The sequence below is a fragment of the Streptomyces sp. RFCAC02 genome, assembly GCF_004193175.1.
In the GTDB taxonomy this organism is placed as follows: Bacteria; Actinomycetota; Actinomycetes; order Streptomycetales; family Streptomycetaceae; genus Streptomyces.
The window spans coordinates 3,996,703-4,052,685 of the sequence record NZ_SAUH01000001.1 but is presented as its reverse complement, the minus strand read 5'-3'; the positions used below and the strand labels follow the sequence as shown (position 1 = coordinate 4,052,685).

The 55,983-nt window shown below is 73.5% G+C and carries 50 protein-coding genes, 3 pseudogenes and 1 CRISPR repeat array (2 of these 54 cut by a window edge); of the genes and pseudogenes, 31 read left to right on the top strand and 22 right to left on the bottom strand.

What is annotated here, in order from left to right:
* The 4 genes from EMA09_RS18855 to EMA09_RS18840 form a co-directional block, all read left to right on the top strand.
* Window positions 1-2,399: the 3' portion of a glycosyltransferase family 4 protein gene (locus EMA09_RS18855; protein WP_129842184.1), read on the top strand. Its footprint begins 271 nt before the window's first position; the window shows 2,399 of its 2,670 coding nt (coding positions 272-2,670); its start codon lies off the left edge, out of view; its stop codon occupies window positions 2,397-2,399.
* A gap of 111 nt (window positions 2,400-2,510) precedes the next feature.
* On the top strand, window positions 2,511-3,158 hold the full coding sequence (locus EMA09_RS18850; RefSeq protein WP_129842183.1) for a SurA N-terminal domain-containing protein: 648 nt from the start codon (window positions 2,511-2,513) through the stop codon (window positions 3,156-3,158).
* A gap of 36 nt (window positions 3,159-3,194) precedes the next feature.
* Window positions 3,195-4,199, top strand: a complete 1,005-nt coding sequence (locus tag EMA09_RS18845; RefSeq protein ID WP_129842182.1) for a nucleoside triphosphate pyrophosphohydrolase — start codon at window positions 3,195-3,197, stop codon at window positions 4,197-4,199.
* Window positions 4,200-4,325: 126 nt separating this feature from the next.
* Window positions 4,326-5,303 carry an NADPH:quinone reductase gene (locus EMA09_RS18840; RefSeq protein ID WP_129844129.1) on the top strand — a complete coding sequence of 326 codons (978 nt, stop codon included), beginning with the start codon at window positions 4,326-4,328 and terminating at the stop codon, window positions 5,301-5,303.
* A gap of 20 nt (window positions 5,304-5,323) precedes the next feature.
* On the opposite strand, the gene EMA09_RS18835 is transcribed toward EMA09_RS18840, so the two are convergent.
* The 3 genes from EMA09_RS18835 to EMA09_RS18825 all read right to left on the bottom strand — a co-directional run bounded on the left by EMA09_RS18835 (window position 5,324) and on the right by EMA09_RS18825 (window position 7,238).
* Window positions 5,324-6,211, bottom strand: a complete 888-nt coding sequence (locus EMA09_RS18835) for a redoxin family protein (RefSeq protein ID WP_129842181.1) — start codon at window positions 6,209-6,211, stop codon at window positions 5,324-5,326.
* Window positions 6,212-6,304: 93 nt separating this feature from the next.
* Window positions 6,305-6,517 carry a DUF4287 domain-containing protein gene (locus EMA09_RS18830; protein WP_129842180.1) on the bottom strand — a complete coding sequence of 71 codons (213 nt, stop codon included), beginning with the start codon at window positions 6,515-6,517 and terminating at the stop codon, window positions 6,305-6,307.
* A gap of 34 nt (window positions 6,518-6,551) precedes the next feature.
* Window positions 6,552-7,238 (bottom strand): DUF998 domain-containing protein, encoded by a 687-nt coding sequence (locus EMA09_RS18825; RefSeq protein ID WP_129842179.1) that lies wholly within the window; start codon window positions 7,236-7,238, stop codon window positions 6,552-6,554.
* Window positions 7,239-7,333: 95 nt separating this feature from the next.
* Here EMA09_RS18825 and EMA09_RS18820 point away from each other — a divergent pair, with 95 nt between their 5' ends.
* Window positions 7,334-7,981, top strand: a complete 648-nt coding sequence (locus EMA09_RS18820) for a helix-turn-helix domain-containing protein (protein WP_129842178.1) — start codon at window positions 7,334-7,336, stop codon at window positions 7,979-7,981.
* Between the two features lies 1 nt (window position 7,982).
* On the opposite strand, the gene EMA09_RS18815 is transcribed toward EMA09_RS18820, so the two are convergent.
* From EMA09_RS18815 to EMA09_RS29050, 3 genes and pseudogenes are all read right to left on the bottom strand, one after another.
* A complete protein-coding gene (locus EMA09_RS18815; RefSeq protein ID WP_129842177.1) occupies window positions 7,983-9,938 on the bottom strand; it encodes a polysaccharide pyruvyl transferase family protein in 1,956 nt (651 codons plus the stop codon).
* 118 nt (window positions 9,939-10,056) lie between these two features.
* Window positions 10,057-10,518, bottom strand: coding sequence for an SUKH-3 domain-containing protein (locus EMA09_RS29055; RefSeq protein WP_240796693.1), 462 nt, complete (start codon window positions 10,516-10,518; stop codon window positions 10,057-10,059).
* Between the two features lie 102 nt (window positions 10,519-10,620).
* Window positions 10,621-11,079, bottom strand: a pseudogene (locus tag EMA09_RS29050) (YwqJ-related putative deaminase); the annotation flags it as partial.
* A gap of 16 nt (window positions 11,080-11,095) precedes the next feature.
* Between EMA09_RS29050 and EMA09_RS18805 the strand changes: the two are divergent.
* The 5 genes from EMA09_RS18805 to EMA09_RS18785 all read left to right on the top strand — a co-directional run bounded on the left by EMA09_RS18805 (window position 11,096) and on the right by EMA09_RS18785 (window position 17,846).
* Window positions 11,096-12,070, top strand: coding sequence for an SMI1/KNR4 family protein (locus tag EMA09_RS18805; RefSeq protein WP_129842175.1), 975 nt, complete (start codon window positions 11,096-11,098; stop codon window positions 12,068-12,070).
* Between the two features lie 5 nt (window positions 12,071-12,075).
* Window positions 12,076-14,325, top strand: a complete 2,250-nt coding sequence (locus EMA09_RS18800; protein WP_129844128.1) for an SUKH-4 family immunity protein — start codon at window positions 12,076-12,078, stop codon at window positions 14,323-14,325.
* Between the two features lie 16 nt (window positions 14,326-14,341).
* Window positions 14,342-15,232, top strand: a complete 891-nt coding sequence (locus tag EMA09_RS18795) for a DivIVA domain-containing protein (RefSeq protein ID WP_129842174.1) — start codon at window positions 14,342-14,344, stop codon at window positions 15,230-15,232.
* A gap of 106 nt (window positions 15,233-15,338) precedes the next feature.
* Window positions 15,339-16,802: a bifunctional UDP-N-acetylglucosamine diphosphorylase/glucosamine-1-phosphate N-acetyltransferase GlmU gene (gene glmU / locus EMA09_RS18790; protein ID WP_129842173.1), complete on the top strand. Its 1,464-nt coding sequence runs from the start codon at window positions 15,339-15,341 to the stop codon at window positions 16,800-16,802.
* A gap of 66 nt (window positions 16,803-16,868) precedes the next feature.
* Entirely contained in the window at window positions 16,869-17,846 is a 978-nt protein-coding gene (locus tag EMA09_RS18785; protein ID WP_129842172.1) for a ribose-phosphate diphosphokinase, read from the top strand.
* A gap of 57 nt (window positions 17,847-17,903) precedes the next feature.
* On the opposite strand, the gene EMA09_RS18780 is transcribed toward EMA09_RS18785, so the two are convergent.
* The gene (locus EMA09_RS18780) at window positions 17,904-18,401 is read right to left on the bottom strand and encodes a DinB family protein (RefSeq protein ID WP_129842171.1); all 498 of its coding nucleotides are present in this window, start codon (window positions 18,399-18,401) and stop codon (window positions 17,904-17,906) included.
* Between the two features lie 84 nt (window positions 18,402-18,485).
* Here EMA09_RS18780 and EMA09_RS18775 point away from each other — a divergent pair, with 84 nt between their 5' ends.
* Genes EMA09_RS18775 through EMA09_RS18765 form a run of 3 tightly spaced genes read left to right on the top strand, consistent with a single transcriptional unit; the run spans window position 18,486 to window position 21,780 of the window.
* On the top strand, window positions 18,486-18,983 hold the full coding sequence (locus EMA09_RS18775; protein WP_129842170.1) for a hypothetical protein: 498 nt from the start codon (window positions 18,486-18,488) through the stop codon (window positions 18,981-18,983).
* Entirely contained in the window at window positions 18,980-20,320 is a 1,341-nt protein-coding gene (locus EMA09_RS18770) for an AAA family ATPase (RefSeq protein ID WP_129842169.1), read from the top strand. The genes EMA09_RS18775 and EMA09_RS18770 overlap by 4 nt, the downstream gene beginning before the upstream one ends.
* Window positions 20,317-21,780: a hypothetical protein gene (locus EMA09_RS18765; RefSeq protein WP_129842168.1), complete on the top strand. Its 1,464-nt coding sequence runs from the start codon at window positions 20,317-20,319 to the stop codon at window positions 21,778-21,780. Before EMA09_RS18770 ends, EMA09_RS18765 begins: the two co-directional genes overlap by 4 nt.
* Before the next feature lie 57 nt (window positions 21,781-21,837).
* Here EMA09_RS18765 and EMA09_RS18760 read toward each other — a convergent pair whose 3' ends face one another.
* Complete coding sequence (locus tag EMA09_RS18760; protein ID WP_129842167.1) at window positions 21,838-23,868, bottom strand: hypothetical protein; 2,031 nt, start codon at window positions 23,866-23,868, stop codon at window positions 21,838-21,840.
* Window positions 23,869-24,081: 213 nt separating this feature from the next.
* On the opposite strand from EMA09_RS18760, the gene EMA09_RS18755 reads away from it, so the two are divergent.
* Window positions 24,082-28,020, top strand: coding sequence for a DUF6531 domain-containing protein (locus EMA09_RS18755; RefSeq protein WP_168220764.1), 3,939 nt, complete (start codon window positions 24,082-24,084; stop codon window positions 28,018-28,020).
* Between the two features lie 991 nt (window positions 28,021-29,011).
* On the opposite strand, the gene EMA09_RS28440 is transcribed toward EMA09_RS18755, so the two are convergent.
* Window positions 29,012-29,176 carry a hypothetical protein gene (locus EMA09_RS28440; protein ID WP_168220763.1) on the bottom strand — a complete coding sequence of 55 codons (165 nt, stop codon included), beginning with the start codon at window positions 29,174-29,176 and terminating at the stop codon, window positions 29,012-29,014.
* 116 nt (window positions 29,177-29,292) lie between these two features.
* Between EMA09_RS28440 and EMA09_RS18745 the strand changes: the two genes are divergently transcribed.
* The 6 genes and pseudogenes from EMA09_RS18745 (at window position 29,293) to EMA09_RS18720 (ending at window position 33,133) form a co-directional block, all read left to right on the top strand.
* Window positions 29,293-30,627 carry a tetratricopeptide repeat protein gene (locus tag EMA09_RS18745; RefSeq protein WP_129842165.1) on the top strand — a complete coding sequence of 445 codons (1,335 nt, stop codon included), beginning with the start codon at window positions 29,293-29,295 and terminating at the stop codon, window positions 30,625-30,627.
* Window positions 30,628-30,840: 213 nt separating this feature from the next.
* Window positions 30,841-30,969: pseudogene (locus tag EMA09_RS29045) on the top strand (sensor histidine kinase); the annotation flags it as partial.
* Window positions 30,962-31,123: pseudogene (locus tag EMA09_RS18735) on the top strand (response regulator); the annotation flags it as partial. The pseudogenes EMA09_RS29045 and EMA09_RS18735, both read left to right, overlap by 8 nt.
* Before the next feature lie 199 nt (window positions 31,124-31,322).
* Window positions 31,323-31,934: a 50S ribosomal protein L25/general stress protein Ctc gene (locus EMA09_RS18730; protein WP_129842164.1), complete on the top strand. Its 612-nt coding sequence runs from the start codon at window positions 31,323-31,325 to the stop codon at window positions 31,932-31,934.
* 69 nt (window positions 31,935-32,003) lie between these two features.
* Window positions 32,004-32,591: an aminoacyl-tRNA hydrolase gene (pth, locus tag EMA09_RS18725; protein WP_129842163.1), complete on the top strand. Its 588-nt coding sequence runs from the start codon at window positions 32,004-32,006 to the stop codon at window positions 32,589-32,591.
* Between the two features lie 53 nt (window positions 32,592-32,644).
* Window positions 32,645-33,133, top strand: coding sequence for a hypothetical protein (locus tag EMA09_RS18720; RefSeq protein ID WP_206305969.1), 489 nt, complete (start codon window positions 32,645-32,647; stop codon window positions 33,131-33,133).
* A gap of 64 nt (window positions 33,134-33,197) precedes the next feature.
* Here the strand turns inward: EMA09_RS18720 and EMA09_RS18715 are convergent, their stop codons facing one another.
* A complete protein-coding gene (locus EMA09_RS18715; RefSeq protein ID WP_129842162.1) occupies window positions 33,198-34,043 on the bottom strand; it encodes a serine protease in 846 nt (281 codons plus the stop codon).
* A 274-nt stretch (window positions 34,044-34,317) separates the two neighbouring features.
* Between EMA09_RS18715 and EMA09_RS18710 the strand changes: the two genes are divergently transcribed.
* Window positions 34,318-35,157: an MBL fold metallo-hydrolase gene (locus EMA09_RS18710; RefSeq protein WP_129842161.1), complete on the top strand. Its 840-nt coding sequence runs from the start codon at window positions 34,318-34,320 to the stop codon at window positions 35,155-35,157.
* A 33-nt stretch (window positions 35,158-35,190) separates the two neighbouring features.
* Here the strand turns inward: EMA09_RS18710 and ppc are convergent, their stop codons facing one another.
* On the bottom strand, window positions 35,191-37,923 hold the full coding sequence (gene ppc, locus EMA09_RS18705; protein WP_240796692.1) for a phosphoenolpyruvate carboxylase: 2,733 nt from the start codon (window positions 37,921-37,923) through the stop codon (window positions 35,191-35,193).
* Window positions 37,924-38,240: 317 nt separating this feature from the next.
* Between ppc and EMA09_RS18700 the strand changes: the two genes are divergently transcribed.
* Together EMA09_RS18700 and EMA09_RS18695 are read left to right on the top strand one after the other, a co-directional pair.
* Window positions 38,241-39,308: a fatty acid desaturase gene (locus EMA09_RS18700; protein WP_129842159.1), complete on the top strand. Its 1,068-nt coding sequence runs from the start codon at window positions 38,241-38,243 to the stop codon at window positions 39,306-39,308.
* A 25-nt stretch (window positions 39,309-39,333) separates the two neighbouring features.
* Window positions 39,334-39,999, top strand: a complete 666-nt coding sequence (locus EMA09_RS18695; RefSeq protein WP_240796691.1) for a TetR/AcrR family transcriptional regulator — start codon at window positions 39,334-39,336, stop codon at window positions 39,997-39,999.
* 124 nt (window positions 40,000-40,123) lie between these two features.
* Here the strand turns inward: EMA09_RS18695 and EMA09_RS18690 are convergent, their stop codons facing one another.
* From EMA09_RS18690 to EMA09_RS18680, 3 genes are all read right to left on the bottom strand, one after another.
* Window positions 40,124-40,528: a rodlin gene (locus EMA09_RS18690; protein WP_129842158.1), complete on the bottom strand. Its 405-nt coding sequence runs from the start codon at window positions 40,526-40,528 to the stop codon at window positions 40,124-40,126.
* 136 nt (window positions 40,529-40,664) lie between these two features.
* Entirely contained in the window at window positions 40,665-42,560 is a 1,896-nt protein-coding gene (locus EMA09_RS18685) for a rhamnogalacturonan lyase (protein WP_276324191.1), read from the bottom strand.
* Window positions 42,561-42,670: 110 nt separating this feature from the next.
* On the bottom strand, window positions 42,671-42,946 hold the full coding sequence (locus tag EMA09_RS18680) for a helix-turn-helix transcriptional regulator (RefSeq protein WP_129842157.1): 276 nt from the start codon (window positions 42,944-42,946) through the stop codon (window positions 42,671-42,673).
* A gap of 77 nt (window positions 42,947-43,023) precedes the next feature.
* Between EMA09_RS18680 and map the strand changes: the two genes are divergently transcribed.
* Entirely contained in the window at window positions 43,024-43,791 is a 768-nt protein-coding gene (map, locus tag EMA09_RS18675) for a type I methionyl aminopeptidase (protein WP_129842156.1), read from the top strand.
* Here the strand turns inward: map and EMA09_RS18670 are convergent.
* Complete coding sequence (locus tag EMA09_RS18670; RefSeq protein WP_129842155.1) at window positions 43,778-44,614, bottom strand: cytochrome c oxidase assembly protein; 837 nt, start codon at window positions 44,612-44,614, stop codon at window positions 43,778-43,780. The genes map and EMA09_RS18670 overlap by 14 nt on opposite strands.
* The gene (locus EMA09_RS18665) at window positions 44,614-45,168 is read right to left on the bottom strand and encodes a DUF2243 domain-containing protein (protein WP_129842154.1); all 555 of its coding nucleotides are present in this window, start codon (window positions 45,166-45,168) and stop codon (window positions 44,614-44,616) included. Before EMA09_RS18665 ends, EMA09_RS18670 begins: the two co-directional genes overlap by 1 nt.
* A gap of 170 nt (window positions 45,169-45,338) precedes the next feature.
* Between EMA09_RS18665 and EMA09_RS18660 the strand changes: the two genes are divergently transcribed.
* Window positions 45,339-46,067: a TSUP family transporter gene (locus EMA09_RS18660; protein WP_240796466.1), complete on the top strand. Its 729-nt coding sequence runs from the start codon at window positions 45,339-45,341 to the stop codon at window positions 46,065-46,067.
* Between the two features lie 10 nt (window positions 46,068-46,077).
* Here EMA09_RS18660 and EMA09_RS18655 read toward each other — a convergent pair whose 3' ends face one another.
* Window positions 46,078-46,920, bottom strand: a complete 843-nt coding sequence (locus tag EMA09_RS18655) for a trans-aconitate 2-methyltransferase (protein WP_129842153.1) — start codon at window positions 46,918-46,920, stop codon at window positions 46,078-46,080.
* Between the two features lie 102 nt (window positions 46,921-47,022).
* Between EMA09_RS18655 and EMA09_RS18650 the strand changes: the two genes are divergently transcribed.
* Together EMA09_RS18650 and EMA09_RS18645 are read left to right on the top strand one after the other, a co-directional pair.
* Window positions 47,023-47,520, top strand: coding sequence for a MarR family transcriptional regulator (locus EMA09_RS18650; protein ID WP_129842152.1), 498 nt, complete (start codon window positions 47,023-47,025; stop codon window positions 47,518-47,520).
* Between the two features lie 54 nt (window positions 47,521-47,574).
* Window positions 47,575-48,756 (top strand): hypothetical protein, encoded by a 1,182-nt coding sequence (locus EMA09_RS18645; RefSeq protein WP_129842151.1) that lies wholly within the window; start codon window positions 47,575-47,577, stop codon window positions 48,754-48,756.
* A 59-nt stretch (window positions 48,757-48,815) separates the two neighbouring features.
* On the opposite strand, the gene EMA09_RS18640 is transcribed toward EMA09_RS18645, so the two are convergent.
* Complete coding sequence (locus tag EMA09_RS18640) at window positions 48,816-49,643, bottom strand: alpha/beta hydrolase (RefSeq protein ID WP_129842150.1); 828 nt, start codon at window positions 49,641-49,643, stop codon at window positions 48,816-48,818.
* A 67-nt stretch (window positions 49,644-49,710) separates the two neighbouring features.
* Here EMA09_RS18640 and EMA09_RS18635 point away from each other — a divergent pair, with 67 nt between their 5' ends.
* Both EMA09_RS18635 and EMA09_RS18630 read left to right on the top strand, forming a co-directional pair.
* On the top strand, window positions 49,711-50,166 hold the full coding sequence (locus EMA09_RS18635) for a MarR family transcriptional regulator (protein WP_129842149.1): 456 nt from the start codon (window positions 49,711-49,713) through the stop codon (window positions 50,164-50,166).
* Between the two features lie 88 nt (window positions 50,167-50,254).
* Window positions 50,255-50,761: an SPW repeat protein gene (locus EMA09_RS18630; protein ID WP_168220762.1), complete on the top strand. Its 507-nt coding sequence runs from the start codon at window positions 50,255-50,257 to the stop codon at window positions 50,759-50,761.
* Between the two features lie 9 nt (window positions 50,762-50,770).
* A CRISPR array of direct repeats spans window positions 50,771-51,043; the repeat unit is 29 nt; unit sequence GGGACCATCCCCGCGCGTGCGGGGAGCAC.
* 102 nt (window positions 51,044-51,145) lie between these two features.
* On the opposite strand, the gene EMA09_RS18625 is transcribed toward EMA09_RS18630, so the two are convergent.
* Together EMA09_RS18625 and EMA09_RS18620 are read right to left on the bottom strand one after the other, a co-directional pair.
* Window positions 51,146-51,361, bottom strand: coding sequence for a DUF397 domain-containing protein (locus tag EMA09_RS18625; RefSeq protein WP_129842147.1), 216 nt, complete (start codon window positions 51,359-51,361; stop codon window positions 51,146-51,148).
* Between the two features lie 312 nt (window positions 51,362-51,673).
* A complete protein-coding gene (locus EMA09_RS18620) occupies window positions 51,674-51,889 on the bottom strand; it encodes a DUF397 domain-containing protein (protein WP_129842146.1) in 216 nt (71 codons plus the stop codon).
* A 350-nt stretch (window positions 51,890-52,239) separates the two neighbouring features.
* On the opposite strand from EMA09_RS18620, the gene EMA09_RS29475 reads away from it, so the two are divergent.
* On the top strand, window positions 52,240-52,476 hold the full coding sequence (locus EMA09_RS29475; RefSeq protein ID WP_346655840.1) for a hypothetical protein: 237 nt from the start codon (window positions 52,240-52,242) through the stop codon (window positions 52,474-52,476).
* A gap of 15 nt (window positions 52,477-52,491) precedes the next feature.
* Here EMA09_RS29475 and EMA09_RS18610 read toward each other — a convergent pair whose 3' ends face one another.
* Window positions 52,492-53,811, bottom strand: coding sequence for a diaminopimelate decarboxylase (locus EMA09_RS18610; protein WP_129842144.1), 1,320 nt, complete (start codon window positions 53,809-53,811; stop codon window positions 52,492-52,494).
* 750 nt (window positions 53,812-54,561) lie between these two features.
* Window positions 54,562-55,224, bottom strand: a complete 663-nt coding sequence (lipB, locus tag EMA09_RS18605; protein WP_240796465.1) for a lipoyl(octanoyl) transferase LipB — start codon at window positions 55,222-55,224, stop codon at window positions 54,562-54,564.
* A 136-nt stretch (window positions 55,225-55,360) separates the two neighbouring features.
* Between lipB and EMA09_RS18600 the strand changes: the two genes are divergently transcribed.
* Window positions 55,361-55,983, top strand: partial view of a GntR family transcriptional regulator gene (locus tag EMA09_RS18600; RefSeq protein WP_129842143.1) — the 5' portion only. It continues 28 nt past the right edge of the window; the window shows 623 of its 651 coding nt (coding positions 1-623); the start codon lies at window positions 55,361-55,363; its stop codon lies off the right edge, out of view.

Sequence of the window (55,983 nt, the reverse complement as noted above, 5' to 3'; positions counted from 1 at the left end):
ACCGCGTCATCCTCTTCAACGACCAGTCGCGGCGCGGCAAGAAGGTCACCGAGGCCCTCACCGAACGCGTCCCCGTCGTCCTCGTCCAGGACGGCCACCTCGACTTCCACTACAAGCAGCTCGGCTCGGCCCGCCGCGACCAGAACTGGTACTACGGCGCCTCACGCCCCGCCGCCGTCTGCGTGTGGGGTCCCGCGATGGCGCAGCACGTGTCGTTCCGCACGCCCGAGGCCGGTCCGCCCGTGCACATCACCGGCGCCCTCGGGCACAGCGACGACCCGGTGCTGCTGACGGCGGCCAGGTCCGGGGTGCACCGCACGACCCGCGAGGCGGACGCCCCGCTGCGGATCATCGTCCTCGACCAGCCGCTGGGCGACCAGGGCAAGATGCCGCGCCCGGCGCACCGCGAGGAACTGGCGCAGATGATCGAGGCGCTGCGCGAGCACGGCAGCGTGGACGTCAAGCCGCACCCGTCGACGCAGGCCGCGCACCTCACCTGGCTGTCCACCGGGCTGCCCGACGACGTGACGGCCCTGGACGCCGACACGCTCCTCGACGCGGACGCGCTCGGCGAGTACGACCTGGCCGTCACGTTCTTCTCGACGACCTACCTCCAGACGCTGCGCGCCGGTGTCCCGCTGGTCATGTACAACCCGCAGGCTCTGAACATCGTCTTCCCGACCGTCCACCACCCGCTGCTGCGCAACATCGGCACGACCGAGGAACTGTCCGCCGTCGCGTCGCGGCTGCGGCGCTCGCGCAAGTTCCTGGCGAACCAGCACGGTTCGCCCATGGAGCACTTCCTCGCGTTCCGCGACGACGTGGCGGACGCCATCATGACGGTGGTCGACGAGGCCGAGCCCGCGGGGCCCGCCGAGCCCGGCGGCACCCCCGCCGCCGGTACCGGCCCGGTCGGCGCCGGGACCGCGTACGCCCCCGGCGCGTCCCTGGCCGAACGCGCCCTCGCCGAGGTCGAACGCCGCGCCGCGCGCCCCTCCACGCTGGCGGTCGTCGGCGTCAGCTTCTCGTACGTCACCGGCGTCGCCGTCCCGGTGCTCACCTACACGCAGGCCCTCATCGCGCAGTCGCCCGTGGACGTGCACTACTTCGACCTGGCCGCCTTCCCGCAGCCGGAGCACGCCGCCGACGCCCTCGCCGACGCCGAGATCGTGCTGATCAACAGCATGGCACCGTTCTGGCGCTCCCCGATCGCCAACGGCCTGATCGAGGGCCTCCTCGACGCCGGACGCCGCGTCGTGCTGTACGCGCACGAGACCGAGTACGTCTTCACGTACGAGTCGGAGCGGTCCGCCGAGCGCCACGCGGAGATGCTGAAGCTGCTGCCGCGCCTCACCGTGCTGTGCGTGTCGAAGGCGCAGGCGGACATGTTCCGGCAGCTCGGCGTCACCGACCCGATCGTCATCTACAACACGGTGCCGCGCGACATCCACCGCACCCGCGCCTCGGCGGCGGTCTCGGAGCGGCCGCGCATGGTGATGGTCGGCACGGTGCAGGACCGCAAGGGCGTCGACCTGTTCAGCCGCGTCGCCGAACTGGCCCACGCGCGCGGCCTGCCGTGGCGGTTCTCGTGGGTCGGCTGGAAGACGCCCCGCATCGCGCGCAAGACGCTGCTGTCGGACCGCGTGGAGTGGATGGGCGCGCTCGCGCGCGACCGCGTGCGCGAGGAACTTGCCGCGTCCGACGTGTTCTTCCTCTCCAGCGTGGACGACCCGATGCCGCTGTCCGTCGTGGAGGCGGTGCAGCACCGGCTGCGGATCGCGACGTTCCACCGCGTCGGGTCCCGCGAGGTGCTGGACGGCGTCCGCGGCTACCGCGCCTACACCGAGTACACGCCCGAGGCGGCCCTCGACGCGCTCGCCGCCGTCCTCGCCGAGGACGTGGACGAGGAGCGGTACGCCGAGGTGGAGGAGCTGTTCGACATCCCCGCGTTCAGCGCCCGCATGTCGGCGGCCCTGTCGCTCCCCGCGCCCGGCCAGGTCGTCGCGCACGACGGGGAGGCCGCGCGGCACCGCTTCTCCGTAGCCATCGGGCAGAACGTCGCCTACCGCACCGACGAGTTCCGCGACCAGCTCAAGGCCGGGCGCGAGGAGAACGCGTTCCGCATCGGCAAGGAGATCCTGCGGCGCTCCACCAACTCGACGGACGTGCTGATCGGCATGGCGGAGATCCACGCGCGGCACGGCCGGGTGCGCGACGCCCTCGGCATGCTGGGCGGCGCCGCCTGCGTGGGCGGGCAGCGGTCCCGGGTGTGGCTGGAGATAGCGCGGATCGCCGAGCAGCTGGGCGCGGAGGGCCGGTCGCTGCAACGGTTCGCGCGTCGCGAGGCGTTGCGCGTGAAGGTCCGCAACAGGGCGTCCCGCATCGGCGGCGCGGAGTGACACCGGCTCACCGGTGACGCTCCCTGGCCTTCGCCGTGCCCGCTGCATAGGATCAGCGCGTCGACTGACGTACCGCAGGATTCAGCGGGTTCCGCACACGGGAGTGCCAAGGTGAAGCGTCGCGCGTCCGTACTGTCCCTCACCGCCGCTGCCGCCGTCACGGCACTGCTGGCGACCGGCTGTTCCACCGGGGCCCATCCGGGCGCCGCGGCCGTCGTCGGCGGGGAGCGCATCACGGTGGCCAGCGTCCAGGCGCAGGTGGAGGCCGTGCGGGACGCGCAGCGCGCCCAGCCGAACGGCGACGAGCTGATCGCCGCCAGCGGCTCCCTCACCCGTGACACGGTCGACTTCCTCGTCTACTACGAGGTGCTGGAGCGCGCGGCGGCCGACGCCGGGGTCGAGGTGTCGCGGCGCGACGTGCAGCAGGCCAGGAGCGACGCCGAGGACACGGTGGGCAGCCCGGAGGCGCTCGCGCAGGTGGCGCTGCTCGCGCAGGCCGGCGGGCTGCCGCTGGCCGGTGACGAGCAGCTCGACCGGCAGTTCCGCGGCCAGGTGCTGTTCCAGCGGCTCGCGGAGCGCATCGGCGCCACGGGGTCGCCGAACGGCCGGCAGATGATCGTGGACGTGCTGGCGCGGACCGCCGAGGAGATCGGCGTCGAGGTGAACCCGCGCTACGGCGAGTGGAGCCCGGAGCAGGTCGCCCTCATCGAGGCCGACCAGCCGTGGCTGACCGGCACGGCCGACGGGACCGCCGCGTAGCCGGGGCGTGTCCGGCCCTGCGGTTACGCTCGACGGGTGACGACCGAGGATGACCAGCAGGGACCGGGCCGCATCGTCCTGCTGACCACGACGCACCGGGTCGCGCCCGGCCTGCTGTCGTGGCCGGCGTGGCGGGAGCTGCGGGGCGCCGACCTGGTGCTGTGCCGCGACGCCGACCACCCGCAGCTCCCGTACCTGGAGGACGCCGGGGTGGCCGTCCGGGAGGCCGCGCCGACGGCCGCCGAACTGGTGGCGGCGTGCGCGGGCGGCCGTACGGTCGTCGTCGTGGCCGCGGCCGACGGCGAGCGGCCGCTCACGGACGGGCTCGCCGCCCTCGCCTCCTCCGGGCGGGCCGCGGGCGCCGTGCCGGACCTGGAGCTGCTGCCCGGCTCGTACGACCTGCCGGGCGCGCGCCTCCTCGACCTGGTGCAGGTCATGGACCGCATCCGCGCCGCCTGCCCCTGGGCCTCCACGCGCACCGCCGCCGACCTGGCGCACTACGGCCTGGAGGAGATGTACGAGCTGGTCGAGGCCGTCGAGACGGGCGACCGCGCCGAGCTGCGCGAGGAACTGGGCGACGTCCTGCTGCAGGTCGTCTTCCACGCGCGGATCGCGGAGGACGACGCGGACGAGCCGTTCGGCATCGACGACGTGGCGGGCGGCATCGTGGCGAAGCTGGTCCGCCGGCACCCGCACGTGTTCGGGGACGCGCGGGCCGAGACGCCCGAGGACGTGCAGGCGTTGTGGCTCGCGGCCAAGGCGGCGGAGAAGGGGCGCGCCTCGGTCACGGACGGCGTGCCGCTGGGCCAGCCGGCCCTGGCACTGGCCGCGAAGCTCGCCGGCCGGGCGCGCCGGGGCGGTCTCGCCGTACCGCTGCCCGGGGCGGACGGGGGCGGCCGGGACGCGGCGGGCTTCGGGTACCGGCTGCTGGCGCTCGCGGCCGAGGCGGAGGCCGCGGGCGTGGAGCCGGAGACGGCGCTGCGCGCGGCGGCCAGGACGTACCGCGCGGCCCTGCGGACGGCCGAGGGCGTACCCGGCTGACCCTCGTCGCGCGGCCGATCGGGGGCGCCACGGCTCGCCACACGCCGCGCCCCCCGTACGGCGCGGCGAGGGCCGTCCTAGCCTGTCCCGGTGCCCGACACCGCAGACTTCTCCCCACCGGCCCGCATGCGGGCGGCGTACGTGGACGGGCCGGGGCCTGCCGGGGCGATCCGGTACGGGGAGCTGCCCGTGCCCGCTCCCGGCCCCGGCGACGTCCTGGTCCGCGTCCTGGCCGTCGCGGCGAACCCGGTGGACACCTTCGTGCGGTCCGGGGCGTACCCCACGCCGATGCCCGCGCCGTTCGTCATCGGGCGGGATCTCGTCGGCGAGGTCGCAGCGGCGGGTCCCGGCGCGGCGCACGCGTTCCCCGCGGGGCGGCCGGTGTGGTGCGCGAGCCTCGGGCACGGCGGGCGGCAGGGGTCGTTCGCGCAGTACGCGGTGGTGCCGACGGACCGGCTGTACCCGGTGCCCGACGGCGTGGACCCCGTCGTCCTGGTGGCGGCGGCGCATCCGGCGGCGACGGCGTGGCTCGCCCTGTTCCGGCACGGCGGGCTCGCGGCGCCCGGCACGACGGTGTACGTGGGCGGCGGCGCGGGGAACGTCGGTTCCGCCGCCGTCGCGCTCGCCGCCTCGGCGGGCGCCCGCGTCATCGCGACGGCGCGGGACGATGACGCCGCCCGCGTACGGGAGCTGGGCGCGGACACCGTGCTCGACCACCGCTCCCCGGACCTGGCCGACGCCCTGCGGGCCGCCGCGCCGGACGGTGTGGACATCCACCTCGACACGTCCGGCCGGGCCGACCTGGCCACCGCCGTCGAGCGGGTCGCGTTCGGCGGCCGCATCGTGGCGATGGCCGGCATGACGGCGCGGCCCGAACTGCCGCTCGGCGCCCTCTACACGCGCGACGCGGGCATCGCCGGCTTCGCGATCAGCAACGCGGCACCGGCCGACCTGGCGGACGCGGCGGCGGGCGTGACGCGCCTGCTGCGCGGTACGCCGTGGCGCCCCCGCGTCACCGCGGAACTGCCCCTGTCGCAGGCCGCGGAGGCGCACCGGCGCCTGGAGGCCGGCACGATCAGGGGACGCATCGTCCTGCGGCCGTGACCGCACCGGGGGCGCCGCCTCTACAGCGGGTTGTCGCCCAGCCAGGCCAGGACCTGGTCCGCGTGCTCGTCCGGCGGGAAGACCGGGTAGAAGACGTGCTCGATCAGGTCGTCCCTGACGATCAGCGTGAGCCGCTTGTAGAGCGTCGGCCCGTCGGCGGTGCGGAACGTGGGCAGGTGCAGCGCCCGGCCGAGGTCCCGTGCCGGGTCGGACAGCATCCGGAACGGCAGGCGCAGCCGCTCGGTGACCTCGCGCTGGTAGTCGGTGTCCTGGCTGGACAGGCCGAACACCCGGGCCGCGCCTGCCGCGTGCAGGTCCTGGTGGTGGTCGCGGAAGCCGCACGCCTCGGCGGTGCAGCCGCGGGCGCCGGGTATGGCGTTCCAGCCCTCGGGCAGGTCGGTGCCGGGGCGGCCCGTCAGCGGGTAGAGGTAGAGCACCGTGCGCCCCGCGCCCAGCGCGTCGAGGCGGACCGTCGCGCCGTCGGTGCCCCGGAGTTCCAGGTGCGGCATCTCCATGCCGGGCAGGTGCGCGGCGGCGCCGTCGTCCTCGGGGACGGGCAGGCCGGCGGGCAGGCTCGTGCGGTCGGTCATCGGTTCCTCTCCCATGGTGGCCGGCGGGAAGCGGCCGTTGCGGCGGGCGGTGAGACCGTCGATCCGCTGCGTCAGCTCGTCGATGTCGTCCCGGTACCTGGCCAGCGCGGCCGGGCAGTCGTCCGCGTGCCAGTGTCCCAGGGCCAGGCACTCCAGGAACGGACGTGTGCCCTCGGCGGGGATGCCGAGATCGGCCAGTGCACGGATCGCCCGCGTGAGCCGTACGTCGCGCTCGTCGTAGTTCCGGTATCCGTTGGCCAGCCGCGCCGGAGCGAGCAGGCCCGGCGATTCGTAGGAGCGCACCGCCTCGGTCGTCACGCCCGCTCGCCGATCCGCACGTCTCTCACCTCGGAGGAACGCTAAACCCTGCCCCCGGGGGCAGGGTCAAGCGCGTTCCCGGCGACGCGGGGTTCACCTGCCGCGGTCCTCGTCCAGGGTGTGCTTGACGAGGGCGTTGGCGTGGCCGTGGCCGAGCCCGTGCTCGGTCTTGAGCCAGGTGACGAGTTCGGTGTGCCGGCTCAGGGGCGAGGAGCGGATGAGGTCCTTCCACTCGGCGATCGGGCGGCCGTACGTCTTCTCGATCGACGGGAAGTAGCTGGCGGGGCCCTTCACGGACTCGGTCATGTCGTGGTCTCCGTTCGACGGTGCGGGCGGTGGTTCAGCGTGCTTCGGGCGTCCGTGTCATCAGCCGTGCGGTGACGGCGGAGAGCCCGATGAGGCCGAGCGCGGCTCCGGCGGTGAAGGCCGGCACGGAGACGGCGGACCCGGCGAAGCCGGCGACGACCCCGGCCGGGAGGAGACGGCAGGCGATGGCCCAGCCGCGTTCCTGCCGGGCGGCGAAGTGGCGTGCGAGCACGAGCAGTCCGGCGCAGAGTGCAAGGTAGCCCACCATGCCGCTCGCCATGTGCACGGCCCCGTGCCCGCTCACCGAGGCGGCACGGTCGTCGGGCGTGCCGGCGGGGAAGCCGGCGCCGGGGTCGGCGGTGAAGACGGCGGCGGCGAGGAACGACGCGGCGAACACGCCGATCAGGCGCGGCGCCCAGGTGCCGCCCGGGCCGCCGCGCAGCACGCGGCGCGTGCCGGCCGCGCCCGCCGCGCCGAGGAGCGCGGTCAGCGCGAACGCGGTGACCTGGATCCACCCGAGGTCGCCGAGGCTGAGCTGGCTGAGCGCGTTGCGGCCGAGGTCGAAGCCGTCCCGGGTCAGGGCCTGGGCCATGCCGGTGAGCAGGAAGAACGGCCCCGCGACGACGCCGCCCCACAGCAGCGGACGCGTCGCTCGCGCGGACGGCCGCGCGGCGGTGCGGGACGGGAGCACGGCCGGGGCGGCACTGAGGGTCTGGGTCATGGGGTCCTCTTCGGGCCGGAGGTTCTCGGGGACGAAGTAAGCTTGCAAAAAACAACCGCACTTTGTCAACGGGAGCGAGCGGTAGGATCCGCACCATGACGAAACGCCCCTACGGACAGTTCTGCGGCCTGGCCCGCGCGCTGGAGACGGTCGGCGAGCGGTGGACCCTCCTGATCGTCCGCGACCTGCTCATCGGCCCGAAGCGCTTCACCGACCTGCGCAGGGGCCTGCCGGACATCCCCACCAACGTCCTGTCGTCCCGTCTGAAGCAGCTCGAGGAGAACGGGATCGCCACGCGGCGGGCGCTCCCCCACCCCGAGCGCGCCGTCGTCTACGAACTGACCGGCCACGGGCGGGATCTGGAGCCCGCCCTGATCGCCCTGGGCCGGTGGGGCGCCACCACGATGACCGAGCCGCGCCCGGGCGAGGTCGTCACCCCCGACTCCCTGGCGATGTCGTTCAGGACCACGTTCCACCCGGAGGCGGCGCGCGGCGTCCGGCTGACCGCCGAGGTGCGCGTACCCGGCATCACGGTCGGGATCGAGGTCACCGACGGCGCGCTGGCCGTGTCCACCGAGCCGCTGCCCGACCCCGGTCTGATCATCGAACCGCTGGCCGGCAACCCGCTTCTCGACCTCATGACCGGCGCCCTCGCCCCCGCCGACGCCGTGACCGACGGGAGGATCCGCCTCACCGGCGACACCGGCCTCCTGGAGCCGTTCGCCGTGGTCTTCCGCTTCTGAGTCAGAACAGCGCTTCGAGCTCCGCCGCGTTGGCGCGGGTCGTCGTGAGCAGCGGCTCCTGGCACGCGTGGACGTCCCGCACGGCGTCCTCGTGGTGCGTCAGCAGCTCCGTCGCCCGCTCGCTCAGGTCCGCCGCGAGGGACGGGGTGTGCACCGAGACGCCCCACTCCGGGCGGCCGATGTCGTCCAGGAAGTACGCCAGTTTCGGGTGCGAGATCAGGCTGAGCGCCGGGGTGCCGCAGCCGAACGGGATCATCGTCGCGTGGCCGCGCATGCCGATGACGAGGCGCGTGCGGCGGTACGCGTCCAGCAGGCCCTCGTTCGTCATGTCGTACAGGCGCGTCACGGGCAGCGTCAGGCCGTGGGCGCGGCGCAGGTCGTGGACGAACGTCTCGTCCGCCGGGGTGTGGGCTGCGTACCGGATCTCGGCGTGGGCGCGCAGCGCGCGGACCGTGCGGGCCATCTGGTCGAGGAAGTGTCCGTAGTCGTGGCCGAAGCGCAGCCCCGCGCGGTCGTAGGCGCAGTTCAGCAGGACGGTGTCGGCGCGGTCCGCCGGGGTCGCGTCGCGCCAGCCGGGGACGAGGTGGCGCAGCACGGTCGTCGGGCACGGCTGGTGCCGCACGCGGTCGCCCAGCTCCGCCGGCAGCAGGGCACGGACCCGCTCGACGGAGCCCCGGTTGCGGAGGCCGACGAACGCCGCACGCTCCACCAGGGCGCGGACGCTCCCCGCGAGGCGCCCCGGCGGCAGATGCTGGCCGTCGAACAGGTTGAAGCCGACGGCGAAGACCGCGAGGGGGACGGTGATGCGGCGCAGCGCGTCGTCGGTGACGTTCCACTGCCAGCCGCTGTTGCCGTTGGGCCAGGTGTCGGGGAGGAAGAGGCCGCCGCCGCCGACGATGACGCCGCGCCGGGAGTTCAGCTCGGCGAGGACCCGGTCGTCCACGAGGCGGTGCACCTGGACGGAGTGCCAGCGGGCCTCTCCGGTGTCGGGGCCGAAGCAGCGGCGGACGGCCTCGGGGAGGACCTTGTCGCCCGAGTTCTCCTGACCCTCGGCGTAGAGCGCGACATGGGCGATCTGGTCGCCCGGCACGACGGGAGCGGCCGGCCCTGCGGCCGGCGGCGGCGCGGTGCGGGCGTGGAGGGCACGGCAGCCGGCGTCCGTCGGGTCCGCGTCGAGGCCGGTCAGGGCGTACCGGCGAGCGTCGTCGTCCCGGCCGTGCAGCCAGGCGAGGCGGGCGAGCTGCGCGAACGCGCGCGGGGCGACGACGGGGTGCGCGGTGGCGACGAGCAGGTGCGTCTCCGCCTCCTCGTACCGGGAGAGCGCCATCAGCGCGCTGCCGAGCGCCTCGTGGTTGCGCGCGCGGCGCGGGTCGCCCGCGGCCGGCCGCAGGACCTCGACGGCCTCCTCGTACCGCCCCTGCTGGTGCAGCGCCGATCCGACGACGCGGGCGAGTCCCGCCGGGTCGACGCGCTTGCCCGCCCGTGTCGTGATCGGCCCGCCGGCGCGCAGCAGCGGCAGCGCGCAGTGGAACAGCAGGTCGGGCGCCTTGCGTCCGGGGAGGGCGCAGTACTCGGCGCGGAACTCGTCGTCGGTCGGCGGCTCGCCGGGCGCTTCGCCGTCCACCGGCTCGTAGTGCACCACGCGTTGACGGACGGTCAGCAGGTGGCCGATGTCCTCGCGCACCACGGTGCCTGGCGGCAGGACGATCACCGTGTCGTACGCGCCGCCGGGCGGCGGCAGCGGGCTCGACGACGGCAGGGGGACGAGCCGCGGGTGCAGCGCGCGCACGGCGTCGAGCGTGCCTGCGGGCGGGGCGTCGCCGTCGTGGCGGAGGAGGACGTCCTCGCAGACCGCCGGATTGGTCAGCGCGAGGCTGCGCAGCAGCGCGGCGAGACCTGCGGGCCGCTCCGCGTCCACGGCGGCCGCGAACGCGACGCGGCGCTTGTGGTACTCCATGATCCTCCTCGACGGGCGCTGACCGACTCTGCCAAACCGCCGTGGGCGGCGCGGTGTTGCGGGGACGCACGGCGGGTGAACTTCCGGTGACCGTCAAGCGGTGCCGTGGCGGGGCGCGTCAGTCGTCGTCCGGCAGGTCGAGCCGGTACGGCTCCGCGCCCGTCAGCAGCGTCGTCAGCCCGGCCGGCACGTCGGGGCCGAGGTACCAGTCGCCGGTGTGGTCGACGGCGTACAGCCGCCCCTCGCGGTCCAGCGCGATGAGCGCGGTGCCGCCGGCCTCCTCGCCGAGGGGGCACAGCGCGGTGTCGAGCGCGTGGCCGAGGTCGCCGAGGGTGCGCGCCCAGTGGAGGCCGCGCAGCGGGTCGACGACGATGCCGCTCGGCGCGTACGCGGTGCCCGCGCCCACCGGGTTGAGGGTGAGGGCGCCCAGCTCGGCCCACGTCTCGAACGCCGCGGGGAAGAGGGCGTGCGCGTGCCCCTGCGGGGAGCGGTGGCCGCTGAGCGCGTCGGCCCACGCCTCCGCCTGCGCCGCGTGCCGCCGCCCCGGGGACCAGCCGGCGGCGGCCAGCGCCTGGTGCACGGTGCCGACGGCCCACGGCGCGCCCGCCGCCGGCCCCGCGCCCTGCCGCGGCACCGGGCCGGTGGCGGCACTGACGCTGTGCACGCCGAGCCGCGCGTTGACCACCGTGCAGGTGCGGCAGTGCGGGGCGTACGTGCCGTGCAGCGGGTCGCCGTCCTCCCTGATGTGGCGGGTGGTGAGCCCGGCGCCGGCGAGGGCGCCGCGTGCCTCGTCGAGGGTGGTGGCGCCCGCCCGGTCGAGGACCCGGGACAGCAGCGCGACCTCGGGGCAGCGGCCCAGGTGCCGCTCCCGCTGCCCGCTGCCGAGGGCGCCCACGATGTCTGCGACGACGGGATGGAGCGCGGGCGCTGCGGTACCGCGGCTCGCCGTGGCGGTGAACGCGCCCTGCTCCGGCAGGGACAGGGCTGCGGCGGTCGTGGGGAGGATGCCGTCGCGGCGACGCACAAGCTCGGGAGGCGCCTGCGGTGCCGGCGGCTGCCCGTACGTATCCGATATCACGCCCACGATCGTGCCACTCCTGACGCGACCCCTTACGCTGTGCCGGAACAGCGAGCGAAGCATCAGGGGGCGGAACGCCATGACGACAGGGCGGCTCGGGCAGCAGGCCGCGCCACCGAACAGGGCCTATGCCGGCCAGGTGGTGCAGTTCCCCGACCCGGTGCGGGCGGCTCGCTACCCGCTCGGCATCCGGGTCGACGCGCAGGGCTACCCGGACTTCTCGCCCTACGCGCGGGCCGCCGCCGAGATCGCCGAGCCGCCCGACGGCTTCGGCGTGGACGAGCTGCGCCTCACCGACTACGTGTCGGCGAACGCCGCGCTGCACGCCACCGGGCACGACCTGTGGGCCGACCTCCCCCCGGTCGCCACCCCGCACGGCTGGACGTGGCACCACGTCGCGAACTCCCGCCGGCTCGAACTGGTGCCCGTCGAGGTGAAGGCCCTGCTGCGGCACCACGGCGGACTCGCCACGACGGCCGTGGACCAGCACAAGCGCGGCACACGGCCCCTGAACGAGACGCGCCCCGTGCACTTCCCCGTGCCGCACACCGTCGCCGTCGCCGAGGACCGGGTGCGGGCGGCGGAGGCGAAGCTCGGCTACGCGCTGCCCGCGGCCTACCGCTCGTTCCTCAAGGCGGGCGGCGGCTGCGCGCCGAAGGGCGTCGCCCTGGACGCCGAACTGGGCCTGCTGGTCGACCAGCCGTTCTTCACCCTGCGGGAGGAGGCGGCGGTCAACGACGTCGTGTACGTCAACAAGTGCCTGCGCGACCACCTGACGAAGGACTACCTCGGGGTGGCGTTCGTGCAGGGCGGGCTCCTCGCGGTCAAGGTGCGCGGCGAGGACACGGGTTCGGTGTGGGCCTGCCTCTACGACGACGCGCGGGACCGCGACGGGCTCACCGTCCAGCAGCGCGTCGACGACCTGCTGCTGCCGTGCGGCGCCGACTTCGACGACTTCCTGCTGCGGCTCGCCGGCAATCCGCCCGAACTGGCGTCCGTGGCCGAGCTGATGGTGGACGGCGGGTTCGCCCGCGCCGTCCCGGTGGAGAGGTGAGCGCGGTGGTCACGTTCGCGCAGGCACAGGAGCGCGCCGAGCGCTGGGTGAACGGCGGCCCGGACGACGGGCGGCCGCGCGGCGAGGTGCGGGTACGGGAGTTCGACCTCGGCTTCGTCGCGTGGGCCGAGGACCGGGACAGCGGCCCGGTCGGCGGCGGCAAGCTCGTCATCGCGCGGGACAGCGGCGACACGACGCTGTGGCCCGCGCTGCCGGTCGCCGAGGTGATCCAGCGCTACGAGCAGGAGTACGGGGGCGGCCCCGAAGCGCCGCCCGCCGAGCCGGCCCCCCAGGCCGGGGAGAACGTCACCTCCTTCATGCTGCTGCCGCCCGGGCTCCTCGGCGGCTCGTCGCCCGCCGCGCAGATGGCACGGCCCGCGCCGGACGCGCCGGAGGACGACGGGGCACGCGAGCGGCCGGCCGTCGAGCCGACGCCCACACCCCCGCCGTCCGGCGCGCCCTGGACCCCGGCGGCACCCGCGCCCGCGGCCCAGGAACCGCCCGGCCCCCCGCCGGCCGCGCAGCCGCCGGCGCCGCGCCCGCCCTCCCCGTGGGACGACGTGGACGCGACCCCGGCCCCCGCGAAGGCGGCCGCCCCCGCGTCGCCCTGGGCCGGCACCGACACCTCGGAGTCCGGTGACGGCACCGAGTCCATCGCACCGCCGGCGACCGTCTTCGCGCCCCCCGTCGTCGAGGACGACGAGACGCCCGCGCCCCGCCAGTCCGGGCCGACCGGCCCCACGTCCGAGGCGCGGACCACCGTCATGCCGCAGGGCAGCGCGCTGCCGCCGACCGCCGTGCACGCGCCGCCGCCCCGGCCCGGCGGCGACGCCGCACCGCCGCCCGGCGCCGGGCCGATCCCGGGTCCGCCCGGCGCGCCGCTCGGGCCGCCGCCCGTGCCCGGGGGCGGGGGCGACCTGGCGGGAGCCGACACGATCAGGGCAGCGGCTCCCGGCGGACCCGTCCCGCCGCCGCCGGCTCCCGACGCGGCCGACTACGTGCCCACGCAGCCCGTCACGCCCGAGATGATCGCCGAGCTGAAGGCGGCGTCCGCGCGCGACGCGCACGGCACACCGCCGCCCCCTCCGCCCCCGCCGCCGCTCGGCGACACGGCCCTCGCGCCGCGCCCCGGCACGGGCGTCCCCGGCCCGCCGCCGCCCCCGCCCGGCATCGGCGGCGCGCCCGCCGGCAGCCTGCCCGGCACGCCCCCGCCGCAGGGCGTGCACACGCCCCCGCCGCCACCCCCCGGCGCCGGGTACGGCTACCCGCGGCCGAACGCCCCGACCGTCGGCTCCGGCTACATGGCGGTCCTCCGCTACCGCGCCCCTGACGGCTCCGAGCAGCAGCTCATCCGGCGTTCCGCGCCCGGCATGCCGCACCCGGAGTGGCAGATCCTGCACGAGCTGCGGAGCATGAACGTGCCCCCGCAGCAGGTCATCGAGCTGCACACCGAGCTGCAGTCCTGCGAGCTGCCGGGCGGCTACTGCGCCCGCATGGTCCGCGAGACCTGGCCGCAGGTCCGGATCACCCACACGGCGGCCTACGGGCGGGACCACGCGTCGCGGCAGGCCGGCGTACGGCACCTGGTCGAGCACCAGGACGAGCTGCAGCAGTTCGCGGACGGCCCGCCCCGCTCCGCGCCGGTCCGCGCGCCCCTGCCGCAGCAGCAGCCGGCGCCGGCCGTCGCGCTCGACGTGATCGGGCAGGAACTGGTGCAGGCGTACGGGCCGCAGGCCGTCTTCCGGTACACGCCGGAGGCCGTGTCGCGGCAGGGCGTCCCGGAGATCGTCGCGCAGTCGCTCGTGTGGGCGGGCCTCCCGGTGGACGTGAACCCGTTCTTCTGGGCGCAGGCCCAGCAGGGCCGGCCGATCCCGACGCTGGCGGAGCTGGCGGCGGAGCGCGGCGTCCAGCCGGCGCAGGACGCGGGCTCGTACCTCGTGATCGGCTCGGACTTCGGCCGCCAGCTCTGCGTGCAGTACGGGACGGCGTACATCGTCGCGGTGCCGCTCGAGGCGGGGCCCGGCGGTACGCCGGCGCCGCCGCAGTTCGTCAACGCGTCGCTTCCGCAGTTCGCCCGTTGTATGGCACTCCTGGGACGGATGTGGCGGCTGCGCTACGGCCTGACCCCGGAGCAGGCCGGCCGCTGGACCACGGATTTCCAGGCCCAGCTCGGGTCGCTGGACCCGCAGGCGGTCGCCGACCCGGAGAGCTGGTGGGCCGTTCTGCTGGAACAGATGTGGGACGGCCTGCTGTAGCGGGGATCATGTCTGCATGACGGCTTTCCCGAATGCGCGCGGGCGTGGTTACCGGCCCGACCAGGTGGACCGTGTCCTGGCCGAGCTGGAGCGGGAACGCGACGCGGCGTGGCACCGGGTCGCGTCGCTCGGCGCGCGCGTCGAGGAGCTGACCGGCGAGGCCGCCCGGCTCACGGACCGGGCGGCGGCGCTGCCGCCGCCCGCGTTCGACGCGCTCGGGGAGCGGGCCGCGCTGCTGCTCGCCGAGGTCGAGGCGGAGGCGGCGGCGGTCCGTGAGGCCGCCGACGAGGAGGCGCGCGTCCTGATCGACGCGGCGACGCGGGCGGCCCGCGCGCTGCGCGACGAGGCGAGGGCGCGGGCCGGTGAGCGGCGGGCGCTGGCCGACGCCGAGGCCGACGATCTGATCGACCGCGCGACCGAGCACGCGACCGCCCTCATGACGGACGCCCGCCGCGGCGCCGCCGCGCTGCGGGACGGGGCGACGGCCGCCCTGGAGGAGGTGACGCGCCGCTGCCGCGCCCTGGTGGCCGAGCAGCGCGCCCACCACACGGCGACCGGGCGCGCCCTGGACGAGGAGCTGGCCGCCCGGCAGGCGGAGACCGAGCGGCGCGTGGACGAGCTGACGGCGCGCGGCGAGGCGCTGCTCGCGAAGGCCCGCCAGGAGATGGCGGACGCGGAGGCCGAGGCCCGCGACCGCGAGGAGGGCGCCGACGCCCGGCGCGCCGAGCTGCTGGAGCGCGCCCGCGAGCGGCGCAGCGCGATCGAGGACGACTCGGAGGCCCTGGCCGCGGAGTACGGCGAGCGGGCCGACGAGGTGCGCGCGCACCTGTCGCACATCCGCGGGACCCTCGCCGCGCTGACCGGCCGCCACCCGCGCCGCCCGGCCCCCTGGGAGCCCGACGCCTGACGGCCGCCGCCCGCCACCCCTCGTACGCGTGCACGGGTGCGGTCGCCGCTGCCCCGGTATCCTGCGGGAATCCCCGTGATTCCCTGGACCGAAGGACGCGATCCCCGTGAGCTCCATCCGCCCGGCAGCCATCATCGTTCTCGCAGCGGGTGAGGGGACCCGCATGAAATCCGCCACGCCCAAGGTGCTGCACGAGATCTGCGGCCGCTCGCTGGTGGGGCACGCCGTGACGGCCGCCCGGGGTCTCGACCCCGAGGAGCTGGTCGTGGTCGTCGGCCACGGGCGGGAGCGGGTGACCGCCCATCTGGCGGACATCGACTCGGGTGTGCGGGCGGTCGTGCAGGAACAGCAGCTCGGCACGGCGCACGCGGTCGCGACGGCCCTCGCGGCGCTCGCGGCCGACGGCGTCACGCCGGCCGGCACGGTCATCGTGACGTGCGGCGACATCCCGATGCAGACGGCGGCCACCCTCGGCTCGCTCGCGGGGACGCACGCCGCCGACGGCAACGCGGTGACGATGCTCACGATGGAGGTGCCGGACCCCACCGGGTACGGGCGGGTGGTGCGCGGCGCCGACGGGGCGGTCGTGGAGGTCGTGGAGCACCGGGACGCGACGGCCGAGCAGCTCGCCATCCGCGAGGCGAACTCCGGCATCCTCGCGTTCGACGGGCGGCTGCTGGCGTCGGCCCTGGCGCGGGTGGGCAGCGACAACGACCAGGGCGAGCAGTACCTCCCGGACGTGCTGCGCATCCTGCGGGAGGACGGGCACCGCGTCGGCGCGTGTGTGGCGCCCGACCACCGCGAGCTGGTCGGGATCAACAACCGCGTACAGCTTGCGCAGGCCCGCCGGCTGCTGAACGACCGGCTGCTGGAGGAGGCGATGCTCGCCGGCGTGACGGTGGTCGACCCGGCGACGACCTGGCTGGACGTGACGGTGACGTACGAGCCCGACGCCGTGCTCCTCCCCGGGACGCAGCTCCTCGGCGCCACGCACGTCGCGGCGGACGCCGAGGTGGGTCCCGGCAGCCGGCTGCGCGACACGGTGGTGGGGTCCGGCGCGGTGGTGGACAACACGGTCGCGGACGGGGCGCACGTCGGCGCGGGCGCGAAGGTCGGCCCCTACACGTATCTGCGGCCGGGCACGGTCCTCGGGCAGGAGTCGAAGGCCGGCGCGTTCGTCGAGATGAAGAACTCGGCAATCGGCGAGGGCACGAAGGTGCCGCACCTTTCCTATATCGGTGACGCCACGATCGGTGACCACACGAACATCGGCGCCGCCACCGTCTTCGTGAACTACGACGGCGAGGAGAAGCACCACTCGACGGTCGGCTCGTACTGCCGCACCGGCGCGGACAATATGTTTGTGGCGCCGGTCACCGTCGGGGACGGCGCCTATACGGCGGCGGGCTCGGTGATCACCCGCGACGTCCCCCCGGGATCACTGGGTGTAGCGCGTGGCCAGCAGCGGAACGTCGACGGCTGGGTGGCCCGCAGGCGCCCCGAGTCGGCCCCCGCCCGGGCGGCCGAGGCCGCTCTGGCTGCGATGGAGCGGAAGCCCGGGGAAGCCTGACAGGTACGGTAGGGGATGCCCCCATAAGGGTGAACGAGCGCCGACGCGGCTACAAGGAGACACAACGTGACCGGGATCAAGACCACCGGCGAGAAGAAACTCATGCTCTTCACCGGCCGCGCCCACCCCGAACTCGCGGCGGAGGTCGCCGCGGAATTGGGCGTGGGGCTGGTCCCGACAAAGGCCGTGGACTTCGCGAACGGCGAGATCTACGTGCGTTTCCAGGAGTCGGTGCGCGGTGCGGACTGTTTCCTGATGCAGAGTCACACGGCCCCGATCAATAAATGGATCATGGAGCAGCTCATCATGATCGACGCCCTGAAGCGGGCGTCGGCGCGGAGCATCTCCGTGATCATCCCCTTCTACGGTTACGCGCGGCAGGACAAGAAGCACCGGGGCCGTGAACCGATCTCCGCCCGCCTGATGGCGGACCTGCTGCAGACGGCGGGCGCGCACCGCATCATCACGATGGACCTGCACGCCGACCAGGTGCAGGGCTATTTCGACGGCCCGGTGGACCACCTGTTCGCGCTGCCCGTGCTGACCGAGTACATCGGCAGCCGGGTGGACCGGGACCGGCTCACGGTCGTGTCGCCGGACGCGGGCCGGGTGCGGGTGGCGGACCGGTGGGCGGACCGGCTGGCGGCGCCGCTGGCGATCGTCCACAAGCGGCGTGACCCGGACGTGGCGAACCAGGTCACGGTCCACGAGGTCGTCGGCGAGGTCGAGGGCCGGGTGTGCGTGCTGGTGGACGACATGATCGACACCGGCGGCACGATCTGCGCGGCGGCCGACGCGCTGTTCGCGAACGGCGCGGCGGACGTCATCGTGGCCGCCACGCACGGCGTGCTGTCGGGACCGGCGGCCGACCGGCTGAAGAACTCGCGGGTGAGCGAGTTCATCTTCACGAACTCCCTGCCGACGCCGACCGAGGTCGCGCTCGACAAGATCACCGTCCTGTCGATGGCTCCGACGATCGCGCGCGCGGTCCGCGAGGTGTTCGAGGACGGCTCGGTGACCAGCCTCTTCGAGGGCGACGCCTGATCCTCCCCCGCGCGAGGGCCGCCGACCCGGCCCTCGCGCACCGGGACCGGTGGCCGTTCAGCGGGGTCCGAGGCCCGTCCGGCCGTCGATGAGTTCGCGGACGATGTCCAGGTGGCCGGCGTGGCGCGCGGTCTCCTCGATCATGTGGAGCAGTACCCACCGCAGGTCGGTGACCTCGCCGTCCAGGGGATCGGGGTGCCGGCCCAGCGGCGGCGCCGACAGCGGTGTGCGGGCTATCACCTCGTCCGAGCGCCGGCACTGGTCGGCGTAGAAGGCGAACACCTCCTCGGGCGGTCGCGGCGTCGTCAGCGGCGCGTGATCGTCGGCCCAGGCCAGCGGCTCGGCCGCCCCCGCGACGACCTCCTGCAGCCAGTGCCGCTCCGCGTGCCCCAGGTGCTCCACGAGCCCGAGGGGCGTCCAGCCGGAGGGCAGGACCGCGGTGGTCAGGGCACGCGCGTCGAGCCCTTCGACAACGGCCAGCACGACGCCCCGCTGCGCCGCGAGGAACGCGGACAGGGCCTGCTTCTCGATCACATCCGTACTCACGCTCGTCATGCTGCCAGCGACCACTGACATAGGCCCGGACCTGCCCGTAGAACGCCTCCGCTCCGGGGGCGGCGGAGTCCTAAGATGCGAACCGTGCCTCAGACTTCGAGAGAAGATCACTACGCGAGGGCCGCGCTGCGTCATCACAGCGACGCGGTCTACCTTCATGACGACGGCCGACTGCCCAACGCCGATCACCACTTCGGCTTCGCCGTGGAGTGCGCCTTGAAGAGCCTCATGCTGAGGTACACCCTGGTCTCGATGGAGCCCCTCACGCCAGGAGGCCGGCCCCCGAGCAAACCGTACATTCCACGGCAGGCCGGAAAGACGAAGTACATCGGGCACCTTCCCGAAGCGTGGTCCGATGCGGGAGACGTCATCTCCGACGCCTCCCTCCTGCTTCACGGCCGCACCGGGAGTGCTCTCGCCGCGATCCTGACCGCCTCCGAGCCGTTCGCCGCCTGGGACGTGCATGAACGCTACAGCGACGGTTCCTCCATCGACGAGGCTGATGTCCTGGCCCGGCGCGCGGCATCCGAACGCATCCTCGGTCTGCACGAGCAGGCACTCATGGACGGAGTACTCACGTGACCTCGGAGCGCGATCCGGTCCGCTTCGACGAGGCTCGCCCACTCGCGCTGAACGTCGCTCACGAGGTGGCCGCGGCCGGCGTCGACGTGCTGGTCGTGCGAGACATCTTCGGCCGGCTGTCCCTGCTCCTGGACGACCGGCACGGTGCGGTCGACACGAGCTCGACCGACGAGTGGCGCGCGCAACTCGCCAGAACGCTCGGCAGGTACGCGGCGGACCGGCCGCTGCTTCTGGCTTCCAGCCTGTTCCAACCCGACGCCTACTTCGCGTCGCCTCGTGCGGCCGACGAACTCGGTCACGTCGCCGAGCCGGGTCAGGGCAGCATCCGCCGGCTCGACAACACCGTGGTCGGTGCGGACTGGGCACGGGTGAGCACGCCGCGAGCGGACTCCGCGGGGGTACGCACCGCGCGCACGGCGCTGTACGGGTTCAAAGGCGGTGTGGGCCGCTCGACCGCGACGTTCATGCTGGCGAAACACCTCGCCGAGCAGGGCAAGTGCGTTCTTGTCATCGATCTCGACCTCGAGTCCCCCGGAGCGGGTCCGCTGCTCGTGGCCGAAGAGCAGATGCCTCAATACGGGATCATCGACCAGCTCGTGGAATCCGCCCTGGGCAACGAGGAAGGTCTTGACCTCGTCACCCAGGCCACGCATTTCCAGCTCATGAACAACGGTGAGCTGTGGGTGGCCCCTGCACGGGGCCAGGGTGCGCCCGGCACGGAGTATTCCTACGTCGACAAGCTCAACCGGGTCTACGCCGATATCCCCGGGCACGGTCAGGGGGGGTTCGCGGATCGTCTGGAGGCGGCGGTCCACGCGTGCGAGGACGCGGTCGCGAGGCAGAGTCGCCGCCCCGACGTCGTACTCCTCGACAGCCGGGCGGGCATCCACGACATCGCCGCCGTAGCGATCTCACGGCTGTGCGACCTCGCCCTCCTGTTCGGCACGGACAGCCGCCAGACGTGGGCGGGTTACAGAGATCTCTTCACAGCATGGCTTTCCTCGGGCCAGGCGCCCGAGATCCGGGAGAAGCTGCGCATGGTCGCCTCAATGGTCCCGGACTCCGACGCCCCGGCCTACCTGGAGGCGTTCCGGGAACACGCCTGGGATTGCTTCTCCACTCTCTACGACAACCTCGTCGACGGCGAGACGGGCTTCAATCCCGGACCGGAGGACGATGCGGCACCGCACTCACCGATCCCCATTCTGTTCACCGTCGAACTCGTCGGTCTCGACGCGGCTTCCACACCGGACTGGGACAAGCGGGAGTTCGTCCGCGCCGCGTACCAGTCCTTCCTGAGAACAACCACCCACCTGATGATCGAAGGATCGCGATGACCGCGCCGCTCGAGACCGAGGACTGCCGGAACCTGCTGGTCTCGGCACTGCCGCCCGCGCAGGACGCGGACACGGTTGAGCCGACGCTCTTCAACCTCTTCACGCCCGACTCACATCGACTCGCCCTTCACATCGATACGACTGTGGTGCGGGGTGGGCGAGGCGTGGGCAAGACCTTCTGGTGCCGCTCACTGCTCGATTCCCGGCTTCGGGATGTCGCGGCCGAGGAATACCGCATCGAGCGGCTCCGCAACGTCAGGGTCTCGCCCGGTTACGGCGCGACGCTGAATCCGGACCTGTACCCCGGAGCGGGTGAGCTGGCGAACCTGGCCGGCGAGGGAGTGCGCGCGTACGACCTCTGGAACGCGGTGCTCCTGGTGGCTCTCGGACAACCCGAACTCCAGGGGTACATGGAGTGGAAGGATCGCATCGCCTGGGTACAGGCCAACCCGGGCGCCCGAGATCGAACCGTCGCCCGGGCGGACAGGCAGGCAGCGGCAGACGGCCTCACACACCTGGTCCTCTTCGATGCGCTGGAGCACCTCCATCAGGATCGTGGACAGGCGGACCGGCTCGTCGCCGGGATTCTGCAACTGGCCCTCGAGATGCGGCTGAGCACCAGGAACATCCGGTGCAAGATCTTCATCCGGCCCGACATGTTCGACGGCGCACTGCTCCATTTCCCCGACGCGTCGAAGCTGACGTCGAACGCCGCCAGTCTGCAGTGGACGACGACCAATCTGTACGGCTTGTTCTTCCATTACCTCGGCAACCAGGAAAGCGCCGAATCGGCGAGGTTCCGCTCGTGGACCGGCAATTGGACAGAGCATGCCGGACGGCACCTTCCTCCCCCGACGCTGCTCGGCGACGAGCAACTGCAAGCGTCGGTCCTCAGTGATCTGGCCGGCCCGTACATGGGCGCCAATTACAGGAAAGGCATCACCTACACCTGGTTGCCCAACCACCTCATGGACGGCGTCGAACAGGTGAGCCCCCGCAGCTTCCTCAACGCGCTGAGCGTTGCCGTGCACGAGACGCGGGGGAAGTACGCCAGTCATGGGTACGCCATCCACCACGAGGGCATCAGGAAAGGGGTCCAATCGGCTTCGCAGACCCGGGTCATCGAGATCCGTGAGGACATGCCGTGGGTGCGTACGGTGATTGACCCGCTGGTAGGCCAACAGGTGCCGATCGACCAGAATCTCGTCCTGCAGCTCTGGGAGGACGGCAACTTGACGGCGTCGCTGGGCAAAGAGGCCGCTCGCACCGGCGCGGGCGAGTCCGGAACGGAGGTCCGCACCGGGCCGCGGTACCCGGATGACCACCTCCGCCTGATCGACGAGCTGATCGCCCTGGGTGTGATGCGCCGGCGCAAGGACGGCCGCATCGACCTGCCCGACGTGTACAGGATCGCCTTCTCGATCGGCCGGAGGGGAGGTGTCCCGAAGGTCCAGCCATAGACCTCGTGCCGGTCTCGTGGAAACGGGTACCGAGCCGTGGCCGCCGAGGCGGCCGCCTCAATCGTCCCCGTCCAGGGGCAGGGGGGACTGCCGTACCGAGCTGGAGCCGCGTACGTCGAAGTCCTGTGCCAGGCCCGTGCTGTGCAGCCGGCCGATGTCGTGGCTGTGGATCGTGATCGGGCCGAACTCGGCGACCTTGCCGTCGTCCCAGTTGTAGCGGTCCCACACGTTGACCTGGTAGTCGAGCCGGGCCTCCGGCCGGCCGTCCGCGCCCGGCTCCACGACCACCACGCCCGCGACGTCGAGTTCGGCGTGCGCAAGCGCCAGGTACCAGTCCTGGTCGTCGAACTCGAACCCCGCGGCGCCGCTCCGCACGGGTACGGACACGGGTCGGCCGCCGTTCGCCCGGAACGCCTCCGTCGCCTGCCGCACCCACTCCTCCCGGTTCTCCGCCACGGCCCGTTCCACCGCCTGATTGACGACGGGCGACACCTTCAGCATGTCGTCCACGTCCACACCGACGGGTTTCCCCGAGCCGTCCAGGTAGTGGTTCAGCATGCGGGCGGCGTGGTCGTACCCGAAGACGTCCGCCACGGTCGCGCCCGCCGACAGCTCGCCCTCCAGCCCGTAGTCACGGACCAGGGGTTCCTGCACGTCGTAGGGGCCGGCCGCCTCGGCCCAGTGGCGGTCCAGCGGGGCGGCGAACAGGCCGGCGTCCACCAGGGCGTCGCGGTGCGCCGCCCAGAACTCCGCCCGCGCCGCGGGGTCCATCGCGGCGAAGGCCCGCCGCAGCTCCTCCTCCCGCGCCGCCCTGGCCTCCGGGTCGCCGAGCATCTCGCCGTCGAACTCGACGAGCGTGGTGTCCTGCGCGGCCCACAGCGCCCGTACGGTGCGCTGGGCGGCCAGTTCACGGCCGAGTTCCGTGCCCGGCTCGTGGGACGCGGCGGCCATCAGGCGTCCGAAGTCCTCGAACCGCTCCGGGGTGAGGCCGTCGGTGTTCCGGGCCGGCGCGGGGTCGTCGGCCACGTCCAGGTAGGCGCTCACTGCGGCGGGCATCCGGTCCGGCGAGCCGCCCACCGCCGGGTCGGTGAGCATCACGATGCCGTCGGCCACGCGGGTCAGTGCGTCCGTCAGCGGGTCGCGCCGCGCGGGGTCGAGCGCGAGCGGTCCGCCGGCGAGCGCACCGAGCGCCGCCAGGTCGTCCGCGCCGAGAGCGGCGTAGAAACGCTCCAGGTACGCCAGTTCCCCGGCGGTGAGCCGGACACCCGACAGGGGCAGGCCGGTGATCGGGTCGTAGAGCCGCAGCCCGATGGTCTCCAGGGTCTCCGTGTACCGCGCGAGCACCTCCGGGTCCGGATGGCCCGAGTCGAGTTCGCGGGCGACCTGTCCGGCGGCGAACTCGGCCATGCCGCCGGTCGTCCACAGGCCGAGCGGCCCCTCGGTGATGTCGTAGTCCGCGTCGCTCAGTTCCTCGCCGTACTCCAGCAGCCGGCGCCGGTACTGCGTGATGGCCTCGGTCATGTCACCCGCGGTCTCCCGCGCCCGGTCGGCGACGGCCGTCAGGTGGCGGAGCCTGATCAGCGCGGTCCGCGACAGCGCGCCGCCGGTGCCGGGTGTCAGCAGGTCGCCGTCGTACGGGTTGGATTCCAGCAGGGGCGTGTCGGCCAGCTCCTGCCTGGCCTGCTCCACCTGCGCCGCCAAGTAGGCGTCGAGCCCGTCGGGTCCGTCCATGGGGCCGTTCACCTCGTCCACGGCGTCCAGCGCGCGGTTCATCGCCCGTACGAGGAGACCGGTGACGCGGTCGAGTTCCGCGCCGTTGCCGTGCAGGTCGCGTTCGGACGCGTCGATGCGCTCACGGCCGTCGACCAGGGACGCGCCGTCCAGCCGCCCCGCCTCCTCCCCCGCGCGGGCGGCCGCCGCCGCGAGGTCGCCGGCGCCCTCGGCCTCCCCCGCCGCCCGCGCGTACAGGGCGGCCGTCTCCGCCATGCTGTCCGGGTCGATCTCGGCGGTGAACGCGTCCCGCAGCTCCCAGGGCGACACCTCCAGGGTCGCCTCGACGTCCTGCCGTGTGAAGTCGACACCGTCCATCGCGCCTCCCCTGGTCGCCGCCGGACCCTTTCCACCGGCGAACCCAGCCTAGAGTCTGTCGCCGCGGCACCGCGGCGCCCTCCGGCGCACCTCGTACACGCCGGTGATCGCGTACTCGTGGACGTCCTGTGACAGAACAGGCGTTGAACGGCGTGTGCCCCCTCCTTACCGTGGGTGGCGTCTCGAACAGGCGGCAAGGCGGGGGTAACGGTCATGGGGCGTGCGTCCGACTGGAGTCCGGTGGGGATGGACTCCGACCCGACCCCGGGCAGCCCCGAGGACGTGCGGACGCTCGCCGACGAGTTGCAGACGTTCGCCGATGATGTCGGTGAGGCGCTGGGGAAGATCCGCGGCATGGCCGGGGACCGCGCCGTGCGGGACTGGTCGGGGCTGTCGGCGGATGCGTTCCGCGACGAGTTCGACGGCGTCCCGGAGAACCTGACGCGGCTCCAGACCTCGTACGACCTGTGCGCGCGGGCGCTGCGCGCGTACTGGCCGAAGCTGCAGACCGCGCAGGGCCGGGCCGACCGCGCCCTGGAGCGGGCCATCGCCGCGCAGGCCGACCTCACCGCGGCGCGGGACGATCCCGGGTCCGCGGCGGCCCGTGACCTCGACGACGCGCGCCGGCTCGCGGAGGACGCCCGGCTGATGCGGGAGGAGGCGGCGCGCGAGGCCGCGCGGGACATCGGCGAGGCGGCCGAGGCCGGCGTCCGCAGCCGCACGTGGTCGGCGGACGGCTCCGCGGCAGGCCCCGCCGCGCCCACCCCGGGCACGGACGCGTCCACCGCCGGCCGCGCCATGCTGGACGACGGCCCGGCCGCCGTCCGGTCCCGCCTCCGCACGATGATCCGCGACGGCGGCAGCGACCCGATCGACCTGGTGACCGGCCACGTGTTCCTGCCGCAGACCGACCTGACGCTGCCCGGCGTCCTGCCCCTCGCGTTCACGCGGCGCCTGGACTCGGGCCACCGCGCCGGCCGCTGGTTCGGCCTCACCTGGTCGTCGACCGTGGACGAGCGTCTGGAGGTCGACCGCAAGGGCGTCGTCCTCGTCGCCGCCGACGGCATGCTGCTCGACTACCCGCACCCGGCGGGACCCGGCGCGCCCGTCATGCCCCTGACCGGCCCGCGCCGCCCCCTCAGCCGCCTCGCGGACGGCGGCTACGCCCTCTACGACCCGGCCACCGGCCACACCCGCCGCTTCGCCACGCCCGGCCGCGACCGCATCGCCCGCCTGACCCGCGTCACCGACCTCAACGGCAACACCATCGACTTCCACCACGACCCGCACGGCACGCCCGTCGCCATCGAGCACTCCGGCGGCTACCGCCTCCGTCTCACCACCGAGTCCGGCCGCGTCACCGCGCTCCAGGTCGCCGACCCCGCCGACGGCACCCTCACGACCGTCCGCACCTTCCACTACACGCGCGGCCACCTCACCCGGGTCACCGACGCCACGGGCCACGCCACCGGCTTCACCTACGACCGCCGCGGCCGCGTCACGTCGTGGACCGACTCCAACGGCCGGGCGTACCACTACGCGTACGACGACCGGGACCGCTGCGTCGAGGCGCACGGCGACGCGGGCCACATCGCCCTCACCCTCGCCTACGACGGCACGCACCCCGACTGGCCCGGCCACCGCGTCACCACCCTCACCACCGCGCAGGGCGCCGTCACCCGCTGCGTCGTCAACGACCTGGGCCAGGTCGTCGCCGAGATCGACCCGCTCGGCACGGTGACCCGCGCGGCGTACGACCGGCACCACGGCGTCACCGCGTGGACGGACGGCCTCGGCCGCACCACGCGGATCGTCCGCGACGCGTCGGGGCGGCCCGTGGAGGTGGTCCGCCCGGACGGTGCGAGCGCCCGCGCCGTGCACGACCCCGCCACCCGTACGGCAGCCCTCGCCCTGCCGGGCGGCGCCGGGTGGCGGCGCGCCCACGACGAGCGCGGCAACTGCACCGCCGTCACCGACCCGGCCGGCGCCACGACCCGCTACACGTACGACGACCGCGGCGCCCTCGCGTCCGTCACCGACCCGTCCGGCGCGACGACGCGGATCGTGTCCGACGCGGCGGGCCGCCCGGTCCGCGTCACCGACCCGCTGGGCCACACCGTCGTCCACGCCTACGACGCCTTCGGCCGCCTGGTCGCGACGACCGACGCGCTCGGCGGCACCACGCGCACCGCCTGGACCGCCGAGGGCCGCGTCGCCCGCCGCACCGGCCCGGACGGCGCCGAGGAGCGGTGGGAGTACGACGGCGAGGGGAACTGCGTCCGCCACACCGACGCCCGCGGCAGGACCACGTCCTACGAGTACTCCCACTTCGACACGCTGGTCGCGCGGACCGGCCCGGACGGCGTGCGGTACGCGTTCGCCTACGACGCCGCGCTGCGCCTCGTCCGCGTCACGAACCCGCGCGGCCAGAGCTGGAAGTACGAGTACGACGCGGCGGGCCGCCCCGTCGCCGAGACGGACTTCGACGGCCACCGCGTCACCTACCGCCACGACGCCGCGGGCCGCCTCGTGCACCGCGCCAACCAGGCCGGGCAGACCGTCACCTGGACGTACGACGACCTCGGCCGGCTCACCGCCAAGACCGTCGACCACCTCCGCCACACGTTCGAGCACGCGCCCGACGGCGGGCTCGCGCGCGCCACGGCTCCCGGCTGCGAGATCACCTGGCGGCGGGACGCGGCGGGCCGGATCACCGCCGAGACGGTGGACGGCCGCACCCTCGCGTTCACCCACGACGCGGCGGGCCGCCGCACGTCCCGCACGACGCCGTCCGGCGTCCGCACGGTGTACGGGTACGACGCGGCGGGCCGCCCCGCGTACGTCGAGACCGGCGGGCACCGCGTCACGTTCGCCCGCGACGGGGCGGGGCGCGAGAGTGTCAGGCAGGTCGACGGGGGCCTCACCCTCACGCGGGACCACGATCCCGCCGGCCGCCTCACCGGCCTCGCCGTCACGCCGGGCGCGGCCGGTCCGGCGCGGCGGCGCGCCTGGTCGTACGGCCCGGGCGGGGCGCTCGTCGGCGTGCACGACGACGAGCGGGGCACGAGCCGCTTCACGCTGGACGCCGCCGGCCGCGTCACGGACGTGTGCACCCGTGACTGGGCGGAGAGCTATGCCTACGACGCGGCCGGGAACCAGACGCACGCCTCCTGGTCCGGCGACCCCGCCCACGCCGAGCCGCAGGGCGACCGCGTCTACTCCGGCACCCGCGTGTCCCGCGCCGGCGCCGTCCACTACACGTACGACCGCGCGGGCCGCGTGACGACGCGCCGCCGCACCCGCCTGTCCCGGGCGCCCGAGGTGTGGCGCTACGCGTGGGACGCGGAGGACCGGCTCGTCGCGCTGACGACGCCGGACGGCACGGTGTGGCGGTATGTGTACGACCCGTTCGGGCGGCGCGTGGCGAAGCTGCGGATGGCGCCCGACGGCCGGTCCGTCGCCGAGGAGACGACGTTCACCTGGGACGACGCCACCCTCGTCGAGCAGACCACCACCGGCGCCGACGCGGCGTCGGTCACGACGCTCACCTGGGAGCACGACGGTCCGGCGCCCGTCACGCAGACCGAACGCCTCGGCGACCGCCGCACGGGCACCGAGACCGGCCGTCGGTGCCTGGCCGTCGTGACGGACCCGATCGGCACGCCCGTCGAACTCGTCGCTCCCGACGGCCGCGTGACGTGGCGCGCGCGGAGCACGGTGTGGGGGTACGCCGCGTGGCGCGGGGGCGGCCCGGCCGGGACGCCGCTGCGTTTCCCCGGCCAGTACCACGACGCGGAGAGCGGCCTGCACTACAACTACCACCGGTACTACGACCCGGAGACCGCGCGCTACCTGTCGCAGGACCCCCTCGGCCTCGACCCGGCGCCGAACCCCCGCGCGTACGTGGCGAATCCACTGGAGCAGTCGGACCCGCTCGGCCTGAGCGCCTGCTCGATCGTGCCCACGGGGACACCGGCCTGGCTGGACGCACGCCCCGGCCCGGACCTCTCGGACGACCCGGCCCTCGCGGCGACCGGCTACGGCCGTGGCGCCCACGCCTGCGTCACCCCGGCACCGCCGGACGTGGCGGAATCGCTGCACGCGCTGGAGGCTCCCACGGACACCCCGCGGCACGACCCCGCCTTCACCTGACGGTGGCGCCCGTACGGCACTTCGGGCAGGGAACCCGACCGGTTCCGTTGCACACGACGCAGCCCGAGAATCCCTTGCAGTGCGGGCACGAGATTCTTCCGCGCCCCGCGCAGACACGGCAAAGGGCACGGTGGAACTCGATCTGCGCCATCAGCACGGCGGATTCACGGTGCAGACAAGTGATGCGCGGAGAACAGGGCGGCGGGTGCCCCTCGTACAGCGTGCAGCAGAAATCGTCCGCCTCTCTCCGCCCGGTGTCGCAATCGGGCAGGACATGGAATCGGACGGTGGGCACGGCATCGGACCAGACGGCCCACACCGCCTCGGGAAGCGGGTCGGGGCGGTCGGCGGCGTAGGCGAAATGGGATTGGCCCGGCGGATGCTCGGCGAGTTCGCACCGCACGAGCGAGGATGCGACGCGGAGCCGGACGGCGAGGAAGGACGGAGCGATGCGAGCGCTGCGCCCGCAGGCGAAGGAAGGGTTCATGTCCCGGGTCAGCGGTGGGTGAGAGCGGAAGCGAGGAGACCGAGGGCGAAGCCGGCGAGGGCGCAGATGGCAGGGACGGCGCCGCTGCTGGCCACCGCCCAGAGGGACGGCCGGCGCCGCGCGTGCCGACGCCTCACGGACGGCCCCGCCGGCTGCGCTCGTTGACCTCGGCGACGGCGGCGCTCAGCCGTTCGGCATCGGTCACCGCCCGTACGTCGTCGAGACGCGCGCACCACTCCGCACCACCACTGAGCGGCCGGAGCCGGACACACCCCCGACTCCACCCCACGACACACCCGACCCGCCCACTGCCGACATCCCGCACCGCTCCCCCGACACCAACACGAGGGGCAACCCCACCGCCCGCCTCACCATCCACCGTTCGGGTGGGCATCGGACGCTCGGTCGTACTCTGTTCCATGACTGCCTGTCTGCCTCTCAGTCGTCAGGTTGTCCACGCCCCCGGACCGTGGCGACGGTCCGGGGGTGCACCGTGATGAGGGTCTAGTCGTGCGCGTGAGGCGCAGCGGAGACCTGCTCGGTGGACTCGGGTCGGCAGGAGTCGGTCCGCTTCGGCGGCAAGTCGCCTTCCTGCGCACCGAGATACACGCCGACTCCATCCGTCCGCCCGTTGCGCGGATGAGTGCTCTCGTCCTTCGGTTCGTCCATGCTTGTCCTCCTCGGTAACGGAGTGCACAGACATCACAACGCGCAGCCGTCGCAGGCGCTAGCGTGCTCGACGGGGCAGATCATTAGAGACATAAGACTTCGGGAGAAGCCGCAGCATGGCCAACCGGCCGAACCAGGCCCTCTCACGACTCCTCGCCGAGTCGGGCCTGTCGGAGACTCAGTTCGCGCACGCAGTCAACCGCGTGGCCGCGGAGACCGGCGTAGCGGCTCGGTACGGCCAGCCGTCCGTGAGCCAGTGGCTCAGCGGCACAACACCGCGTGCACCTGTCCGGCCCCTTGTGGCCGAGGTGCTTTCCAGACGCCTAGGTCGATCGGTGACACCCGCGGAGCTTTTCCCGACCGCGCCATCCGGTCCCGCACCCGCGCAGACGCCGTACGCGCGTACCGTGGAGGAACTGGTGGATCTGGTGAGGAGTGATATGGACCCGTCGCGGCGAGGGGTTGTCGGCGCTGGTCTCTATTCCGTTGCACTGACGATCCCTGGCTGGCGCGACGTGGTCGGCCGCATGGATGCCGTGCGTTCGGGGCGCCTGCGCCGCATAGGCATGGCGGATGTGCAAGCGGTCTCGGACATGACCGAGCGCCTGTCCGAGTTGGACGACCGATTCGGCGGCCGGTACGCAAGACCCATGTCCGCAGCTTTCATCTCCCATACGGTGGCCCCGTATCTGCGCGCGGACGGACCTGAGAAGGTCCGTAAGGCGATGCTTTCCGCAGCGTCGTTCCTGTGCTACCTCACTGGGTGGATGGCTGTGGACGAAGGGCTGCACGGACTGGCGCAGCGCTATTACGTCAAGGGTCTGGAACTTGCGGGAGCAAGCAGCGATCACCTCACCTATTGCCATATTCTGCGCGGCATGTCGGTTCAGGCGGCGGATCTGGGGCACGGGAGGGTCGCCAGGCAACTGGCCGACGCCGCGGCAGAAGCGAGTTCCTCGGTGACGCCCCGCATGCAGGCATTCTTCGCGGGCCAGCAGGCGCACAGCTATGCGGTGGCGGGGGATCGCCGCCAGGCATTGGCTGCGATCCGCGCAACAGAAACTCTGATGGAGAAGGCGGAGAGCCGGGCGAACGTCTTCGGGGGTTACAACCCCTCGACGGTCTTTTACCACCTCGCTCAGGTCCGCTACGAGTTGGGGGATGTACCCGGAAGCATCGAATCCCTTCGGGCACATTTCCGGTTGAGAGTCGACGGCGACAGCAGACGGTCAAGCGTGCGTTTCCGCGCCATGATGGCTGAGCGCCTGCTCGAAATCGGCCACTTGGAGGCCGCATGTGAGTCCTGGAACCGGTGCCTCGACGAATACCCCGCCGTCCACTCCGGACGCGCGGACGAGCATGTGCGCAGGATCAGCCGAATCCTGCACCCCTACCGCACGAACCCCCTGGCCCGCAGCGTCCTCAACCGGGCCAGAGAGGCGACAGTCTGATCCAACGGTGTACGTCGGGAGACGACATGGCACGGACGTACCGGTTCCGGTTGCGGCTGCCCGGGGGGCGGGGTGGGGTCGCCGTCGATCTCGTGGCGGCTGCCGGGCCGGTGCCGGATGGCGTCGGGCCGGGAGTGGTGCGTGTGCGCCGGGGGGTCGTAAGGGGGCATCGGCCGATCGGTTGATGCGGGGGCGGCCACGAGCGGGCGCGGCACCGGCGGTTTCGGCCTCGACGGGACGCGCGCCCGCGCGGGAAGACTCGCCGGCACCCTGACCGTCGAGGCGGAGCCCGGGCAGGGCACGGCGATCAGCGTCCGCGTACCGTTGTCCGGCCATGAGTGAGGGCACGCTTCTGATCGTGGACGACCATCCCGTCGTGCGGGACGGCCTGCGTGGCATGTTCGAGGCGGCCGGCGGCGTCGAGGCGGTCGGGCTGACCGAGCGGCTCGACCCGGACGTCGTGCTGATGGACCTGCGCATGCCGGGCGGCGGCGGTCGCCGCCGGCTACGAGCGGGGCATCCTGGGGCCGGACGGGGCTCGCGCGGGGGGCGGGGTAGGCTGGGAAGGTCGCTCGGCGAGGGAAGGGCCCGGCAAGGGGTTCGACCGTTATCGACGCGCGCTCTTCGTAGCAGGCCCGCACGCCCCGGGGCCGGGTGACCGTTTCCGTACCGGTTCCCTCACGAGGAGTGCACCCATGGCCGATGTGAAGATCAGCGCCGAGGTCCGCAAGGAATTCGGCAAGGGCGCGTCCCGCCGTATCCGCGCCGTCGGCAAGGTTCCCGCCGTCATCTACGGGCACGGCACCGAGCCCGTGCACGTGACCCTCCCGGGCCACGAGACGATGCTCGCCCTGAAGAGCGCGAACGTCCTGATCACCCTGGACATCGAGGGCCGCGAGGAGCTGGTGATCCCGAAGGCCGTGCAGCGCGAGGCCATCCGCGGCTTCCTCGTGCACCTCGACCTGCTCGTCGTGAAGCGCGGCGAGAAGGTCACCGTCGAGATCCCCGTCCACGTCGAGGGCGAGCTGGCCCCCGGCGGCGGCCTGCTGGAGCACGTGCTGAACGCCCTGCCGGTCGAGGCCGAGGCCACCCACATCCCCGAGTCCGTCACCGTGTCGGTCGAGGGCCTGGAGCCGGGCGCCTCCATCCTCGCGAAGGACATCACGCTGCCGCGCGGCACGTCGCTCGCGGTCGACGGCGACGACGTCGTGATCCAGGTCCTCCAGCCGCAGGGCGAGGAGCCGGCCCCCGAGGCCGCCGCGGCCGAGGGCGAGAGCGCGGAGACCGCCGAGGAGGCCTCCGCCTGATCCCGCTGCCCGCCGCCCCCCGACCGGCCGCCGGTCGGGGGGCGGCGGCGTGCCTGACACAATGCGGGGGTGAACGACGACGCACCCTGGCTCATCGCCGGGCTCGGGAACCCCGGGCCGAGTTACGCCGCGAACCGCCACAATGTCGGCTTCATGGTCGCCGACCTGCTCGCCGCGCGGACGGGCGGCGCGTTCAAGTCGCACAAGTCCCGCGCCCTCGTGCTGGAGGGGCGGCTCGGCGCGCCCGGCTCCGGCGGGCCGCGCGTGGTGCTCGCGAAGCCGCAGACGTTCATGAACCTGTCGGGTGGCCCCCTGACGGCGCTCAGCTCCTACCTGCGGGTGCCGCCGGAGCGGCTGGTCGTCGTCCACGACGAGCTGGACATCGGCTACGGCGTCCTGCGGCTGAAGCGCGGCGGCGGCGACAACGGGCACAACGGCCTGAAGTCCATCACCGCGTCCCTCGGCCCGGACTACCACCGGGTCAGGTTCGGCGTGGGCAGGCCGCCGGGCCGCATGGACGTGAAGACGTTCGTGCTGAAGGACTTCTCCACGGCCGAGCGCAAGGAGCTCGACTACTTCGTGGACCGCGCCGCGGACGCCGTCGAGGCGCTGATCACGCAGGGTCTTGAGCGGGCGCAGGGCGCGTTCAACGGCTGAGGCACCGCCGCGCGGCTTGACCGTACGCGCAAGTGTGGCCAAAGATCTCCGCCATGGCCGAGATACGTCGCAGCTTCGCCCGCAGGGCGGGGGAGAGCGCGTTCGGGGCGCTGCTGGTCGCCCGCATCGTCCTGGTCCTTCTCGTGGCGGCGCTGCTGCTGGCGGGCGGTGCCCGCGCCTCGTGGGACACGGCGCCGCACGCGATGTTCCCCGGCGACCGGGACAGCGGCGAGATGACCCTGTCGGTCTGCGACCGGGACGTGTGCAGCGGGCCGTTCGCGCCGACCGGGCAGACCGTCGAGCTGCACCAGACGATCGGCCGTGAGGCCGGTGAGAAGCTGCCGGTGGCGCTGCGGCCCGGGACGGACGAGGCCGTCGTGACGGGCCTGCCGGGCATCCTGTTCGCGTGGGCGCCGCTGATGGGCGGCCTCCTGCTGGCGGCCGTCGTGATCGCCGGGGGCCTGCGCTGGTACCGCACCGCGTGGTCGCTGGCCGGCACGGCCCTGGCCGCCCTCGGGGTCACCTTCGCGCTGTGGATCTGACGGGGCCGCGCGGCGCGGGCGGCGTGCCTCCCGGTGCGGGGGCGTGCCGTCCGCGCCGTGCGCGTCATCCGGCGATCGTGTCCTCGATCCAGTCACGGAAATTCGGTATGCCGGTCAGCACTTCGGTGGTGACGCCGCAGTCGCCGAGGCTGCGGGAATCGGCGCCCGCGAGTTCCCAGTGGTCGCGGACCCACAGCAGGCCGGGCGATCCGGAATCACCGCCGCAGGGGCCGTAGATGTCCTCGGGGTTGTCGGCGCAGATGTCGCCCTCGGTCCATTCCCATTCGCCGCCGTCGAGGCATTCACGGTGCGGGAGGACCGTGGTGTCGATCTGCTTGAGGGTGGTCGGCAGCTCGGTGGCGTCGTTCGACTCGTAGCCCCAGCCGAGGATGCGGAGCTGCGTGCCGGGGCGGCCGGTGCTCCGGGCGATCGGCACCGGCTCGTTCGGCACGGCCCGGTCCAGGTGGAGCAGCGCGAGGTCCGACTGGCGCGGCTGGTCGAGGTCGAAGTAGTCGGGGTGGACGTACACCTCGGAGACCTCGGCGGTGCTGCCGCCGCTCGTGCGGTCGAGCGAGCCGACACGCGCGTGGAACAGCGACGCGTCGATGACCTCGCCGGTCTCCCGGTCGCTGACGCAGTGCGCCGCCGTCACGACCCACTCCTCGTCGATGAGCGAGCCGCCGCAGCGGAACCGCGCGACGCCGTCGTCGCGCGTCATCTCGATGGCGGTGACGAAGTCGTAAGGACCGGTGGCCTCGTCGCCGCCGATGATCATCGGCACGGGGTCGGAGGCCGCCTGCGCGGTGGCCGGGAGGGCGGCGACGGCGCAGGCGGCGGTCACGGCGGCGGCCAGCGCGCCGCGGGTGAGGGTTCGGCGGAATGTGCGGGGGTTTCGTGATTCCTCGGTCAAGGAAATTCCTCTGCTCGTTCGAAACTCGGTGAATTCCCCGGGGCGGCGCCCACGCTAACCCCGGGGCGAGAAACACGTCACCGCGTTGACCCGGGTTTCCCGAAACAATCAACAGGGCGCCGGAAGTTTACGGCGATCACCGGCCGGAAAGGGTTGCGCGGGTCACCGGCAGGATCGGGTCACTTTCCGCGGGATTCCGTTGCGCGGGTTTGCCGCGCCGCCCCGCCCGCCGCACCGGAATGCGGCCCGCGCCCCGCCGTGCTTCGCTTGGGGCATGTCCCCGCCGCCCGTGCCGACCCCCGCGCTGTCGTACGCCGTCCACACGGCGGGCGGTCCCGGCCTGCACAAGACGTCCGTCATGGTCATGGGCGAGCGCGACGTCCTCCTCGTGGACGGGCAGTTCACACTCGCCGAGCAGCACCGGGTCGTCGCCGGGCTGCTGGACTCGGGCAGGCGCCTCACGACCGTGTTCGTCGGCACGCCCGACCCGGACTGCTGGCTCGGCCTCGAAGTGGTCAGGGACGCGTTCCCCGGCGCCCGGTTCGTCGCGCCGCCCGGCACGGCGGACCGCATCGCCGCCGGCGCGGAACGGCACCGCGCCGCGTGGCGGAATCTCGGCGCCAACCTGGCCGGCTCGGTCGTCGTCCCCGAACCGCTGGCCGGGTCCGCGCTGGAGCTGGAGGGGCGGGTGTTCGAGGTGCGCGGCGGCGTGCCGTCCGACCCGGAGCTGACGCCCCGCACGCAGTACCTGTGGCAGCCCGAGGACCGCGCGCTGATCGGCGGCGCCCCCCTATCCGCCGGCCTCCACCCGTGGACGGCCGCCGCGCCGTCCCCCGCCGCGCGGGCCGCCTGGGACGCGGTGCTCGCCGAGGCGGAGACGCTGGACGCCGCCTTCGTCGTCCCCGGCCACCGCGCGCCCGACACCGCGACCGACCCGTCGGTGATCGCGTTCACCCGCGCCTACCTCGCCGCGTTCGGCGAGGAGGCGGAGCGGGCGCGGGACGCGGACGCCCTCAAGGAGGCGATGCTGCGGCGCTTCCCCGGCCTCGACGGCCTGCTCGGCCTCGACCTGGGCGCCCGCGCCGCCGTCGGCGTGCCGGTCCGCACGGGCTGACCGCGCCCGGCCGGACCGGCCCGCCGCGCGGGCTCAGCCCGTGTTGCGCATGCCGGCGGCCACGCCGTTGACCGTCAGCAGGAGCGCGCGGGACAGGAGCTGGTCCGGCTCCTCGCCGCGCGCCGCCGCCTCGCGCTGCCGGTGCAGCAGCGTCACCTGGAGGTACGAGATCGGGTCGAGGTACGCGTCCCGGATGCGCAGGGTCCGCCGGAGCGCCGGGTTGGCCTCCAGCAGCTCACCGCCGCCGGTGATCCGCAGCACCTCGGCGACCGTCCGCCGGTGCTCGTCCTCGATGACCTCGAACACGTGCCGCAGCTCCTGCGGCACCAGCGTCTCCACGTAGTGCCGTGCGACGCGCAGGTCCGTCTTGGCGAGCGTCATCTCGACGTTCGACAGGAAGTTGCGGAAGAAGTGCCACTGCTCGAACGCCTCGCCCAGCACGTCCTCGAGGCCCGCCTCGCGCGCCGCCGCGAGACCCGCCCCGACGCCGAACCAGCCCGGCACGATCTGCCGCGACTGCGTCCACCCGAACACCCACGGGATGGCCCGCAGCCCGTCGAGGCCCGCGCCCGTGTCGGGGCGCCGCGAGGGACGCGACCCGAGGTGCAGCTCGGCGAGCTGGTCCACCGGCGTCGAGGCGAAGAAGTACGCCGGCAGGTCCGGGTCCTCCACGAGCCGCCGGTACGCCGCGTGCGCCGCCTCGGAGACGGTGTCCATCGCGGCGTCCCAGCGCGCCAGCGCCTCCACGGACTGCCGGGGCGCGGTGTGCAGGGCGGACGCCTGGAGCGTGGCGCCGACCGTCAGCTCCAGGTTCTCCCGGGCGAGGGACGGCACCAGGTACTTGTCGGAGATGACCTCGCCCTGCTCGGTCACCTTGATCTCGCCCTCCAGCGTCCCCCACGGCTGGGCGAGGATCGCGTCGTGCGTCGGCCCGCCGCCGCGCCCGACCGTGCCACCGCGGCCGTGGAACAGCCGCAGCCGCACCCCGTGCCGGTGCGCCACGTCGCGCAGCCGCCGCTGCGCCCGGTGGATCTCCCACTGGGAGGTGGTGATGCCGCCGAACTTGGAGGAGTCGGAGTAGCCGAGCATGACCTCCTGCACGTCGTCGCGCAGCGAGACGAGCCGCCGGTAGGACGGGTCGGACAGCATGGCGTCCAGCAGCTCGTCCGCGATGCGCAGCTCGTCCGTGGTCTCCAGCAGGGGGACGATCCCGATCTTCGCCCACCCGGCGTGCAGGTCCATGAGGCCGGCCTCGCGCGCCAGCACGGCCGCCGCGAACACGTCGTCGGCGCCCTGGCACATCGAGATGATGTACGACTCGACGATCTCGGGGCCGAACGTGTCGAGCGCCCTGCGGACCGTCTCGAACACGCCGAGGGTCTTCGCGCCGGCCGCGTCCAGCGGCGCGGGCGTCGGCGCCAGCGGGCGGCGGGAGCGCAGCTCGCGGGCCAGCAGCTTGGTGCGCTGCTCGCGCGGCATGTCGGCGTAGCGCCAGGACTCCTCGCCCAGGCGGTCGAAGAGCTGTCCGAGCGCGTGGTGGTGGGCGTCGGCGTGCTCGCGCACGTCCATGGTGGCGAGCTGGAGGCCGAACGCCGCCACCGTCCGCATGACCCGCTCGACCCGGCCGTCGGCGATGAGGCCGCCGCGGTGCTCGCGCAGCGACGCCTGGACGATCGCGAGGTCGGCCAGCAGCTCGCCGGTGCCGAGGTAGTCGCGTCCCGGGACGTGCGCGGTGCCCTCGGCGAGGCGCGTGCGGGTGTTGTCGAGCTTCTGGCGGATGCAGGTGACCTTGAGCCGGTAGGGCTCCTCGGCGTTCAGCCGCTTGTAGCGCGGCGTGATCTCCGGCAGGCGCTCCAGGTCCTCGGCGAGGGAGTCGAGCAGCTCCCGGCCGGCGCCCGCGTTGCGGATCGAGTTGGACAGGGCACTGCGCAGCTCGTCGATGTGGTGCAGGGCGCCGTTGATGCCGTGCTCGTGCTGGAGGAGCAGGACGTCCCAGGTGACCTTCGGGGTGACGTTCGGGTTGCCGTCGCGGTCGCCGCCGATCCAGGTGCCGAACGTGAGGGGGCGGCTGCCGGAGGGCAGGGGGGCGCCGGCCCGCTCCAGCTCGGCGGCCAGGTCCTCCAGCACGTCGCCGACGGCGTCGGCCTGGAGCTCGTCCAGGTAGTAGACGGCGTTGCGGGCCTCGTCGGCGGGCTCGGGGCGGACGACGCGCAGCTCGTCGGTCTGCCAGATGAGGTCGATGTACTCGGCGAGGCGCCGGTCGGTGCTCCGCGAGCCGTCGGCGGGCCGGTCGAGGAGTTCGGCGATCTTGCGCAGCTTGGTGAGGACCGAGCGGCGCGCCGCCTCCGTCGGGTGCGCGGTGAACACCGGGCGGACGTTGAGGTTGGCCACCGTACGGCGCAGGTGCTCCGGGTCGGCGTCCTTCAGCATGTCGGCGGTGCGGGTGAGGACGCCGCCCTCGGCGGCGCGGCGCTCCCTGACCTCGCGGCCGCGGTGGACCTGCTCGGTGACGTTGGCGAGGTGGAAGTAGGTGGCGAAGGCGCGCACCAGCTTGGCGGCCGTCGCGAGGTCGGTGCCGCCGAGGAGTTCGGCGGCGGCCTCGCCGTCGGTGCGGGTGAGCCGGCGGACGCGTTCGACGAGGGCCAGCAGTTCGGGGCCGTCCTGGCGGACCAGGGTCTCCCCGAGAAGATCGCCCAGACGGCGGATGTCGGCGCGCAGCGCGCTACTGCTTTCCGGCAGGCCCTTGGCGTCCTTGGCGTCGGACACGCCCAGCGGCTCCGGGACTTCTCTGCTGTCTGGACTGCTCACGGGTGCGGCTCCTCGCAGCTCGTTCTCTTGGCAGGTCATGGGGCTCGTGACCGGACCGCGCTGTCCGACGGGTCAATCGTAGTCAGGCGCCGTCACGCGACCGCCGGGGTGCGGTCGGAAGTGGTCTCGGGGCCTGCGGCGTCGTCGCCGCCTGCAATACTTACGACACCGTAGGTTACGGCCGCGTAGCCGGTGGCGCCTTCCTGACCGGGCGCTCCATTCCCGTGCGGGCCGTCTCCTCAAACCTCCCCCACCCCCCACGACCGAGGACGTTCATGACTTCTTCCCCTGAATCGGCGGTGACCGCGCCGCCCGACGGGCCGCAGGCACCCGCCGGGGAGCCCGTGCCGGTGTCCGGCGACGAGACCGCGCTGCCGACCGCCACCCTGGGCGGTGAGCAGCGCACGTCGGTGGAGCAGGTGGCGCTGCTGCTGTTCATCGTGGTGCCGTTCATCGCGCTGGTGGCGGCGGTGCCGCTCGCGTGGGGCTGGGGGGTGAGCTGGCTCGACCTCGGGCTGATGACGGCGTTCTACTTCCTCGGCTGCCACGGCATCACGATCGGGTTCCACCGGCACTTCACGCACAGCGCGTTCAAGGCGCGGCGGCCGATGCGGATCGCGCTCGCGATCGCCGGGTCGCTCGCCGTCGAGGGGCCGCTCGTCCGCTGGGTCGCGGACCACCGCAAGCACCACCAGCACTCGGACGCCGAGGGCGATCCGCACTCACCCTGGCGCTACGGGGAGACGCTGCCCGCGCTCCTGAAGGGCCTGTGGTGGGCGCACATGGCCTGGATGTTCGACACCGAGCACACGGACCAGCGCAAGTACGCCCCCGACCTGATCAAGGACCCGGACATCCGGCGGATCTCGCGGCAGTTCGTGCTGTGGACGGTCGTGTCGATCGCGGCGCCGGCGGCGATCGGCGGTCTCGTCACCTGGTCGTGGCAGGGCGCGGCGACGGCGCTGTTCTGGGGCTCGCTGGTACGGATCGCGCTGCTGCACCACGTCACCTGGTCGATCAACTCCATCTGCCACGCGGTGGGGAAGCGGCCCTTCCGGTCGCGCGACCGCTCGGGGAACGTCTGGTGGCTCGCCGTCCTGTCGTGCGGCGAGTCCTGGCACAACCTGCACCACGCCGATCCGACGTGCGCGCGGCACGGCGTCGACCGGTGGCAGCTCGACTCCAGCGCGCGGCTGATCCGCTGGTTCGAGAAGGCCGGCTGGGTGTACGACGTCCGCTGGCCCAAGCAGTCGCGAATCGACGCGAAGCGTAACAAAACGACCGCGGATGAGTCGGGCAGTGCCGTAAACCGGAAGGAAACGACCGCGTCCCGCGCGGCATGATGGGGGCGTGGCGACCGACAACAGCATCCAGGACAGCGGCAAGGGCCGACCCGCACGCTCCGGGCGGCGGGGCGGCCCCCGGCGCCGGATGACCGGCACCGAGCGACGGGAACAACTGCTGGACATCGGCCGCACGCTCTTCGCGGAGCGCGGATTCGAGGGCACGTCGGTCGAGGAGATCGCCGCCAAGGCCGGCGTGTCCAAACCGGTCGTCTACGAGCACTTCGGGGGGAAGGAAGGGCTCTACGCGGTCGTGGTGGACCGCGAGATGAGCCGCCTGCTGGGGATGGTCACCGGCGCGCTGACCGCCGGGCATCCACGCGAGCTGCTGGAGCAGGCGGCGTTCGCCCTGCTGGACTACATCGAGCAGTTCACGGACGGCTTCCACATCCTCGTGCGCGACTCGCCGGTGGCGCAGTCGACGGGCACGTTCGCGTCGCTCATCGGCGACATCGCCACCAAGGTCGAGGACATCCTGGGGCACGAGTTCAAGAGCCGCGGTTTCGACGCGAAGCTCGCCCCGATGTACGCGCAGGCGCTCGTCGGCATGGTCGCGCTGACGGGCCAGTGGTGGCTCAACGTGCGGCGCCCCCGCAAGGGCGACGTGGCCGCGCACCTCGTGAACCTGGCGTGGCACGGCCTCCAGGGCCTCGAACACGACCCGAAGCTCGTCGGCCGCCGCAGGACGTAGCGGCCCGGCGCGGCAGGTGGGGCGCGGACAGCAGAACGCGGCCCCCTCCCCGGGGTGGCGGGGGAGGGGGCCGCGGCTCGCGGAACGCCGGTCAGAAGGCCGAAGAACCCGGGTCCGCAGATCCTCAGTGCTTCGAGACGCCGTTCTCCGACAGGAGGGACAGGTCCGAGAGGATGTGCGACAGCGGGTCGTCGCCGTCGGTCTGCGTGGAGTTCTCGGTGCAGTTCTGCTGCGGGTCGCCGGTGATGACGTCCTGCAGGCCGACGTTGACCAGGCCGACGATGTTCTGGGCCTGGAGGTTCGGAACGGCGATGCACGGCTTGTTCAGCGAACCGTTGACCAGGGAGATGTTCGGGCTCATGTACCCACCGGTGGTGGTGTTGCCGTAGACCTGGTCGCTGCCGTTGCCGTTGACCGAGCTGGTGCCCTCCTCGTCGCCACCGATCGCCATCGCCGGGGCGGCAGCGGCACCGGCAACGGCAAAGGCGGAGGCCGCGATGGCAACCGTGGCGAGCGTCTTCTTGATCACTGGCTTGTCCTTCCGAGTTCTGGGATGCCCTGTGTGTCGAGCGCCCTGAACAACGCGTCCGGAGGGATTCGGTTGCCGCCGTTCACCCGTTGAGACCAACCTCGTGGCCCGGTCGGGTTGCTCCCTTGACGCCACGTCAGGGACGCGGCGCCGTACCCATCCCCGTGCCGAGGAAGAACGACGGGTGCGGGGGCTGGTTGTAGGCCGTGTTCTGCCACGCCAGGCCCGTCCGGTACATCCGGTCCTGCAGCAGCGTCGTGATGCGCAGGTCCGTCTCGATCGGCGTCGAGTAGATGCGCAGCGCGCGGTTGTCGCTCGTGCGCCACACGACCTCCTCGCGCCAGTCGCCGAGGATGTCGCCGGAGAGCGCCGGAGTGGCCTTCGTGCCGTTGTTGGACGCCACGCCCGAGCCGGTCAGCAGCCGGGTGTCGCCGCCGCTGCCCCACTTGTCGATGTGCGTCCCGTCGAGCAGCTCACGGCTCGGGTCGCCGTCCCACCAGGCGAGGAAGTTGACGCTCGACGGCTCGCGGCCCACCGAGGATCCCGACAGGCCCCGCAGCGTCGAGTCGGCCGCCGACCAGAACTCGCCCCCGGCGTTGTTCGGGTTGATGTCGCCCGCGACACCCCGGCCGTTGTCGGAGCCCGAGGCGGTCTGCCACACGATCTGCCCGTTCGCCGGGTTGACGCGCAGCGACGACGGTTGGCTGCTCGACTCGGACACCTTGAAGTACTCGAGTCCCGCGCTGTTCGGGTCGAAGTCGCCGAGGTGCTGGGCGTCGCCGTGACCGGTGCGCGTCGTCCACAGGGCGTAGCCGTTGTCGTCGACGGCCATCGCGCCGTAGACGATCTCGTCGCGGCCGTCGCGGTCCACGTCGCCGATGGACAGGCTGTGGCTGCCCTGCCCGTCGTAGCCGCGGCCGACGTTCGTGGAGCTGTTGGTGTCGAACGTCCAGCGGCGGGTGAGCTGCCCGTTGCGGAAGTCCCAGGCCGCGATCACGGTGCGGGTGTAGTAGCCGCGGGCCATGATGAGGGAGGGGCGGTCGCCGTCGAGGTAGGCGGTCCCGGCGAGGAACCGGTCCACGCGGTTGCCGTACGAGTCGCCCCAGGACGACACGCTGCCCCGGCCGGGGACGTAGTCGACGGTGTCGAGGGCGGCGCCCGTCTCCCCGTCGAAGACGGTGAGGTACTCGGGGCCGGACAGGACGTAGCCGCTGGAGTTGCGGTGGTCGGCGCTCGCGCTGCCGATGACCGTGCCGCGGCCGTCCACCGTGCCGTCCGCGGTCTTCATCGCCACTTCGGCGGACCCGTCGCCGTCGTAGTCGTAGACCTGGAACTGCGTGTAGTGCGCGCCGGAGCGGATGTTGCGGCCGAGATCGATGCGCCACAGCCGCTCGCCGGAGAGGGTGTAGGCGTCGATGATGGTGTTGCCGGTGTAGCCGGACTGGGAGTTGTCCTTCGAGTTGCTCGGGTCCCACTTGAGGACGAACTCCAGCGTGCCGTCGCCGTTCAGGTCGCCGACGGAGGCGTCGTTGGCGTTGTACGTATAGCTGGATCCGTTGACGCTGCCGCCGGCGGGGGGCTCGATCGGGACGTCGTAGTAGCCGGGCCGGAACTGGATGGCGTGCGGCGAGAACGCCTGCTCCACGCCGTTCACGACGGGGCGGACGCGGTAGTCGGCGTAGTTGGGCGCGCCGGCGTGGAAGTAGTTGGTCGCGCCGGTGATGGGGCTGCTGTTGACCTTGAGATCGCCCCGGTAGAGGTTGAACGCCACGTCGTCCGGGTCGCTCGCGAGGTAGCGCCAGCTCACGAGGTTGCCGTCGCCGGTGTGCACGCTGACGAGGCCGCGGTCGAGGTTCTCCAGCTGGGCGAGCGGCCGGACGTCCTGGACGGCGGCGGTGTCGGCGCTCGCGGCGGCCGTACCGGGCTGGGCGGCGAGGCCGGCGGCGGCGAGCGTGGCGGCGAGCAGGGTGGTGACCAGACCCCGGGGGCGGCTGCGACCGCGCCCGTGCCTGCGTCCTGGTGCAGGGGACACGCTGTCTCCTCGGGTTGGTTGTGGGGGACATGACCAACCCGAGGTCGCCGCGGGCGGGGGAAAGGTTGCCGCCCGCCGACGGATTTTTTTAACGATTCATGCCCGGTGGCTCAGGCCGACAGCGCCTCCCCGAGCCGTTCGTCCTCCGGCGCGCACGCCGCCACCAGCTCGTCCAGGGACAGCCCGAGCGCGCCGGCCAGCGCCGCGACCGTGAAGAAGGCCGGCGTCGGCGCCCGGCCCGTCTCGATCTTGCGCAGCGTCTCCGCCGACACTCCGGCGGCCGCCGCGATCTCGACCATGCTGCGCTCGCCGCGTGCCCGGCGCAGCAGCGCGCCGAAGCGCTCGCCGCGCTCGCGCTCCCACGGGGTCAGGGGGGTTCTCACCATGGTCGTGATACTAATACCGGTATAAGTATTGGACGCGGCGCCGTGCGCCGCTTTCCGGCGTTGGAGGAACAGGCACGATGGTGGAGATCAAGACCCCTGCCGGGGTGGACGCGATGCGGGAGGCCGGGCGTGTCGTGGGGCAGGCCCTGGCCGCCGTACGGGCGGCGGCGGACGTCGGCGTGTCGCTGCGGGAGCTGGACGGGGCGGCCCGCGCGGTCCTCGACGAGGCGGGCGCCACGTCCCCGTTCCTCGGCTACCGGCCGTCGTTCGCCCCCACGCCCTTCCCCGCGGTGATCTGCACCTCGGTGAACGACGCCGTCGTCCACGGCATCCCCACGGACTACCGCCTGCGCGACGGGGACCTGATCGGCGTCGACTGCGGCGCCGAGCTCGACGGCTGGGCGGGCGACGCCGCCGTCACGTTCACCGTCGGCACGCCGCGCGAGGACGACGCGGCGCTGCTGGAGGCGACCCGGCGCGCCCTGGACGCCGGCATCGCCGCCGCCGTCCCCGGCAACCGCATCGGCGACATCTCGCACGCCATCGGGCGGGTCGCCGACGAGGGCGGGTACGGCGTCCTGCCGGACTACGGCGGGCACGGCATCGGGCGCCGCATGCACGAGGACCCGTCCGTGCCGAACCGCGGCCGCCCGGGGCGCGGCTACCCGCTGCGCCCCGGCCTGGTGCTCGCGATCGAGCCGATGTTCCTGGCCGGCGGCCTGGACGCGTACGCCACCGCGCCCGACGGCTGGACGCTGCGCACGACCGACGGCAGCCGGGCCGCCCACATGGAGCACACCGTCGCCATCACGGAGGACGGCCCGCGCGTCCTCACCCTGCCCTGACGCTCCGACGCCGCGCCGGCGCCACCGGCGTCGCGGGGACCGGGCCGCGGCCGGGCCGCCAGGTCGCGACGAGGGCGGCGGCGGCGAGGAGTTCGGCGAGGTCACCGCCGTAGTACATGATCTCCGCGCCGCCCCGCAGCTCGGCGACGGGCACGTGGACCCGCGTCCAGAAACCGCCGTACAGCAATTGCGCCACCACGGCGTGCGCGGCGATGGCGCAGCCGAGGTACACCAGGCGCGTGCGCACGCCGGGCCGGGCGGGCGCCGGGTCCGGACCCGCGATGGCGTGCGCGAACAGGCAGCCGGACAGCAGGAAATGGGCGTGCAGCAGCCAGTGCCCGAGCGGCTGCACCGTGGCCGCGCCGTACAGCGGGGTGAAGTAGAGCGCGGCGAGGCTGCCCGTGGACAGGGCGACGGCGACCGCCGGGTGGGTGACGAGCCGGGCGGGCCGGCTGTGCAGGACGGCGGTCAGGCGGCGGCCGTGCGGCGCGGGCAGGGTCCGCAGGAGCAGCGTGACGGGCGCGCCGAGCACGAGGCCGAGCGGCGCGTACATGCCGATCAGCAGGTGCTGGGTCATGTGGCCGCGGAAGTCGCCGTGCGCGAGGGACGAGACGGGCGGCAGGAGGGCGGTGGCCAGCAGGGCGATGCCGCCGGTGAACGCGGCCGTCCGCCACGGGCTCCAGCCGCGCGCCGGGTTGCGGAGCCGTGCGCGGCGGGCCAGCAGGACGTAGCCGGACGCGCAGGCGAGGAGCACGAGGAGCGTCAGCAGCACGGGCAGGACGGCCGCTCCCCCGCCGGCGTGGCCGTGCGTACCGTGGTCCATCAGGCGACCCGCCCCGCACGGCGCGCCCCGGCGGGCTCGACGGGACGGGCGCCGCGCCGCAGCAGGTGTCCGGCGGCGATCAGCAGCGCCCCGAGGACGAGGAACCCGATGTCCCACCACACCTGGCTCCCGCCGCCGCGCACGTGATGGATGCCCAAAATGTGGTGGTCCACGATGCCCTCGACCACGTTGAACAGCCCCCACCCGGCCAGGACCCAGCCCCACAGCACGCGGGACGTCCACACGTGCCGCCGGCCGTGCGTGACGCGGGCGTACAGGACCGCGAGCCCGGAGAGGACGGCGAGCCAGCACACCGTGTGGAAGAAGCCGTCCCACACGGTGTTCATCTCAAGCCCGGAGACCGTGTCGGGGTCGTAGTACTTCACGCCGACGCTGTCCGTGTCGGTGCTGGTCAGCATGTGGTGCCACTGGAGGAGCTGGTGCAGCAGGATGCCGTCGACGAAGCCGCCGAGGCCGACGCCGAGCAGCAGCCCGGGCAGGCGGAGGCTCACCGCCTCCGGTTCCGTGCCGCTGTCCCCCGGGGTGGTCGCCATCGCCTGTCTCCGTCCGGTCGGGTGCGCGGCGGCGGGTTACCCGGCGGGGGCGCGGTAGTCCCGCCGGGCCGCCGAATTCGCCCGCCCGGCCCACAGCGGCCCGCCCGGACGGCCGCCGCGGCGGTCGGCGAGAATGGCCGCCGCCCGTCGTCCCAGGTGAGGAGTCGTCCGTGTCGTCCGAGTGGGCCGCCGCCGTACTGGGCTGTGTCGTCTTCGCGGGGGCTGCGGTGCAGCGGCTGACGGGGGTGGGTTTCGCGCTGGTGGCGGTGCCGGGGCTCGCGCTGCTGCTCGGTCCGGCGAGCGGGGTGGCGCTGTCGAACTGCGCGAGCGGCGCGATCAGCGCGTCGGGGCTCGCCTCGACCTGGCGCGGTGTCCGGCCGGCCACGATGCTGCCGCTCGTCGCGGCGGCGGCGGTGACCGTACCGGTCGGCGCGTGGCTCGCCGTGCGTCTGCCGGACCCGGTGCTGCTGACCTGCACGGGCGTGGTGGTGACGGCGGCCGTGCTGCTGGTGATGCGGGGGCTGCGGGCGCGGGCGCTGCGGGGGCGCGGGGGTGCGGTCGCGGCGGGGGCGGCGAGCGGTCTGATGAACGCGTCGGCCGGTGTCGGCGGCCCGGCGGTGTCCCTGTACGCCGTGAACGCCGGCTGGACGGTCCGCGAGTTCGTGCCGAACGCGCAGTTCTACGGCGTCGTCGTGAACGCGTTCTCCGTCACGGTGAAGGGTCTCCCCCACCTCACGGGCCGCGTGTGGCTGCTGGCCGCCGCCGGGCTCGCGGCCGGCGAGGTGCTCGGCCGCTTCCTGGCCCCGCGCACCCCGGAGCGGGCGGCCCGCCTGACCGTGCTGCTCCTGGCGCTCGGCGGCGGGCTCACCACGCTGGTCAAGGGCCTCACCTCGCTGTGAACCCTCCCGTTCACCCCTTCTGCGCGACGACGAAGACGCGGCGGAACGGGAACAGCGTCCCGTGCGGCCCGGGCGGGTACGCCTCGCGCAGCGCGTCCCGGTACTCGGCGACGAACGCGTCGCGCGCCTCCGGGTCGTCGTCCAGCGCGGTGAGGACGGGCCGCAGCCCCGTTCCCCGCACCCAGTCGAGCACGGGGTCGTCGCCGTGGAGGACCTGGAGGTAGGTGGTCTCCCACGCGTCCACCTCGCAGCCGATGGCGGCCAGCCCGGCGAAGTACTCGCCGGTGGGGTGCGTGGCGTCGCGGTGCCGCAGGACGTCCCCGAGCCGGCCGCGCCAGTGGCGGCCGCCGGCGATCTCGCGCATGAGGACGTGGCTCGGCGCGTCGAAGTTCCCGGGGACCTGGAACGCGAGGACGCCGCCCGGCGCCAGGCCCGCGACCCAGTCGGGCAGCAGGCCGAGGTGGCCGGGGACCCACTGGAGGGCGGCGTTCGAGACGATCAGGTCGAACGTCTCCCCGGGCCGCCACTCGGCGAGGTCCGCGCACCGGAAGTCGAGCCCGCCGCCGCCGGCGAGGGGTCCGGCGTACGGCTCGGCCTCGGCCAGCATGGCCGGGGAGTTGTCGTAGCCGGTGATGCGGGCGGTGGGGAAGCGTTCGGCGACGACGAGGCTCGGCTTCCCCGGGCCGCACCCGAGGTCGGCGACGCGGGGCGCGTCACCGGCGGGCAGCAGCGGCGGGACGCGGGCGAGCAGCTCGTACAGCGGCCGGGTGCGGTGCCCGCTGTGCCGCTGGTACTGGGCCGGGTCCCATACGGGCGGGGCGGGGCGGTCTCGGTCATCGTGCGCGGGTGCCATGGCCGGAATCCTCATCCGCCAGTCTCTCGACGTCAAGACTCTCGACGTCGTGAGACTCCATGTCGTGAGACTTCATATCGACACAACTATTAGACTGCCCCCATGGAGGACGAGGTTGACCGGCTGGTGGCGGCCTGGCGGCGCGAGCGCCCCGACCTGGACGTCGAACCGCTCGAAGTGCTCAGCCGCGTCAGCCGCCTGGCCCGCCACCTCGACCGGGCGCGCCGGCTGGCGTTCGCCGAGCACCGTCTCGAACCGTGGGAGTTCGACGTCCTCACGGCCCTGCGGCGCGCCGGAAGCCCGTACCAGCTCTCCCCCGGTCAGCTTCTCACCCAGACCCTCGTGACGTCCGGCACGATGACGAACCGCATCGACAGGCTGGCGAAGAAGGGCCTGGTCGAACGCCTCCCGGACCCGACCGACCGCCGCGGCGTCCTGGTCCGCCTGACGACGGCCGGCCAGCACCACGCCGACGAGGCACTGGCGGGCCTGCTGACCCAGGAACGCGCGATCCTCGGCGACCTGACGGCGGCACAGCGCCGCGACCTGGCGGCACTCCTCCGCGTCCTGACAGCCCCCTTCGACAACACCCCGATCTGATGGCCGGCGGAAGTGGCAAGCGAGGAACCCGGCCCGGGACTTGGGATCCTCCGCGTGGCTGACGGGATAGTGGGGGCGATCACCGGCCTGTTCCGGGGACGCGGCAGCAAGGACGAGCTCGCGCGGGTCGACGCGGAGATCACGGCATTCGGCGAAACGCTCGCCCGGCATTCCTTCACACCGAGCGACCACCGGGACGATCCCGGCCTCCTCGCCGATTACCAACGGGCGCTGGACGCGTACGAGCAGGCCAAACAGAGTCTCGTCGGCGACCGGAGCCTTGAGGACGCCACCGATGTGCTGCGTGCTCTCGACGAGGGCCGCCACGCGCTGGCCTGCGTGGACGCCCTTGTCGCGGGGCGGCCACGCCCGCAGCGGCATCCGACCTGCTTCTTCGACCCCCGCCACGGGCAGGCGACCGAGGAGGTCCGCTGGGCGCCCGCCGGGGGCACCGCCCGGACGATCGCCGTGTGCGCGGCCGACGCCGTACGCCTGGCGGACGGGATGCCGCCGATCAGGACCAGGCCGCGGGAACAGCGGCCCGACCCGCCTCCGGGCTCGACCGCCGCGGGCACGGAAAGGCGCACGGAACACCGCCCCGCCCCTTCGCCACCTTCACCGCCCGCGTCGACCGATCCCTACGGGGCGTGGCCCGAGCGGACGGGCGCGCGGCAGCGCTGGGAGAGCCGCGGGACCACGGGCGTCCAGTTGTCCCGTACCTCGCCCCGTACACCCGCCCTGCTGGTGGTCCACCTGGAGCGGTCCGAGGACTCCTGGGTCGAGCTGACCAGCCCGCCCGGCAGCGACGGGCGGCCCCGGCAGATCCTCACACACGGCTCCCCGCTGCGGCGGGCGATCGTTCCGGTCGAGGCCGACGGCCGGGACGCGATACGCCTCCAGATGCACACCGGGGGAAAGTGGCGCGTCTGGCTGCACCCGCCGGAGGAGATCCCGCTGTGGCAGGGAGAGCTGGAAACGACCGGCTCCTACGTTCTGCGGCATCCCGGCGGCCGGACACCCCTGCGGATCACCCAGCACGAGGGGGCCGCGTTCTCGCTCCACGTGCTGCGCCCGGACTTCCGGATCGGGGCGCCCCTGCACCTGGGGCACGGCCCGTTCACCGCATCGGTCACCGCCCCGAGGAGAGCGGGTCTTCTGTACGTCCGATCACGTGGCTCCTGGGCCGTCGCGACGCCGGGAGGGGTGCGCGGGGGCGCGGCCGGATCCGAGGCGTGAGGACGGCGTTCGAGGACTCACGGCCGGGAGTCGCCCCGCTTCGGCGCAGGGGGTGCCTGTCAGCCGAGGAAGTCCATCAGGTGGTCGTTCACCTGCTGCGGGTCGGTGTGGGGCAGGGAGTGGTGGGTGGCTCCGGGGAGCAGTGCCACCTCGGCGTGCGGGAGTGTCCGGCGGGCGCGGGCCGCGACCTTGGCGGCGTGGTGCGTGCGGCTGCGTTCCGCCACCAGGACCAGCACCGGCATGCGGAGGCCGGCCGTCCGGGGGCAGCGGCCGGCCACGATCTTGCGGCCGGGGGCCGTGGAGGCGAGCGCGTAGAGGCGCTGCCAGGACTCGTCCGGCCGGTGATCCCCGGTCTCCCAGGCCAGGAAGGCGCGGGCGCGGGCCTCGTCCGGGCGTATCAGGGTGGGCAGCGCGCGCAGCAGGTAGCCGGGGCGGAATCCGGCGAAGACCTGGGTGGGGTCCAGGAGGGCGAGACGGTCGATCCGCTGCGGCGCGTGCAGCGCGTACCCGGCGGCGATCCAGGCGCCGTACGAGTGACCGCACAGGTGCGTGCGGTCCAGTCCGAGACCGTCCAGCAGCGCGTCCAGCCAGGCCATCAGGTCGGCGGCGTTCTTCAACGGCGTGCCGTCGCGTTCGGTACGGCCCGCGTCGCCCAGCAGGTCCACCGCGTGGACGCGGTACCGCTCACCGAGGGCCGGCGCGTTGGCCCACCAGACCAGGCCGGTGGCGGATCCGCCGGGCAGCAGCACCAGCGGCCTGCCGTCCGCCGGGCCGTACACGTGGACCCGGGTGCGCCCGTACGGCGTGGCGACGTCGCGTTCCTCGGTGGACTCGGGCCAGCGGGCACGCAGCTCGTCGTAGGCAAGGTCGAAAGCGGACGCGGACATGCCATTCCTCTCGCTGGGCGATAATCTCGTTCAGCGAGATAGTACGCAGGTCATGAGGGAGCGCGGCATGGACGACCGGAGTCCGGTGATGGGGTTGGTTCACCTGCTGCGCGCGGTGACCGTGGAGTTCGACCAGTTGGGCGCCGAGTTCGCAGCACGCAACGGGCTGCACCCCACCGACGTGCGGGCACTGATTCACCTGCTGGACGCGGCACGCACGGGCACGCGGGCCACCCCGGGATGGCTCGGCGGGCAACTGCGGCTGAACTCGGCCGGCACCACGGCCCTGGTGGACCGGCTGGAGCGGCTCGGCCTGGTCCGGCGCAGCAGGGACACGGCCGACCGGCGGCGCGTGCTGCTGGAGGTGGAGGAGAAGGCCACGGAGCTGGGGTGGTCGTTCTTCGGTCCGGTGATCGGCGAGGTGGTGGCGGCCGCGGAGGGGTTCGACGCGGCGGAGCTGGACACGGTGCGTCGTTTCCTGACCACGGTGCTGGAGTCCACCGGGCGGGCTCGCGCGGACTGACCCGGCCGCGCCCTCGCCGGTCCGGTGGATGCGCGCCGGGTCTGGGTACCCGGCGCGGACATACGTCCGAGCGAAGGTGGTACGTCGCATGGCCACGACTTATGGAGCACAGACGTCCCGTGCCCGGTCGGACCGGTCGGGCCGGTCCGAGGCATCGCTGGCGCGGTACAAGGAGGCCCTGTTCCGGGGGGAGCGGCAGGAGCTCATCGGACTGTTCACGATCGCGGCCGGGGTGGTCCTGTGCGTCGCGCCGTGGATCGCGGACACACCCGACGCGGCGAAGGAGGCGTCCCGGAACGAGCTGGGCGTCGGGATCGTGGTGATCCTGCTCGGCATCGTCCGGTTCTCCCACTACCCCGGCAAGTGGGCCGACGCGGCCCTGCTGGTCCTGGGCGCCTGGATGATCGCCTCACCATGGGTGATCGGCCTGCGGAACACCGAGGTGACCGAAAGCTCAAGGGCGGTGGACGTGGTGGTGGGCATCGCCTTGGTCCTCCTGGCAGCGATCTCGGTCCTACTGCTCCGCATGTCCCGCCGAGCAGGCTCCCGCCGAGAGACAGCCGAAGCAAGGGAACACAACAGGCCCACCAACTGACCCACCCCCGGCCCTATCCCCGCGCGTGCGGGGAGCACCGGAGCGCGGCGGGGAGGCTCTGGTCGTCCTCGGGACCATCCCCGCGCGTGCGGGGAGCACTCAATGTGGGTCCGCCACAAGCCGTTTTTCCTGGGACCATCCCCGCGCGTGCGGGGAGCACTTCCGCCCGCCGGAGCCGAGCGCGCGCGTGCAGGGACCATCCCCGCGCGTGCGGGGAGCACCGCGCCGCCGCCCCGCACGTCACGGTCAACGGGGGACCATCCCCGCGCGTGCGGGGAGCACACTCGCCGACCTGCGGGTTTATGCGGCGTGGGTCGGAGAATCCATGAACTTCGCAGAGTCCGGCCTTCTTCGCGAATTGGCCATAACAAGCGTCGTGGCGAGTTACGGACGGAGTTCACCGGTTGTCATGGCTGTCAGGAAGCCTTCCCAAGCCCGCCTGGCGAAGATGAAGGCCGGACCAGAGGTGTCCTTGGAGTCGCGGACCCCCATCGCATCCCCGGCGAGCCGCGCCCCCTCCACACAGGCGCCCCCCTGGTCGTTGCTGTAGCTGGAAGTGAACCACACAGCACTTCGCAGGGCGTTGTCCCTGTCGATCATGCGTCTCAAGCTCTTCCTTGGTCGCTGAAGGAATAGTCAGGCGGCGATTGCACACAACGGCCGCCGCACGGCGCACCTAAGCACCCATCAAGCGCTCCGGGTAGATGATGGGCTCCAGCGCCAAGACCGTCCAGGGGCGGCAGCAGTGATACCCGCGCACACCGCGCGGGGACGGTCTCCCTGCGTGCGGGGAGCGGGTGGCCTCGTCTCGGGATCAGGCCGCCATCGTGGGACCATCCCCGCGCGTGCGGGAGCAGGCTCGCTGACCTACTTCGTGGAGTCCGGCATCTCTCATAAAGCACCCGTAGCAAGTTATAGGCGGAGTTCGCCGGTTGTCACGGCTGTCAGGAAGCCTTCCCAGGTCCGCCTGGCGAAGATGAAGGCCGGACCAGAGGTGTCCTTGGAGTCACGGACTCCCATCGCACCGCCGGTGAGCCGTGCCCCCTCCACACAGTTGCCCCCTTGGTCGTTGCTGTAACTGGAAGTGAACCACTCAGCGCTTCCAAGTGCGTTGTTCGTGGTGATCATGCGCCTTGATGCTCCTTGTTCATAGTGAGGCAGTGGCCAGGCAGGGCGGTAAGCAACGCCCGCATCGTGCGCAGTGGTTCGTGCAGGTGTCCACGCTCCTCCCGGTAGAGGTCCCCCGAGACAGCCGTCGAGATGCTCCTCGATGCGCTTCCGCCTGCCTGACGAATGCCCTCGTCGGCCGTGGTGGGGGCGGGTACGGTCGGGTTGTGTGTTATTACGCCGAGCACCCCTACAGGCTGCATTACGTGTGCGTGCCCTGTCGTCTCGCGTTCAAGCAGCACGCCGAGGGTGGTACGCACTCGTGTCCCCGGTGCTCCCGGGTGATGGTCTGTGCCGGGCATGACTTCGCCGTGCCTCGGCGTCGTGACATCAAGGCGTGGACCGTCGTCGCCGCCGTGCTCGGTGCCGGGTTGCGGTACGAAGGGCGCGAGCCCTGTGGCTGCGGCAAGGACCCCAAGTTCCGTCCCCGCACCCGCGCCCAGGTGCGGGCGCGCCGCATCGCGGCGGCCCGTACCGGGACACCCCTCGCCGACATGCTGGGGCGGGAGGACCCGCAGACGCCCGCGGGCGCGGAACGCGAGTCCTGACCCGGCGTCCTCCGTTCAGCCCTCCAACAGGCGGGCGCGCGAGTCCGCCACCGCGATCAGCGGGGTGTCGGTCGGTGGCGCCGTCCCGCCCGCCGCCGGTGTCGCCAGCAGGTCGCCCGTCGTCACGTCGGCCGGCAGCAGCGCCACCGTCGCCGGAGTGCCGCCGCCGTGCCGAACGAGGGTGGCAGGACGCCGTGCCGGTGCCGTCCGGCGGCCGATCACACGGGGCGCCGTCGCGTACGGGACGCCCGTCGTGCCGTCGCCGTTCACCGTGACGACGCGGCCGTGCGCCGTGTCCTCGACGCGCAGCACCCGGTGCAGCGCCACGGCCGCCGGTGCGGTGAGGGCGCGGCCCGGCTCGATCACCAGGCGCGGGACGGGCAGCGCCGTCGCCGCGCAGCTCTCGATCAGTTCGGCGCGGACGCGCGCGGCCAGGGCCGTCAGGTCCGGTTCCGGGTCGCCCGGCCGGTGCGCGGCCGTGTGGCCGCCGCCGAGGACCAGGTCCGACAGGACCACGCCGTACTGGTCGCGGACCCGGGCCAGCAGCCCGACGAGCCGGCGCACCGCCGGCAGGTACGGCTTGGCCGTCGTGACGTCCGCGCCGACGTCGCAGTGCAGGCCGGCGAGCGAGAGGCGCGGCTGCGCCAGGATCCTGCCGATCGTGTGCTGCGCCGAACCGTCCGGCAGCGACAGGCCGTTCGTCCGCCGCGCCGGGGACCGCGACGTGCCGGGGGTGACGCGCAGCAGCACCTGCTGCCGTGTGCCCGGCGGCACCTGGGCGGCCAGCCGGTGCACGTCCGCGCTGCTGTCGAGGACGACCCGCCCCGCGCCCAGCCGCAGGGCCGTCGCGATGGAGGCCGGGTCACCGGCGGCGCCGTGCAGCGTCACGCGGTCGCACGGGAAACCGGCGCGGGCCACCCGCGTCAGCTCGGCGGCCGAGACCAGGGCGAGGCCCAGCTTCTCCTCCTCGATCCAGGCCAGCGGCCCCGGCCGCAGCAGCGCGGGAGCGGCGGACACGAGGACGCCGTCGGGGAACGCGTCCAGGTGCGCGCGGCAGCGCTGCCGCGCCTCCGTCTCGTCGATGACGTACGCCGGTGTGCCGTGGCGCACGGCGACGCCGGTGAGGCGGACGCCGCCGACCCGCATGTCCGCGCCGTCGGCCGTGAACTGGGCCGAGCGGGGCCAGATGGCCAGATCGGGGTGGCGCGTCTGGGGCGCGCGAGGGCGCGTGAAGGACGCAGGGGGCGCGGATCGGGGGGCGGCCGCCTGTGGGGGGACGCGGGTGCCCGGGGAGAGGGTACGAGGGGCGGGGTGGGGGCTGGTCTCCGTGGTCATGCGGGCGCGACCTCCCGTCACGCGGCAGCGTGCCGCCCGGCGGCGGGGGCGGTGTGCTGCGGGTCGAGGTGGGAACCGGTGCGCCGGAGGGGGCGCGGGTCACGGCCGTGCGCCGCGGGCTGGGGGCACGGCGGTCGGGTCAGCGGGCGTGCGGTCGGACAGTGCTCGGTCGGCTGGTGCTCGGTCGGGGTCGGAGGGCCGGCGCGCGGGAGCGGCGTACGGCGCGGAGTGGGGCGCCGGGCGCGGGGTGTCCCCGGGGCCGGGGTGCCCGGGGTGCCGGGCGCCGCCGGGGCGCGCGGGCGGGCGGCCGCGTCACGGGGTGACGGGGCGGCCGGCGGGGTCAGGGGGCGCGGTGCGTCCAGGGTCTGTCCGGCGGGTCCTGGCGCGGCTCGCGGCGTCGGACGCGGTGCGTCGCAAGGCGCCGGATCGCAGTTCATACCCGGCGTATTCGCGCGATGCGGCAATGCGGCGAGGTGTCGTGGCCGGCGTCGCGGGACAGGCAGGACCCGCCGGACAGACCCTGGCGGCCGGTGGTCGGCGTAAGAGGGGCCTCGTGCTCATGCGGAACTCCTTCGGGGCACGGTGAAAGGCCCGGCGGGCCAGGTGCGGTGGAGTCGGCAGAGGGCGGTCAGGGGGCGTCCACCCCTCCCCTGTCCCCGCCAGTGTCCGCCGTCGGCGGCCCGACAGGGAAGGGAGGGTTTCGGCCAAAACGCACGAATGGGTTGCGGCCGGGCGCCGGGCGGACCCGCGTCAGCGGACCCGCGCGCCGAACGCCCGGGCCACCGACTCCCGTACGGCGTCGGCGGTGGGCGGGGCGGTGCCGTGCTCGGCGGCGAGCCGCGCGAGGGACGTCATCGCGACGTCGGGCAGCCCGCAGGCCGTGAAGGTGCCGAACGCGCCGAGGGCGGGGTCCACGTTCAGCGCGAAGCCGTGGCTGGTGACGCCGTTCCTGATGCGCATGCCGATCGAGGCGATCTTGCGGGGCTCGGGACCGCCGGGTATCCACACGCCGACGAGGCTCTGCGCGCCCGGCGGGGTGTCGCGGCGCACGGCCGTGACGCCGAGGTCGGCCAGCGCGCGGATCAGGCCGTTCTCCACCCAGCGGACGATGTCGCCGGGGCCGCGCTCGCGCAGGTTGATGACGAGGTAGCCGACGAGCTGGCCCGGACCGTGGTACGTGGCCTGGCCGCCCCGGTCGACGGGGACGAGCGGGATGTCGCCTGCGGCCGGCAGCTCCTCGGGCGGGGTGCGGCTGCCGTACGTGATGACGGGCGGATGGCTGAGGAGCGCGAGACGGTCGCCGATCTCGCCGGCCCGCCGTCGCTCGACCCAGCCGGCCATGGCGTCCACGGCCTCCTCGTAGGGGACTTCACCGAGATCGAGCCGTTCGAGAACATCGCTGGTCACGTCCACGGACACCACCGTACGCCTGCCCCCGGCGGCCGGGGCGGCCCGCCCGGGAGCGGGCGCCGGAGGATTCCGAACGAAATCGTTGACAATCTTGTTGCCCTAGATTTAGGTTCGACGGGCACTCACTCAGGGAGGGCACATGCCGAAGCAAGCCGGTCCGACCAGCGGGGAGCAGGCCAGACAGCAGGCACTGACCCGGCTGCGGCAGGCGATCCTGCGCGGCGAGATGGCACCGGCCCAGCGGCTGGTGGAGAACGAACTCGCCGAGCAGTTCGGTGTGACACGGGCCAGCGTCAGAGCGGCGCTGATCGAACTGGAGTCGGAAGGACTGGTCGAACGCATCCGCAACCGCGGATCGCGGGTACGGGTGGTGAGCGTCGAGGAAGCCGTCGCCATCATCGAGTGCCGCATGGCCCTCGAAGGGCTGTGCGCGGCCAAGGCGGCACTCGCCGCCGACGACGGGCAGCTCGACCGGCTCGCGGAGGTCGGCACCGCGATGACGAAGGCCGTCGCCGCGGGCGAACCGATGGTCTACTCCGACCTCAACCACGAACTGCACGCCATGGTGCGCGAGTTCTCCGGCCAGCAGACGGCCGTCTCGCTCCTGGAGCGGCTCAACGGCCAGCTCGTGCGCCACCGGTTCCAGCTCGCGCTGCGGCCCGGACGCCCGCAGCAGTCCCTGAACGAGCACCTGGCCATGATCGACGCGATCCGGGCCAGGGACCCGCGGGCGGCCGAGGCGGCCGTCCGCGCGCACCTCGC

What these genes read in the sequence shown, in the direction of transcription:
- EMA09_RS18840 (WP_129844129.1), top strand. Translation starts at nt 4,326, where the DNA reads ATGCGGGCGGCGTACGTGGACGGGCCGGGGCCTGCCGGGGCGATCCGG.
- EMA09_RS18830 (WP_129842180.1), bottom strand. Translation starts at nt 6,517, where the DNA reads ATGACCGAGTCCGTGAAGGGCCCCGCCAGCTACTTCCCGTCGATCGAG.
- EMA09_RS18825 (WP_129842179.1), bottom strand. Translation starts at nt 7,238, where the DNA reads ATGACCCAGACCCTCAGTGCCGCCCCGGCCGTGCTCCCGTCCCGCACC.
- EMA09_RS18820 (WP_129842178.1), top strand. Translation starts at nt 7,334, where the DNA reads ATGACGAAACGCCCCTACGGACAGTTCTGCGGCCTGGCCCGCGCGCTG.
- EMA09_RS18815 (WP_129842177.1), bottom strand. Translation starts at nt 9,938, where the DNA reads ATGGAGTACCACAAGCGCCGCGTCGCGTTCGCGGCCGCCGTGGACGCG.
- EMA09_RS18805 (WP_129842175.1), top strand. Translation starts at nt 11,096, where the DNA reads ATGACGACAGGGCGGCTCGGGCAGCAGGCCGCGCCACCGAACAGGGCC.
- EMA09_RS18795 (WP_129842174.1), top strand. Translation starts at nt 14,342, where the DNA reads ATGACGGCTTTCCCGAATGCGCGCGGGCGTGGTTACCGGCCCGACCAG.
- EMA09_RS18780 (WP_129842171.1), bottom strand. Translation starts at nt 18,401, where the DNA reads ATGACGAGCGTGAGTACGGATGTGATCGAGAAGCAGGCCCTGTCCGCG.
- EMA09_RS18765 (WP_129842168.1), top strand. Translation starts at nt 20,317, where the DNA reads ATGACCGCGCCGCTCGAGACCGAGGACTGCCGGAACCTGCTGGTCTCG.
- EMA09_RS18760 (WP_129842167.1), bottom strand. Translation starts at nt 23,868, where the DNA reads ATGGACGGTGTCGACTTCACACGGCAGGACGTCGAGGCGACCCTGGAG.
- EMA09_RS18755 (WP_168220764.1), top strand. Translation starts at nt 24,082, where the DNA reads ATGGGGCGTGCGTCCGACTGGAGTCCGGTGGGGATGGACTCCGACCCG.
- EMA09_RS28440 (WP_168220763.1), bottom strand. Translation starts at nt 29,176, where the DNA reads ATGGACGAACCGAAGGACGAGAGCACTCATCCGCGCAACGGGCGGACG.
- EMA09_RS18745 (WP_129842165.1), top strand. Translation starts at nt 29,293, where the DNA reads ATGGCCAACCGGCCGAACCAGGCCCTCTCACGACTCCTCGCCGAGTCG.
- EMA09_RS18730 (WP_129842164.1), top strand. Translation starts at nt 31,323, where the DNA reads ATGGCCGATGTGAAGATCAGCGCCGAGGTCCGCAAGGAATTCGGCAAG.
- EMA09_RS18720 (WP_206305969.1), top strand. Translation starts at nt 32,645, where the DNA reads ATGGCCGAGATACGTCGCAGCTTCGCCCGCAGGGCGGGGGAGAGCGCG.
- EMA09_RS18710 (WP_129842161.1), top strand. Translation starts at nt 34,318, where the DNA reads ATGTCCCCGCCGCCCGTGCCGACCCCCGCGCTGTCGTACGCCGTCCAC.
- EMA09_RS18700 (WP_129842159.1), top strand. Translation starts at nt 38,241, where the DNA reads ATGACTTCTTCCCCTGAATCGGCGGTGACCGCGCCGCCCGACGGGCCG.
- EMA09_RS18680 (WP_129842157.1), bottom strand. Translation starts at nt 42,946, where the DNA reads ATGGTGAGAACCCCCCTGACCCCGTGGGAGCGCGAGCGCGGCGAGCGC.
- map (WP_129842156.1), top strand. Translation starts at nt 43,024, where the DNA reads ATGGTGGAGATCAAGACCCCTGCCGGGGTGGACGCGATGCGGGAGGCC.
- EMA09_RS18670 (WP_129842155.1), bottom strand. Translation starts at nt 44,614, where the DNA reads ATGGACCACGGTACGCACGGCCACGCCGGCGGGGGAGCGGCCGTCCTG.
- EMA09_RS18665 (WP_129842154.1), bottom strand. Translation starts at nt 45,168, where the DNA reads ATGGCGACCACCCCGGGGGACAGCGGCACGGAACCGGAGGCGGTGAGC.
- EMA09_RS18655 (WP_129842153.1), bottom strand. Translation starts at nt 46,920, where the DNA reads ATGGCACCCGCGCACGATGACCGAGACCGCCCCGCCCCGCCCGTATGG.
- EMA09_RS18650 (WP_129842152.1), top strand. Translation starts at nt 47,023, where the DNA reads ATGGAGGACGAGGTTGACCGGCTGGTGGCGGCCTGGCGGCGCGAGCGC.
- EMA09_RS18640 (WP_129842150.1), bottom strand. Translation starts at nt 49,643, where the DNA reads ATGTCCGCGTCCGCTTTCGACCTTGCCTACGACGAGCTGCGTGCCCGC.
- EMA09_RS18635 (WP_129842149.1), top strand. Translation starts at nt 49,711, where the DNA reads ATGGACGACCGGAGTCCGGTGATGGGGTTGGTTCACCTGCTGCGCGCG.
- EMA09_RS18630 (WP_168220762.1), top strand. Translation starts at nt 50,255, where the DNA reads ATGGCCACGACTTATGGAGCACAGACGTCCCGTGCCCGGTCGGACCGG.
- EMA09_RS18625 (WP_129842147.1), bottom strand. Translation starts at nt 51,361, where the DNA reads ATGATCGACAGGGACAACGCCCTGCGAAGTGCTGTGTGGTTCACTTCC.
- EMA09_RS18620 (WP_129842146.1), bottom strand. Translation starts at nt 51,889, where the DNA reads ATGATCACCACGAACAACGCACTTGGAAGCGCTGAGTGGTTCACTTCC.
- EMA09_RS18610 (WP_129842144.1), bottom strand. Translation starts at nt 53,811, where the DNA reads ATGACCACGGAGACCAGCCCCCACCCCGCCCCTCGTACCCTCTCCCCG.